The organism is Pseudomonas sp. NPDC087615 (assembly GCF_044743445.1).
Classification (GTDB): domain Bacteria; phylum Pseudomonadota; class Gammaproteobacteria; order Pseudomonadales; family Pseudomonadaceae; genus Aquipseudomonas; species Aquipseudomonas baetica_A.
Map to the genome: position 1 here is coordinate 1 of NZ_JBIUWM010000034.1, position 56,800 is coordinate 56,800.

The following is a 56,800-nucleotide window of genomic DNA, read 5'->3' on the forward strand; positions in this document are numbered from 1 at the left end:
GAGGGGCGTGAGTTCACCCCGACCGAACTGCGCGTGGTGCGCATGGTGCTGGAGCAGGCGTTCGTCGATCTGAAAGAAGCCTGGCAGGCGATCATGGAAGTCAATTTCGAGTACATCAACTCGGAAGTGAACCCGGCCATGGCCAACATCGTCGGCCCGAGCGAAGCGATTGTGGTCTCCACGTTCCACATCGAACTCGATGGCGGTGGCGGCGATCTGCACGTGACCATGCCGTACTCGATGATCGAGCCGGTGCGCGAAATGCTCGACGCCGGTTTCCAGTCCGATCTCGACGATCAGGACGAACGCTGGGTCAACGCCCTGCGCCAGGACGTGCTCGATGTCGACGTACCGATCGGCGCCACCGTTGCTCGCCGTCAGTTGAAGCTGCGCGACATCCTGCACATGCAGCCGGGCGATGTGATCCCGGTTGAAATGCCGGAAGACATGATCATGCGCGCCAACGGCGTGCCAGCCTTCAAGGTCAAGATGGGTTCGCACAAAGGCAACCTCGCGTTGCAGGTAATCGAGCCCATCGAGCGTCGCTGAAGCGGCGCTCTCACCCCCACACATTTAGCTGAATTTTTGCCCGCCGAGGACAAATGATGAACGACGATATGAACGCCCAGGACGATCAGGCACTGGCCGATGAATGGGCAGCAGCCCTGGAAGAGACTGGCGACGGCCAGGCTGACATCGACGCCTTGCTGGCCGCTGATGCCGGCGCATCGAGCTCCGACCGTCTGACGATGGAAGAGTTTGGCAGCGTGCCGAAGAATAACGACCCGGTCACATTGGACGGTCCGAACCTGGACGTGATCCTGGATATCCCGGTGTCCATCTCGATGGAAGTGGGCAGTACCGACATCAACATTCGCAACCTGCTGCAACTGAACCAGGGGTCGGTGATCGAGCTCGATCGTCTGGCGGGTGAGCCGCTGGATGTGCTGGTCAACGGCACCCTGATCGCTCACGGTGAAGTGGTCGTGGTCAACGAGAAGTTCGGCATCCGCCTGACCGACGTGATCAGCCCAAGTGAACGCATCAAGAAGCTGCGCTGAGTGAAAAGGTATCTCTGGGCTCTGCTGGCGCTGCCCTTGAGCGTGCTGGCCGCCGAGCCGGCGGCCAGCAACACCGTGCCTGCAGCCACTGCACCGATGGTCAACAGCGGCGTGGCCGGGCAATTGACGCAGTTGGTGTTGGGGCTGCTGGTGGTGTTGGGCTTGATCTTCGTTCTTGCCTGGTTGCTGCGCCGCGTGCAACAGGCGGGGCCGGCAGGCAAGGGGCAGGTGATCGAGCTGATCGGTTCCCGTGCGCTCGGTCCGCGTGACCGGTTGATGTTGGTTCAGGTCGGTAACGAGCAGATTTTGCTCGGTTTGAGTCCCGGCACCATCACTGCGCTGCATGTACTCAAGGAGCCGGTGGACGTCCCGAGCACTGCCGAGAAAGCGACCCCGGAGTTTGCCCAGCATCTGCTGAAGATGCTGGGTAAGGATCAGAAGGATAAGAAGTAATGGGTGCGTTACGCATCGTCTTGACGCTGGCCCTGTTGCTGGCTGCGCCGCTGGCATTGGCCGCCGATCCGTTGTCGATCCCGGCGATCACGCTGGGCACCAATGCCGACGGCGCGCAGGAGTATTCGGTCAGCCTGCAGATTCTGCTGATCATGACCGCGCTGAGTTTCATTCCGGCGTTCGTCATGCTGATGACCAGTTTTACCCGGATCATCATTGTCTTCTCGATCCTGCGTCAGGCCCTCGGCCTGCAGCAAACGCCGTCGAACCAGATCCTCACCGGCATGGCGCTGTTTTTGACGATGTTCATCATGGCGCCAGTGTTCGACCGGGTGAACAACGATGCCTTGCAGCCGTATCTGGCGGAAAAACTCACCGCTCAGCAAGCGGTGGAAAAGGCGCAGGTGCCCATCAAGGACTTCATGCTCGCGCAGACTCGTTCCAGCGACCTTGAGCTGTTCATGCGTCTGTCCAAACGTACCGACATCGCCACGCCTGATCAGGCGCCGCTGACGATTCTGGTACCGGCGTTTGTCACTTCGGAGCTTAAAACCGCGTTCCAGATCGGTTTCATGATCTTCATCCCGTTCCTGATCATCGACCTGGTCGTGGCCAGTGTGCTGATGGCGATGGGTATGATGATGCTCTCGCCGCTGATCATTTCCCTGCCGTTCAAGATCATGCTGTTCGTACTGGTCGATGGCTGGGCGCTGATCATTGGCACCCTGGCCAGCAGTTTTGGAGGTGTCTCGCCATGACGCCGGAAGTAGCGGTCGACATCTTTCGCGAAGCCTTGTGGCTGACCACGATGATGGTCGCGGTGCTGGTGATTCCCAGTCTTCTGGTCGGTTTGATGGTGGCGATGTTTCAGGCCGCGACCCAGATCAACGAACAGACCCTCAGCTTCCTCCCGCGCCTGCTGGTGATGCTGGTCACGCTGATCGTCACCGGGCCATGGCTGGTGCAGACCTTCATGGAATACATCATTCAGCTGTATCACAACATCCCGCTGGTTATCGGCTAAGCCATGCAATCGCTGCTTCAGCTGACCGACACCCAGATCAGTTCCTGGGTGGCGGCGTTCATGTTGCCGCTCTTTCGCATAGGCGCTGTGCTGATGGTCATGCCGGTGTTCGGCACGACGCTGGTGCCCAAGCGTATCCGTCTGTATTTCGCGCTCGCGATCACGGTGGTGATCGCGCCCGGCCTGCCGCCGATGCCCCCTGTTCATGCGCTGGATCTGAGCGGCTTGTTGCTCATCGCCGAGCAAATCCTGATTGGCGCTATCCTCGGTTTTTCCTTGCAACTGTTCTTTCAGGCATTCGTGGTGGCGGGGCAGATTGTCGCGATCCAGATGGGCATGGGTTTCGCCTCGATGGTCGACCCTACCAACGGCGTCTCGGTGGCGGTGATCGGGCAGTTCTTCACCATGCTGGTGACCTTGCTGTTCCTGTCGATGAACGGCCACCTTGTGGTGTTCGAAGTCCTCACTGAAAGTTTCACCACGTTGCCGGTCGGCAGCGGTCTGATGACGGCGCATTACTGGGAACTGGCCGGCAAACTCGGCTGGGTATTGGGGGCGGCGCTGATGCTGGTGTTGCCGGCGATCACCGCGTTACTGGTGGTCAACATCGCCTTCGGCGTGATGACCCGGGCTGCGCCGCAGCTCAATATCTTCTCCATTGGTTTTCCGCTGACCCTGGTGCTCGGCCTGTTCATTGTCTGGGTGGGGCTGGCGGATATTCTCAATCAGTATCAACCGCTGGCCGCTGAGGCTTTGCAGTTTTTACGCGAACTGGCACAGGCGCGCTGAGTCATGGCTGAGAGCGAAAGCGGTCAGGACAAAACAGAAGACCCCACGGAGAAGCGCAAAAAGGACTCCCGCGAGAAGGGTGAGGTTGCGCGTTCCAAGGAGCTCAACACCCTGGCGGTGATGTTGGCCGGTGCCGGTGCCTTGCTGGTCTTCGGCGGCATGCTCGCGCAGGACTTGATGGAGTTGATGCGCATGAACTTCTCGCTCTCGCGGGAAGTGATCATGGATCAGCGCTCCATGGGTGCCTTTCTGATGCATTCCGGCAAGCTTGCTCTGGTCGCGATTCAGCCGATCATGATCACCCTGTTGCTGGCCGCACTGATCGGGCCGATTGCCCTTGGTGGCTGGTTGTTTTCCGCCAGTACCATGGCGCCCAAATTCAGCCGGATGAACCCCGGCGCGGGCCTCAAGCGCATGTTTTCGATGAAGGCGATCATTGAGTTGCTCAAGGCGCTGGCGAAATTTTTCATCGTGCTGGCGGTGGCGCTGATGGTGTTGTCATCGGATGTCGACGACTTGCTGCGCATCGCCCATGAGCCGCTGGACCAGGCAATCATTCACAGTGTCTTGCTGGTGGGCTGGAGCACGTTGTGGATGGCCTGCGGGCTGATCCTGATCGCAGCGGTTGACGTTCCGGTGCAAATCTTCGAGAGCATGAAAAAGCTCAAGATGACCAAGCAGGAAGTGCGCGACGAGCACAAGGATCAAGAGGGGCGGCCGGAGGTCAAGCAACGCATCCGCCAGACCCAGCGCGAAATGTCCCAGCGGCGGATGATGGCGGCGATTCCCGACGCCGACGTGGTCATCACCAACCCGACCCACTATGCCGTGGCGCTCAAATACGATTCGGAAAAGGGCGGGGCGCCGGTGCTGCTGGCCAAGGGCAGTGACTTCCTGGCGCTGAAGATCCGCGAAATCGCCGTCGCCAACAACGTCATGCTCCTCGAATCGCCGGGGTTGGCGCGTTCGATCTACTACTCCACTGAACTCGATCAGGAAATCCCCGGCGGGTTGTACCTGGCCGTCGCCCAAGTGCTGGCCTACGTCTACCAGATCCGCCAACACCGCGCCGGCAAGGGCAAACGCCCGGATCCGCTCAAGGACGATTTGCCGATTCCGCCGGATCTGCGGCGTGATTCCTGACGGTTACCGTCTGTCTGAATGCAGTCGTCACCTGTCAACTCTGACAGGTGCGCTTGTCGAGCTTTTGCAGTTTGATGCTTGTTAACACCCAGTACCCGATACGGGTGTTTCGAGCAGACGCAAGGGAGCACGACAATGAAAGGTACGTTCAGCAGCTATGACCCCAAAACCGGTAAAGGCATTATTACCCCGACGCGCTCGGGAAGTTCTTTTGCTGCCGCAACAGGTTTTTTTCTTGCGGACAAAGGCTACAAGTTCAGTATTGCGTTGATGGACGAATATCGTGAAAAAATCAAAGTGGGCGATCCGGTCGAGTTTGACGAACCGAAAACGGCGGGAGGAGAAGCAACAAATCTACGAATTAATCCAGATCGCCCGCTGAAGTAGTCTGCGGCTGTACGACGGACGGTTACCGTCTGTCTGAAAACCCTGTCTGCCTGTCAGATCTGACAGTAGACGCCACCCTCCAGCTGCGCTGCCATGCATTCGGGAATAATCCCTCGGCGCAGAGAGCACGATCATGACAGAACGAATCTACAAAAAACTCGAAGGCATGACGCTGGAATATGTTTCAGGGAGGTTGGAGGCGAATCCGAAGGAAAGGTCTATCCGGTACACGGTCAGCTTCGATCTGGATCTGGACTTCACCCACTTTGTGCAGATGGCCAATATTTATGTCCCGGATTATCTCGATAATCCGATCAACGCCATCAGGCCCGAGCTCTACAGTCTGGCTTATCACTACTCCTACAACTATTTGTTTGACGCTGCGGGGAAAATCCACGACAACCAGGCGTTGTTCGAGCTGTTTACCTCGCCAGGCTATTACATGGATCAATGGGCGACGGGGCGTGATTTGGAGGCGCGTTATGGCAAGCCGGTGTTCGAGTTGATCGGCCGCAAGCTACGCATGACGGCACGGCAAGACTTTCGGTCACTGGATGGCACGAGCCAGATTGAAATAGGTGATTTGCCAATTATTCAGTTTCATTGGGCCCTCAATCTGCTGCAGGGCCATTCGGCGGTTCCACAGATCAAGGCGCCAGAGACCAAGGTCGTGCTCATGTACATGGATGAGGACTTCGTTGAGGTCGACGGGCAGCCAATATTCCGGGGTACGCAGTACATTGATAGCAAACAACTCGCCTTCGGTAATATTTCGCCCAAGCAGATTCTGACCGCGCAGTAACCAGCGCTCAAAGCAAAAGATCGCAGCCACGGCAACTCCTACCGTTGAAATGAACCTCAGTGGTAGCTTCCGAAGGCTGCGATCTTTTGATCTATGTGTAATCCAGGCTTATTCAGGTATGAAAAAGTCTTCCTATAGGTTTTGTCGCCTGACGCACCTAAGTCGTGAACAGACGCACTCCCCCCAGTTGACTGCTTTCTACTCGATGGGCTTGGGCACTACTGGGTGAAGCAAGGACGAACCACATTCATACAAAACGGTGCCCTGTCCCCGTTGAGCCATGAAACAAAAAACCGCTGTCCGGATTGAGCCGGGCGGCGGTTTTTTTATGCCTGAATACAGGTGTTGGCTGTGAAGCAGCCTTCGCGAGCAAGCCCGCTCCCACAGGGGGTGGTGTCGATCACAAGTCTGGGTTCACAACGCTGAACCTGTGGGAGGGGGCTTGCTCCCGAAAGCGTCAGCAACCAACACACATCAATCAAACCTTGTCACAGCAACCTGCTAATTCGACAATTCCAGATTATCCAGCACCCGATTCACCGCCAGTTCCCCGAGCATGATCAGTTGCGCAATACCTAATAACGTTCTGCGCTGCGACGCGGGTATGAGATGGGCGAAGTCATGGGCGATGGTCTTGGCCGAAGCGAGGGTTTCGCAAGCATCGGCCAGCAGTTCCTCGTTTTTGAAGTCCGCGGTCACAGCGTACATTCTGCGGGTTTTACGTGGCGGCGGCGTGGAGCCGGGCGGGCAGAGGTAGTGATCGAGGGCGCGGTCGGCCGCTTCGTGGAGCTTTTTCGAATCGAGGGATTCGTAGGGCGAGGTGGGATCGGTTTCGGGTGGGTTGGGTGTTGGTTTGATCATGGTGAAGCTCCTGAGTTTATGGAGCCACTCTTTCGCTGTCGCTAAACAGGTGAAGGTGGCAGCTGTACGCAGGTTAGCGAACCGGTCTCAGGCACACCGGTAGACCCAAAGGTCTCCCGCATACAGCCGCCATAACGTAATTGCGGGCGAAGAGTCCCACAACGAAGCCACGAACGCTGATGCACTGAGTTGGTCCGAGTCGCTAAACCCGATCGCTGATTCGTCAGCGACCGGACCACGATAGAGTCCCGGCACAAAGCGCACAAGCCGGCGGATTCTGGCTTGGCTGTAGGCAATGGCGCAAGGATTTGTAGCCTTGGAGGCGTGTCAGAAGATGTCTTTTAAACACCAGAGTTTAAAAGGCAAAAGAGTGGGCGACTGTCTGGATAACAACGTGATCGATCCCTGAAAGATTCTATGAGTGATATTTGAACTCTCCTTGAAAAATCCCAGCGATTTTTCGAGTTCGTCGGATTTGTGGCGCGATTTCTGAGGTTTACCTTTCGTCTGAAAGCGCGTCTAACCTGTCAGGTTTTACAGGTGTGGGAAGCGTGCTTTTGCGTTTTGATTGCTGGGTGGTGTCGCACATTCGGTGCGTATCCTATTTTGCGATGGCAAAGGAGAAGGGAAATGGCAGATGAAATGGAAGGTGAAGAGCTGAAGGGTGTATTCGTAAGCTACGACGAAAACACTGGCAGGGGCACTATTTATCCGGGACCGTACGATGAATACCTCAAAATAAAAAAGGACCGTTTAACGCCTGCTATGAATGTTCCGCGTGACCCTGACGACAGATGTTTTTACTTCCAGGTCCCTGAAGAGCTCAAACACGAACAGAACTTCAAAGTCGGTAAGCCGGTCGAATATGATCGTGTGAGTGCAGAGACGAAGGAAGTCACACGCCTCCGTTTTTAGTTTAAGTAGAGCGGGGTTGGCAATCTCTTGATGAGGTCCTGCTGACTCCGCCGTATCTGCAAAGTTTGCTCGCCGTTAGTAGAAGACCCACGGGTTAACCTCGTTTGTTCCATTTCGCTGCAAAAACTGGAAGGTTGCTTGATCGTTCCCACGCGCAGCACAGGAATGCAGCCGGGGCGCTCCGCGTCCCATCTAGAGCCGAACGCGGAGCGTCCGTTGAGGCGTTCCCACGCAGAGCGTGGGAACGATCAGTGCCCGAACTGGTTCGGAAACTCCAGATTATCCAGCACCCGATTCACCGCCAGTTCCCCGAGCATGATCAGTTGCGCAATGCCTAATAACGTTCTGCGCTGCGACGCGGGTATGAGATGGGCGAAGTCATGGGCGATGGTCTTGGCCGAAGCGAGGGTTTCGCAAGCATCGGCCAGCAGTTCCTCGTTTTTGAAGTCCGCGGTCACAGCGTACATTCTGCGGGTTTTACGTGGCGGCGGGGTGGAGCCGGGCGGGCAGAGGTAGTGATCGAGGGCGCGGTCGGCCGCTTCGTGGGGCTTTTTTGAATCGAGGGATTCGTAGGGGGAGGTGGGGTCGGTTTCGGGCGGGTTTGGCGTTGGTTTGATCATGGTGAAGCTCCTTGAAAAATGGAGCCGTCATCCATCGCTGCTAAACGGATAGGGTGGCGGCTGTACGCGGGTTAGCAGACCAGGCTCAAGGATCCCGGCGCACCGAAGTGCCCCACGCAAAGCCGCCATATTGTAATAGCGGGACTCGCGTGCCTTGAAAATTGCCGAGCTGCTAAACCCGATCACTGTTAGTCAGTGACCGGCAAACAGTAGAACCCACTCCCAAAGCGCACAAGCCGGCCGATTCTGGCGTAGCTGTAGGCAATTCCGCAAGAACGTGTAGCCTGATTACGTATCTTTGCGTGTCATTTAAACGCTTGCGTTTAAAGCAAAAAATCGCAGCCTGCGGCAGCTCACCAGTTTATTTGGAGTTGCCGCAGGCTGTGATCTTTAATTTAGTTGCTTGTTTAGCGGTAAATAAATACGTCCCATTTTCCTTTCTTGCATCGAGCACGCGTGCTGCTTGTTATGCGTCAAATTCAGCCAGGCAGAAGGCACCAACCATGTGCTTGGGAGTTGTTGCCCGTGAAACAGGAAATGGTCCATGCGTTCGGATTATTGGTTACAACTGAAAGGTACTGCCCGGCACCACATCCATCATTACGGCAGAGCCAACCGCCTGCGCTGGATACAAGCGGCTTGTATTTGACTTTCAGCACATCGATAGCTGCATTTGAAACAGGCGATCCACCAATTGAATTCATCCAGTTAATAGCTGCGCTGATGCTGTAGGTATGTGTAGGAGTCATGACCAGACGAACAATATTTTGCACTTTGACGGGGAACGAAACTTCACGCTGGGAGCTGTTTTCCCGCACGGTAATAGTTGCATTGCCATTTTTGAGACCACTGACCAGCCCGTTGTCATTCACTGTCGCTACATCAGTAGCGCTGGAGAAATAGGAGTAGTCGCCATCTCCAGAGATTGGTACCCGTGTTTGCGTAGTTTCGGGTGCAGGGGTTCCGGTCAGAGCAAGGAAGTCCGCATTGATGTTAAGTCCCTTAAGCTCCATGAGGCCCGTTTCTATGGTGAAAGGATGTAAGCTCTTCACGGTATAAAACCGCGGGGAAAAGGAAACCGCTTTGACCTTATCAAGAGAGCCGTCAAGATTAACGGCCCATTCCGTGATCAATTCAGTTCCATCCTTGAGTTCCTTCAGCCATTCAATCGGCGCTTTTACCGACAACCCGTCTGCCGACTCATTCGGTTCTCCCAACCGAACATCCTTGCTGATCGGATTCCCGTTCTTGTCAAAGCCTCTACAGGTTATCCAGATGGGTTGTCCTGCCTTCTGCAGTGGCCATTTTTCCGCGAGAATCCGGGCACTGTCGTCCAGTGTGTGAACTTCCAGCATCTCACCCGTTTCCCCTCCAATGTTCGGTGTCGGTAATCGCGGATCATCCTCGGCGATAGGCTGGATAGTCAGCACCAGATCCGGGGACTCGCCTTCGGGTTTTTCACCACGAATCAGTTCCCAACGCAATTTGATGGTTGTTCCGCGCCGTGCCACCAGAAACGCTGGATCAAGTTTAAAGTTGGCGCGTTTGTTCTGGTTGAACGTCAGTAGCGGAAAGGGTTTGGCGTCGGGTAGGGGGTTAACTTCCAGCAGTTGAGCCTGGTCACCCGCAAAGGCCGAAAGGTGTTCGACGCGCACAGTGACGCCTTCTTCGTAGGCCAACACATCAACTGGGTTGGTCGCCGGTGCCAGCAGTGTTGGCGGCTCTAGATCTACCGGTGTTGTCCCCGTCACTGTTGCGGTAGCTGTGTTGGAACTCCCCACCAGACCCACATTGGGCCTGTGCAATACATAAGTCGCAGTCACCTTGCTGCCAGCGAAGACCTTGTCATTGGGCACTTCAAGGAAACAGGGCAGTTTCCCAAGGAAGGGATCCTCTTCGACTTTGCCGGTGACTACCACGGGGTCGGTTTGCCCTGTAGTGGTATAGGTCGCCATAATTTCGTCGCCCGCCATAAAGCGGTTGTCTTTGGTCATCACAACCAGCAGCAACGGATTACCCGCCAGTTTTTCCAGATCGATGATGCTCGCGTCATCACCGGGATAGTCCTCTTTGCGCTCCAGCAGAATCGGCATCGGCAAACGTTTGCCGTCCAGATCCTCATCGACGGTCTGTAGTGGTGACCACGGCGCATCGGTGTCCGGGCCGTTGCCGATCTGGTCGGTGACGGTGTAGGAAAAGTGCAGTTTCTGATCCTCGCGTTTCGCTTTATCCAGGTAGGTGCGATCCACGGTGAAGCAAATGGTGATGGGCGTTTCAGAGCCGTGATCGGGCGGTTGGGGCGCCTGGTCCTTGCCCACAACGACACGCAGGATTTCGCCGTTGCATTTGAGGGTGATCTCGTCGTAGGCCCGGCAATAAGGGTAAGCCACGCACACCTCGGCGCTGACAAAGTCCGGGCTGACGCCGTTTTTGATGGCGTCGGGCAGCAGCAATTTGAGTTCGGAGTGACCTCCATCGGGCTCGGTCAGACGATCCTTCAGGCCGGGGCGAATCTTGTTGTAGAGAACGGTGAGCATTGGCTCGGAGGTGCCTAAATTGTTGCTGCCGCGCCTGAAGGTGTAATACACGTTGTTAATACGATGTGGAAGCAGCCGGTTTTTGGGGATGCGCACAGTCATTCGAGCATTGGGATCGATAACGGTCTCGCTGTCCAGAACGGCGGACTCATTTTCGAGCCACAACTCCAGTACATCACCGGGATCCACGGTGCCAACAAGCGGGGGATCCACAAGAACCACAGCACCTTCACCGTCGTTGACTAGGTCATAAGCCGCCAGCGACAAACCAATTTGTGCGCCCTCGACCGGGTAGGTTTCACCGTTTACCTTGGGTGGGTCGAGCGCGAGGACGGTGTTATCGGGTGGGGTTGAGGTGGTCATGAGCGAAACTCCTGCGCAGTGGGAATGGGCTGGAGCTATCAGAGCGCTAAACGGTTAATTACGCACCTGTCAGATCTGACAGGTGGCGACGGACGGTCACTCACGCGCAGTGCATTGATCCCTGTAGGCGCTGCCGAAAGCTGCGACGTTTGGATTTACCTGCTAATCGGGCGATTGTTCGGGTGAAAACCTGGTCTGTCCCTGAGGCGTCAGGTACTGGCCTACGTCTACCAGACTCGCCAAGACCGCGCAGGCATGGGCAGGCGCCCGGATCCGTTCAAGGTTGATTGGACGATGCCGCCGGATTTACACCGCGACTCCTGACTTTGCTGTGATGAAACGAAAAAACCGCCATCACGATTGACCGGGGCAGCGGTTTTTTATGCCTGAAAACATGTGTTGGCTGTGAGGCCGCCTTCGCGAGCAAGCCCGCTCCCACTTTTGGATCTTCGTTTCTACCAGGTTTCATCTGTCTGCCGGATCGGCCTGTCTCGATAAAACTGACGCAACGCAAAACAACTGTGGGCTTGCTCGCGCAAGGGCTGCTTCGGTCAGCAGAGAACTCACGGTTAAAACCCGTCTGTTTCAATCATTGGTGAAAGTTGGAAGGCTTCTTGCAGTAGCCGCCGTGAGCCCGCTCTGGGCGTCAAAAGTTTGCTTTAAAGGAACGAGGAAAACCGGTGGATCGCTCTCAGTTACTCAACAGTGCTCGCTCGAACGTTGCCGATCTCAGTCGAGGCAATCTGGGCGTGCCGCTGTTGCTGCTGGTCATGCTGGCCATGATGATGTTGCCGGTGCCGCCGTTCCTGCTGGACGTGTTTTTCACCTTCAACATAGCCCTGTCAATCGTCGTCCTGCTGGTTTGCGTATACGCCCTGCGGCCGCTGGATTTCGCGGTGTTCCCGACGATTCTGCTGGTCGCGACCTTGCTGCGGCTGGCGCTGAACGTGGCGTCGACGCGGGTGGTGATGCTCAACGGTCAGGACGGCCACGCGGCTGCCGGTAAGGTGATCCAGGCCTTCGGTGAAGTGGTGATCGGCGGTAACTATGTGGTGGGTATCGTGGTGTTCGCGATCCTGATGATCATCAACTTCGTCGTGGTCACTAAAGGCGCCGGGCGGATTTCCGAGGTGAGCGCACGCTTCACCCTCGATGCGATGCCTGGCAAGCAAATGGCGATCGACGCCGACCTCAACGCCGGTCTGATCGACCAGAACCAGGCGAAGGCCCGCCGTTCGGAAGTCGCCCAGGAGGCCGAGTTCTACGGTTCGATGGACGGTGCGAGCAAGTTCGTGCGTGGTGATGCCATCGCCGGTCTGCTGATTCTGTTCATCAACCTCATTGGCGGCGTGGCCGTCGGTATCTTCCAGCACCACATGAGCTTCGCCGAAGCGGGCAAGGTTTACGCCTTGTTGACCATCGGTGACGGTTTGGTGGCGCAATTGCCATCACTGTTGTTATCGACAGCGGCAGCGATCATGGTGACGCGTGCTTCCGGTTCGGAAGATATGGGCAAACAGATCAGCCGTCAGATGTTCGCCTCGCCCAAAGCGCTGGCGGTTGCAGCGGGGCTGATGGCGGTCATGGGGCTGGTGCCGGGCATGCCGCACTTCTCGTTCCTGAGCATGGCTGCGCTGGCCGCCGGTGGCGCCTATCTGTTCTGGAAAAAACAAAATGTCGCCAAGGTTCAAGCGCTGCAAGAGGTCAAGCGTCAGCAAGAGTTGCTGCCATCGCCGGCCCGCGCCATGGAAACCAAAGAGTTGGGTTGGGATGACGTGACACCGATCGACATGATCGGCCTGGAAGTGGGCTATCGCCTGATCCCGCTGGTGGATCGCAATCAGGGTGGACAATTGCTGGCGCGGATCAAGGGTGTGCGCAAAAAGCTCTCGCAAGATCTGGGCTTCCTGATGCCGACCGTGCATATCCGCGACAACCTCGATCTGGCGCCGAGCGCCTATCGCCTCACGCTGATGGGTGTGATCCTCGCCGAAGCGGAGATCTACCCGGATCGCGAGTTGGCGATCAATCCGGGGCAGGTCTACGGCGCGCTCAACGGTATCAACGCCAAAGATCCGGCTTTCGGACTGGAAGCGGTGTGGATCGAAATCAGCCAGCGGGCGCAGGCGCAATCGCTGGGTTACACCGTGGTCGATGCGAGCACCGTGGTCGCCACTCACCTGAACCAGATTCTGTACAAGCATTCCAGCGAGCTGATTGGCCACGAAGAAGTGCAGCAACTCATGCAGTTGCTGGCCAAAAGTTCGCCGAAACTGGCTGAAGAGTTGGTGCCGGGTGTGGTTTCGCTGTCGCAACTGCTCAAAGTATTGCAGGCGCTGTTGGCCGAACACGTACCGGTGCGCGACATCCGCAGCATTGCCGAAGCTATCGCCAACAACGCCGCGAAGAGTCAAGATACCGCCGCGTTGGTGGCCGCTGTGCGGGTCGGCGTATCGCGCGCCATCGTCCAAAGCATTGTAGGCACTGAGTCCGAGCTGCCTGTGATCACCTTGGAACCAAGGTTGGAACAAATATTGCTCAATAGTCTGCAGAAGGCAGGACAAGGCTCGGAAGAGGGCGTTCTGCTGGAACCAAGCATGGCCGAGAAGCTGCAGCGTTCGCTCATCGAAGCGGCGCAGCGCCAGGAAATGCAAGGTCAACCGGTGATTCTGTTGGTAGCAGGTCCGATCCGCGCGATGCTCTCGCGTTTTGGTCGCCTCGCCGTCCCAGGGCTGCATGTGCTGGCCTACCAGGAAATTCCGGACAACAAGCAAGTGACGATCGTTGCGACAGTAGGGCCCAACGGCTGAGGTAGTGGTTTATGCAAGTTAAGCGTTTTTTCGCCGCCGATATGCGTCAGGCCATGAAGCTGGTTCGTGATGAGCTGGGCGCTGAAGCCGCCATCATTGGCAACCGCCGCATTGCTGGTGGCGTCGAGCTGACGGCGGCGCTGGATTACAAATTGTCGGCGCTGGCGCCGCGGGTTCCGAACATTGAACTCGAAGATGAGCTGCGCAAGACCCAGTCGCGCATCGTCACTGCCCAGGCCGAGTTGAGCATGCGCGGCGAAGCCGATGGCAACACCAATCGCCAGTTGTTCGCCGGGCTGCCATTGACGGCCGGCTTGCCGCTGACTGCTGCCGAACCGTTGAGCGAGCCGACATATGCGGCCCCGGCGCGTCCGGCACCCGCACCTGCGCAATCGTCTGGCGGTGTCGATCCGCGTGCACTGGATTCGATGCGTTTTGAATTGAACAGCCTGCGCGAACTGATGGAAGTTCAGCTTGGCACGCTGGCCTGGAATCAGTTGCAAGGCAATCGTCCGGCGCAAGCCAACCTGTATCGTCGCCTGCAACGTATCGGTCTTTCCGGTCCGTTGTCGCGCGACCTGCTGGCGATGATCACCGATATCGAAGAACCTCGTCAGGCCTGGCGCATGCTGCTGGCGCACCTGGCACGGATGATTGCCGTACCGGAAGTCGAGCCGCTGGAAGAAGGCGGGGTGATCGCCATGGTCGGTCCGGCAGGTATGGGCAAGACCACCACGCTGGCGAAGCTCGCTGCCCGTTATGTGCTTAAGTACGGCGCGCAAAACGTTGCGCTGGTGAGCATGGACAGTTTCCGCATCGGCGCTCAGGAACAATTGAAGACCTTGGGCCGGATCCTCAACGTGCCCGTGACGCACGTCGACCCGGGTCAGTCGCTGGTGCAGGCGCTGGATCCATTGCTGCGCAAGCGCGTGGTGCTGATCGATACCGCGGGCCTGCAAGCCAGCGATCCGGCACTGCGCATGCAGCTCGAAAGTCTGGCCGGGCGAGGCATCCGTTCAAAAAATTATCTGGTCTTGGCAACCACCAGCCAGAAACAGGTTCTAACCGCCGCTTATCATAGTTACAAGCGTTGCGGGCTTGCCGGGTGCATCCTGACTAAACTGGATGAAACGGCCAGCCTTGGCGAAGTGTTGAGCCTGGCGATCAGTCATGAATTGCCGGTCGCGTACCTGACCGATGGCCCACGGATTCCGGATGATCTGCATCTGCCGCGCCGTCATCAACTGGTCAGCCGCGCCGTCAGCGTGCAAATGCAGGAAGAACCCAGCGAAGAAGCCATGGCTGACATGTTCGCTGATATCTATCACAGCCCGACCAAGCAGGTAGGCTGAGGTATTCATGAACAGTTTTTGTACCTACATCGATGGTCTGCCATGCATTGTTCAGGTTGTGAACGCGCAGCCAGTAATGTGGCCTCCGTCTATGCAAGACAAGGTAAAGAAATAACATGGGCAGCATGCATCCCGTACAGGTGATCGCGGTGACCGGCGGCAAAGGTGGCGTCGGGAAAACTAACGTGTCAGTGAACTTGTCGCTGGCGCTGGCAGAGCTTGGCCGTCGGGTCATGCTGCTGGACGCCGATCTGGGACTGGCGAACGTCGACGTTCTGCTGGGGCTGACCCCCAAACGCACGCTGGCCGATGTGATCGAAGGCCGCTGCGAACTGCGCGACGTGCTGTTGCAAGGCCCGGGCGGAATTCGCATTGTGCCGGCGGCGTCCGGCACTCAGAGCATGGTTCACCTGAGCCCGGCGCAACATGCCGGTCTGATTCAGGCCTTCAGCGACATCGGCGACAATCTCGACGTATTGGTGATAGACACCGCTGCGGGCATTGGTGACTCGGTAGTCAGTTTCGTGCGCGCGGCGCAGGAAGTGTTGCTGGTGGTTTGCGACGAGCCGACTTCGATCACCGACGCCTACGCACTGATCAAACTGTTGAACCGTGATTACGGCATGAACCGCTTCCGCGTCCTGGCCAACATGGCCCAGAGCCCGCAAGAGGGCCGTAACCTGTTCGCCAAGTTGACCAAAGTCACGGATCGCTTCCTTGACGTGGCCCTACAATACGTCGGCGCCGTGCCCTACGACGAAAGCGTGCGCAAGGCCGTGCAGAAGCAGCGTGCAGTCTATGAAGCCTTTCCGCGTTCCAAGTGCGCACTGGCGTTCAAGGCAATCGCGCAGAAGGTCGATACTTGGCCGCTGCCTGCCAACCCGCGTGGGCACCTTGAGTTTTTCGTCGAGCGCCTCGTGCAGCAAACAGCAGGGCCCGTGATATGACAGCCAGCGGTATGAACTACTACAAGAAATCGGCACGTGACGCACAGTACGAATTGATCGAGCGTTACGCACCACTGGTCAAACGCATTGCCTACCACTTGCTGGCACGCCTGCCGGCCAGTGTGCAGGTCGAGGACCTGATCCAGGCCGGAATGATCGGTCTGCTTGAAGTCTCGACCAAATACGACGCCAGCAAAGGCGCCAGTTTCGAAACGTACGCGGGCATTCGAATCCGCGGCGCGATGCTCGACGAAGTGCGCAAAGGGGACTGGGCGCCACGCTCGGTTCACCGCAACACCCGTATGGTCAGCGACGCGATTCGCGCAATTGAAGCTAAAACCGGCCGTGATGCTAAAGATCACGAGGTTGCGGCCGAACTCCAATTGAGTCTCGACGATTACTACGGGATTTTGAATGACACCCTGGGCAGTCGCTTGTTCAGTTTCGACGACCTGTTGCAGGACGGCGAACACGAAGGGCTGCACGAGGATGGCGCCAGTGCTCATCTTGAGCCGTCACGCGATCTGGAAGATGAACGCTTCCAGGCGGCGTTGGCGGACGCGATTGCCAATTTGCCGGAGCGTGAGCGACTGGTGTTGGCGCTGTACTACGACGAAGAGCTGAACCTCAAGGAGTTCGGTGACGTCGTTGGCGTCAGTGAATCGCGTGTCAGCGTGTTACACAGCCAGTGCGCGGCCCGTTTGCGGGGGCGTTTGGGGGAGTGGCGAGCGCGCTGAAGGCAGTGTGGGGACACTGCGAACGAGGCCGGTGCGGTGATGAGCGGCACCGGTCTTGCTCCGTTGTGTTCCAGACAGTCTTCGAGTGCTACGCCGGAATGATTGAAATGGCGCGTCCAGGTGCTGGGCGCGTTTAAGACTGCTTGGAGGTCGAATTGGACAAAAACATGAAAATCCTCATCGTTGATGACTTCTCAACGATGCGGCGGATCATCAAGAACCTGCTGCGTGATCTGGGGTTCACCAACACCGTCGAGGCCGACGATGGCATTACCGCCATTCCGGTGCTCAACAGCGGAAACATCGACTTTCTGGTAACGGACTGGAACATGCCGGGCATGACCGGTATCGACCTGCTGCGCCACGTGCGTGCCGATGAAAAACTCAAGCACCTGCCGGTGTTGATGGTGACCGCTGAAGCCAAGCGCGAACAGATCATCGAAGCGGCCCAGGCCGGTGTTAACGGCTACGTGGTCAAACCTTTCACGGCCCAGGCGTTGAAAGAAAAAATCGAGAAGATTTTCGAACGCATCGGCTGATGAACGCGCGGGGGAGCTATGGAGCATAACGAATCTTCACAGGGCGATTTCGAGTCGACCCTGAAAAAACACGCGGTCGAACTGGTCGAGAGCCTTGAAAAAGGCAGGTTCGGCGACGCTGTGCAACTGATCCATGAGCTCAATCAGACCCGTGACCGCGGCCTGTATCAGGAAGTGGGCAAACTCACGCGCGAACTGCACAGTGCGATTGTCAACTTTCAGATCGATCCGCACATGCCGCAGGCTGAGGAAGTGTCGCAAATCACCGACGCCACCGAACGCCTGGGCTATGTGGTCAAGCTGACAGAAGCCGCGGCCAACCGCACCATGGATCTGGTGGAAAGCGCCACACCGCTAGTCAATGGCCTGGCTGACGAAGCCCAGGCCTTGAGTGCCGATTGGGGTCGCTTCATGCGTCGCGAGGTCGGGGCTGAAGAGTTCCGCGAACTGGCGCGCCGGGTCGACGGTTTTCTGTCGCGCAGCAGCACGGACAACCGTGCGGTGTCGGGCAATCTGAACGACATCCTGCTGGCTCAGGATTACCAGGACCTGACCGGTCAGGTGATCAAGCGTGTGACGCAACTGGTGACCGAAGTCGAAAGCAATTTGCTCAAACTCGTGCTCATGGCCAGTCAGGTGGACCGCTTTGCGGGCATCGAACACGACCGTGAGGCGATGCTTGCAGAAAAAGATCCACAAAAACATCTCTCGCAGGGTGAAGGTCCGCAGATTCATGCCGATAAACGAGAAGACGTTGTGTCCGGTCAGGACGATGTGGACGATTTGTTATCCAGCCTTGGATTCTAGAGTTTTGGAATTTTAGGTTTTTTGGGTTTTTAGACCTGTAGGAGCACCCCATTAATGAGCTTCGGCGCCGATGAAGAGATCCTTCAGGATTTCCTGGTTGAGGCCGGCGAGATTCTTGAGCAACTGTCCGAACAACTGGTCGAGCTGGAAAGCCGTCCGGATGATGCAGATCTGCTCAATGCAATTTTTCGCGGTTTCCACACTGTAAAAGGGGGCGCCGGCTTCCTTCAGCTCAATGAGCTGGTGGAGTGCTGTCACATCGCCGAAAACGTGTTCGACATCCTGCGTAAGGGTGAGCGGCGCGTTGATGCAGAACTGATGGACGTTGTCCTCGAAGCACTGGACGCGGTGAACAGCATGTTCAGCGAAGTCCGCGAACGTGCGCCGATCACGGCGGCCACTCCGCAACTGCTGGCCGCCCTGGCGCGTCTGGCCGAGCCGCAAACGGCGGACGAAGCCCCGGCATCTCCCGTGGCCGAGATGATCGAAGAACTGGTCGTCGAAGGCGATTCGGGCGACATCACCGATAACGAATTTGAACAGTTGCTGGACTCGCTGAATGCCGTCAAGGCTGAAGCCGAAGCCCCGGCGGCTGCGGCGCCTGCGCCAACTGTCGATGCGGCCGCCGGCGATGAAATTACTGATGCCGAGTTCGAGTCATTGCTCGATCAGTTGCACGGTAAAGGTCAATTCGCGGCTGACGCTGTAGCACCGGCGGCGGCTGCTCCGGCAGCACCGGCGGCGGGCGACAGTTCGGACATCACCGATGACGAATTCGAAGCGTTGCTCGATCAGTTGCACGGCAAAGGCAATTTCGCCGTTGATGCGCTGGAATCGGCCATTGCCTCGGCACCTGCTGCGCCAGCCGCACCGGCGGCCGCCGCAGCCGGCAGCGATCTGATCAGCGATCACGAATTCGAATCGCTGCTCGACGAATTGCACGGCAAAGGCAAGTTCACTGAAGTCGGCACCGCCGCGGCGGGCAGTACTTCTGCCGTTGCGACACCAGCCGCTAAAGCGCCGGCTGCCGCTGCCGCTGCCGCTGCCGCTGCCGCTGCTGCGCCGAAGCCTGCCGCCAAGCCCGAGCCGAAAGCCGAAACGCCAAAACCGGCGGCTGCTGCGCCAGCGCCTGCACGCGCTCCAGCGGCACCGCCACCGGAAAAACCGGCGAGCGAAGCCGAGACTACCGTGCGGGTCGACACCGCGCGTCTCGACGAAATCATGAACATGGTCGGCGAACTGGTGCTGGTGCGTAACCGTCTGGTGCGCCTGGGTCTGAACAGTGGTGACGAAGCCATGTCCAAAGCCGTGTCGAACCTCGACGTGGTGACGGCTGACTTGCAGACTGCGGTGATGAAAACCCGGATGCAGCCGATCAAGAAGGTCTTCGGGCGCTTCCCACGCCTGGTTCGAGACCTGGCGCGTCAGCTCAAGAAAGAGATCAACCTGGAACTGGTCGGCGAAGAAACCGATCTCGACAAAAACCTTGTCGAGGCCCTGGCCGACCCGCTGGTCCACTTGGTGCGCAACGCTGTCGACCACGGTATCGAATCGCCGGAAGAGCGTGAAGATTCAGGCAAGGCGCGGGGCGGCAAAGTCGTTCTGGCGGCCGAGCAGGAAGGCGATCACATTCTTCTGTCGATCTCCGATGACGGCAAAGGCATGGACCCGAACGTTCTGCGCGCCATCGCGGTAAAACGCGGTGTGATGGACAAGGACGCGGCCGATCGCCTGAGCGATAGCGAGTGCTACAACCTGATCTTCGCCCCGGGCTTCTCGACCAAGACCGAGATCTCCGACGTGTCCGGCCGCGGTGTCGGCATGGACGTGGTGAAGACCAAGATTTCCCAGCTCAACGGTTCGATCAACATCTACTCGACCAAGGGCCAGGGCTCGAAGATTGTCATCAAGGTACCGCTGACGCTTGCGATCATGCCGACCTTGATGGTGATGCTCGGCAATCAGGCGTTCGCTTTCCCGTTGGTCAACGTCAACGAAATCTTCCACCTCGACCTGTCGACCACCAACGTCGTGGACGGCCAGGAAGTGGTGATCGTGCGGGACAAGGCGCTGCCATTGTTCTACCACAAGCGCTTGATGGTCAGCTCCGCCGCTCACGAAGAGCAGCGCGAAGGCCATGTGGTGATCCTTTCGGTGGGCACTCAGCGGATCGGCTTCGTCGTCGATCAACTGGTCGGCCAGGAAGAAGTGGTCATCAAGCCATTGGGCAAAATGCTGCAGGGCACTCCGGGCATGTCCGGCGCCACCATCACCGGTGACGGCCGCATTGCACTGATTCTCGATGTTCCAAGCATGCTCAAGCGTTACGCCGCACGGCGTATTTGAATCCGGGGCAGCGGGGCGATAACGTCCCGCTGCACGTTATGGAGTGTTTATGGCAGTCAAAGTCCTGGTGGTGGACGATTCGGGTTTTTTCCGCCGCCGCGTCTCGGAAATTCTTTCTGCGGATCCGAGCATCCAGGTTGTCGGCACGGCAACCAACGGTAAAGAGGCGATCGATCAGGCCCTGGCCCTCAAGCCAGACGTGATCACCATGGACTACGAGATGCCGATGATGGATGGCATCACGGCTGTGCGGCATATCATGCAGCGCTGTCCGACCCCGGTCTTGATGTTCTCCTCGCTGACACACGAAGGCGCCCGGGTCACCCTGGATGCGCTGGATGCCGGCGCGGTGGATTTCCTGCCGAAGAATTTCGAAGACATCTCCCGCAATCCGGAGAAGGTCAAGCAACTGCTGTGCGAGAAGGTGCACAGCATCTCGCGCAGTAATCGTCGTTTCAGTGGCTATAGCGCACCGGCTCCGGTGGCTGCGCCTGCGCCGACACCCACGCCAGCGGCGTCGAGCTTCAGCAGCCACAGCAGCGCTCCGGCTCGTCCGGCACCTGCTCCGGCGCCCACCCGCACTTCGGCTGCCAGCGCATCGTCGTCCGCGCCGAAACGCAAGGCCTACAAACTGGTTGCCATCGGTACGTCGACTGGCGGCCCGGTTGCCCTGCAACGCGTCTTGACGCAATTGCCGGCCAACTTCCCGGCACCGATCGTCTTGATCCAGCACATGCCGGCGGCGTTCACCAAGGCGTTCGCCGAGCGACTCGACAAGCTTTGCCGCATCAGCGTCAAGGAAGCCGAGGATGGCGACATCCTGCGTCCGGGCCTCGCGCTGCTGGCGCCGGGTGGCAAGCAAATGATGATCGACGGCCGTGGCGCGGTGAAAATCCTCCCGGGCGATGAACGTCTGAACTACAAGCCGTGCGTGGACATTACCTTCGGTTCTGCCGCGAAATCCTACGGTGACAAAGTTCTGGCGGTGGTGCTGACCGGCATGGGCGCCGACGGCCGTGAGGGCGCGCGTCTGCTCAAGCAGGGCGGCAGCTCGGTGTGGGCGCAAGACGAAGCCAGTTGCGTGATCTACGGCATGCCGATGGCCATCGTCAAAGCCGATCTCGCTGACGCGGTGTACGGTCTGGACGATATCGGCAAGCACATCGTCGAGGCGTGTATCTGATGGATGTTCTAAGCCTTATCGGGATCATCATGGCGTTCGTCGCCATCATCGGCGGTAACTACCTTGAAGGTGGTCACCTCGGTGCGCTGGCCAACGGCCCGGCGGCACTGATCGTACTGGGCGGCACCATCGGTGCTGCGCTGCTGCAATCACCGATGAGCGCGTTCAAACGCGCGATGCAGATCCTCGCCTGGATCTTCTTTCCGCCGCGAGTCGACCTGGCGGGCGGCATTGATCGCGTGGTCAACTGGAGCCTCACCGCCCGCAAGGAAGGCTTGCTGGGGCTGGAGGGCGTGGCCGACGCCGAACCCGACAGCTACTCGCGCAAAGGTCTGCAACTGCTGGTCGACGGTGCCGAGCCGGAAGCGATCCGCAGCATTCTTGAAGTGGATTTCTACACCCAGGAAGCGCGCGATATCGAAGCGGCCAAAGTCTTTGAAAGCATGGGCGGCTACGCGCCGACCATCGGCATCATCGGCGCGGTGATGGGCCTGATTCACGTCATGGGCAACCTTGCCGATCCGACGCAATTGGGTAGCGGCATCGCCGTGGCTTTTGTCGCCACCATTTATGGTGTGGCCAGCGCCAACCTGATCCTGCTGCCGGTGGCGGCCAAACTGAAGTCAATCGCGTTGCGGCAGTCGCGTTATCGCGAAATGTTGTTGGAAGGGATCCTGTCGATCGCCGAAGGTGAAAACCCTCGCTCCATTGAGTTGAAGCTGCAAGGCTTCATGGATTAAGGGACTGACCTCATGGCTCGTCGTCGCCACCAGGAAGAACACGTCAACCACGAGCGCTGGCTCGTGTCCTACGCGGACTTCATCACCTTGCTGTTCGCGTTCTTCGTGGTGATGTACTCGATCTCGTCGATCAACGAAGGCAAGTACAAGGTCATTTCCGAAGCGCTGATCGGCGTCTTCACCGACTCCGACCGCTCGCTCAAGCCGATTCCGATTGGCGACGAACGACCCAAGACCGTGACCCCGGCGAAGCCGTTGGTCAAGGATGCCGATCAGGTCGACGCCGGTATCGCCGGTGCCAGTGATCCGCTGAAAAGCATCGCCGATGACATCAGCGCCGCTTTCGGCGACTTGATCGCCTCCAACCAGATGACCGTGCGCGGTAACGAGTTGTGGGTCGAGATCGAACTCAATTCCAGCCTGTTGTTCGGCAGCGGCGACGCCATGCCGAGTGACATCGCCTTCAACATCATCGACAAGGTCGCGGCGATCCTCAAACCGTTCGACAACCCGATCCACGTCGAAGGTTTTACTGACGACCAGCCGATTCGCACTGCGCAGTACCCAACCAACTGGGAGCTGTCTTCGGCGCGCTCGGCGAGCATCGTGCGTATGTTGGCGATGCAGGGCGTGAATCCCGGTCGCCTGGCGTCGGTGGGTTACGGCGAATTCCAGCCGGTAGCCAACAACGCCACGGCCGAAGGCCGAGCGAAAAACCGTCGTGTGGTGCTGGTGGTGTCGCGAAATCTCGATGTGCGCCGCAGTCTTACAGGTACCGGAACGGCCAACGCCAAGCCCGATGCCGCACTGAAGCGTGCTGGCACACAAACTGCACCGACCCCGGTCAAGACGCCGGGACGCGAGAGTGCCGTCAATTCTCCGTCACCCGCATTAACACGCTGAGCTATGTCTCGGCCGAGCATATCGGCCGGGAGGAACGAACCGAATGAGAGTCTGGGCAGTCGCCAATCAAAAGGGTGGTGTTGGTAAAACCACATCTTCCATCGCTTTAGCCGGATTGCTGGCCGAGGCGGGCAAGCGCGTGGTTGTGGTCGATCTCGACCCGCACGGCTCGATGACCAGCTATTTCGGCTATGACCCCGACAGTCTGGAACACAGCAACTACGACCTGTTTCTGCACAAGGGCACCGTGCCGCAAGGCCTGCCGGGGCAGTTGCTGCTGTCGACCAGTGACGAACGTATTTCCCTGTTGCCATCCAGCACCGCACTCGCGACCCTTGAGCGTCAGTCGCCGGGGCAGAGTGGTCTGGGGCTGGTGATCGCCAAGAGTCTGGCGCAGTTGTGGCAGGATTTCGATTACGCCGTGATCGACAGCCCACCTTTGCTCGGCGTGCTGATGGTCAACGCCCTCGCGGCGAGCCAGCAACTGGTGATTCCGGTGCAGACCGAGCATCTGGCGGTCAAAGGCCTGGAGCGCATGGTCAACACCCTGGCGATGATCAACCGCTCGCGCAAACAGGCGCTGCCGTTCAGCATCGTGCCGACCCTGTTTGACCGCCGCACCCAGGCGTCGCTGGGCACCTTGCGCGTGCTGCGCGACAAATTTCCGGACGAGATCTGGCAGGGTTACATCCCGGTCGATACTCGTCTGCGCGATGCCAGCCGTGCCGGTGTCACGCCTTCGCAATTCGACGGCAAGAGCCGTGGCGTGCTGGCCTACCGCGCGTTGCTCAAGCATCTGCTGGCGCAACAACTTGTTCCGCAGGTGGCCTGAGCATGAATCGGCCGGTGAAGTTGACGTCCAAGCCGCAGTTGGCTTTGCAGTCTTATCTGGACAGTTTGTTGGAGGACATTCCCGACGAATTGCCGGCGCAGGTGGCGGCGCAGCCTGAGGTGATTGAAAGCGCTGAAGCGTTGGATGAATTTCAGGCGGCGGTACTGGAAGAACAGGCGCGTGATGCGCAAAAAGCTGTTGCGCCTGTTGCCGTGCGTGCCGTTGCACCCGTCGCCAAGGCGCCAGTGGCGTTGATCGAAGAGGCCGAACCGGTTCGCGCATCGGTTTCGACGTTGGCACCGCTGCTGCAAACCCAATTGCTCAAGACCGCGCCAGAACCGGCAGTGATCGAGCCTGCACCGGTCGTCCCCGCACCCGTCGAACAGACGCTGGTGCCGCCACTGGTTGAAGTGCATCTGCCGCCGAGCAACACACCGCCACCGGTGGAAACCGACGGCCGTCCAGCGTGGGCATCGGAAGCTTTCGAATGTTTGCTGTTCGACGTTGCCGGATTGACGCTGGCGGTGCCGCTGGTGTGCCTCGGTTCGATCTATTCGCTGGCCGGTCACGAGCTGACGCCGCTGTTCGGTCAGCCAGAATGGTTTCTCGGGATCCTGCCGAGTCAGGCTGGAAACCTGAAAGTTCTCGATACCGCGCGGTGGGTCATGCCGGATCGCTATCGCGATGATTTCCGTCAGGGCTTGCAGTACGTGATTTCGGTACAAGGTTACGAGTGGGGCCTGGCGGTGCATCAGGTCAGTCGCTCGTTGCGTCTGGATCCGAATGAAATCAAATGGAGAAGTCACCGGGGTCAGCGGCCATGGCTCGCCGGCACGGTGATTGAGCACATGTGTGCATTGCTTGACGTTTCCGCACTGGCCGAATTGATCGCCAGCGGCGGGGCAAAGCAATTGGGCGGCAACAAGCCGCTACATAAACCGACATAGCAGCCGACATAACAAGTAGGCGATGGCATTGTTGAATGCCACCACACAGAACACACACCGCCCAGTGCGGTTTTTTCGAGGGGTCAGGGTATGAGTAGTCAGGCGACGAATGCAAAAGGTTCTGAAGATCCGATCCTGCAATGGGTGACCTTCAAACTGGACAACGAAACCTACGGCATCAACGTGATGCGCGTTCAGGAAGTGCTGCGCTACACCGAGATCGCTCCGGTGCCGGGTGCGCCAAGCTACGTACTGGGCATCATCAACCTGCGCGGTAACGTGGTCACCGTGATCGACACCCGCCAGCGCTTCGGCCTGAGCACCGGCGAGATCAGCGACAACACCCGTATCGTCATCATCGAAGCCGACAAGCAAGTGGTTGGCATCATGGTCGACAGCGTGGCCGAAGTGGTTTACCTGCGTCAGTCGGAAATCGAAACTGCACCGAACGTCGGTAACGAAGAATCGGCCAAGTTCATCCAGGGCGTGTGCAACAAGAACAACGAGTTGCTGATCCTGGTCGAGCTGGACAAGATGATGAGCGAAGAAGAATGGTCGGAACTGGAGAGCATCTGATTGATTCTTGAGGTGGCGGTCATTGTCCTGTTCCTTTTCTGGGCGGGCACGCTGGCAATGTTTCTGGCGTACATCAAGGCGCAAAAGGTTATCGCGGCACAACAGGCTCAGGGCGATGCGCTGCGTGATCAGCGCATCAAAGAGCTTGCCAAGCGTGTCGATGATTACCAGAACGGCAACGTGCGCATGGGTGAAGCCCTGCACGAGTTGCGCGCGGTAGTCGGTCCTTTGCCGGACAAGATTGTTCAGTTGGAACAGCGCGACCCCTCCAGCCTATCGTTCGCCCAGGCGGCGAAACTGGTGGGTATGGGCGCGAGTGTTGATGAGCTGACTCAGTCCTGTGGGTTGACCCAGGCTGAGGCGCAGTTGATGCGTAAGTTGCACAAAAGCAGCTAGAAGCTTCGAGTTTCGAGCGGCAAGCAAGATCAAGAGATCGCAGCTTCGGCAGCGCCTACAGGGAAATTCATTCCAATGTAGGCGCTGCCGAAGCTGCGATTTTTTTTGTTTAGGGGGCCAATAACCGTTTGTCGGGACTGTCAGATCTGACAGTAGATAGAGTTCTTTGACACTCAACATACTCAAGATGAAACTCAAATCGTAGGAGTATGGATATGAGATTTTTGTTGTTTTTAACAATCTGCTTTGCAACCACTGTCAATGCCATGTCCGGCCAGGCGTTGGTAACGGATTTGAACGCGAAATATAAGAGCAATGTGGCGCAGTGTTCGAACGGAACCCCCGCGTATTATTGCTCCGGCGTGCTTTTGCGAGCCGTGGATTACAGCACGTCCTTCAAGTTTTGGGATTACGGATCGCAGGCGACAACGCTGGGGTCGGTCGCTTTCACTTATATTCGTTCTGATGTGGGTAGTACAACATTGAACGGAAACAGGAAAAGCGGTTTTATCTTGAAAGATCAGACTTCGGCATTGGCGGCGGGTAAGGCCCTGAATCTGCGTTGTATTTTCCCCTTCCCAAGCGAATCACTCAATGAGCGGGCAGATCACGGTTGTGGGTTCGCGCCGAAGGCTGCTCAACTCGACATGGATCTAGCCAATTGTGCAAAGTTGGCGGTTCCGGCAACAACGGCATCGGCTTGGTTGAAGAACTTCGAAGAACACAACTCTCTGCCAAAGAATCAATGCTCGTTAAGTACGGTGGTCGCCACACAATTCAAGGCCAGTCTTGAAGCGCATAAACTGGTGGACGCTGTCTGGACCGCCAAGCCCACGGAGGTTTTGGTTCAAACCTGGGATGAGAGCAAACCTGAAAAACTTCCATTGGAGGCGCTGTTTTACGACGCATTGACGCCCGCCATGTTGGTGGATGCTCAGAAATTTCAGCGTGATTATTATCTTGAGACCTCTTTGTATGTGCCGATCGTCAAGATGAATATCAGAGCAGCAAATCAGGAAGTATTCAGTTTTGATGAAAAAGATCAAAGATTTGGGCAGCTAGTAGCAGAAAGATTAAATAGTCGATACAACAATCTTTCAAATAATTGCAGTGGGAAGGCGGCTTATTATTGTAGCGGCGTGATGGTGCGTACCACTGGGGCAAAACCGTCTTACCATTCCTGGAATCCAAGTCCCACGGCAATCGATAAGAAAGGTGTTCCTTTTTCTTACTTGCGTAAGGATTTAGGAATCACTATCTTGGCGTGGGGAGATCTTCATGGGTTCATTTTTAAAGATTTTGCCACTGCGGAAAGACTTGGCACTTATCCGATCACACTTTTGTGTTCTTTTCCTACAGATGCCGCAAGCTGGCATCGCGCGGGCTTAGGTGGTTGTGGGGTTCACCGTTCTTACCCGACGAATAGTCGCTCTTGCCTGGAAGAGGGGGTGACGACACTCGATAAGTGGAAGACACATTATCGGGCCGTTGCCGGCTCGGGCTCTTTTTCAAATAGAAATGAGCATCAGTGTGGCTTCGCCGGCAGTATTGAGCAGTTTACTATTAGCCTCCTGGCTCGGGATCATTTTGAGCCACCGGCAGAAGAGCGCCCGTCTCATAATGAGATAATCCTTTCGCTGTGGCCGCAGGATATTCCAAAACAGTTGCCGCTGTATGCGTTTTTCTATTTGCAGCATCAAGGTGGCGGTGCAGGGGTGACAGGTGCCAAATATATGCAACAAGACTACTTCAATACGACGGGTGATTTACTGCCGGTAATAAGGGTGGATTTGTCTGCAGGTGCTACTTCAGCATTCAGTTATCACGAGGTGGATCAGGTCGTCAATTTGTCTGGGCGTTGACCTCGGCGGCCATATCCGATTTTAAAAAGTGTAAAGGTGCAGAATGTATTCGATCCTCATTCTGTACGGTTTAGCTGCTGTCAGTTGTTACGCGTCTAAAGGCTTTGCTGAAGGCTGAGATACTTTAGTTCAGACACTTATGACCGATTGTCGGGACTGTCAGGTCTGACAGTAGCTAGCGCTTTGTGGTACTCAACATACTCGAGATGAATTTCAACTCGTCGGAGTCTGAGCATGAAATATTTATTGTTTATAGCAATGTGGTTTGCTGCCACTGTCAATGCGATGTCCGGCCAAGCGTTGGTAACGGATTTGAATGCGAAATATAAGAGCGATGTGGCGCAGTGTTCTAACGGAACACCCGTTTATTATTGCTCTGGGGTGCTTTTACGAGGTGTGGATTACAGTACGTTCTTCAAGTTTTGGGATTACGGGTCGCAGGCGACAAAGCTGGGGTCGGTTGCTTTTACTTATATTCGTTCTGATGTGGGTAGTACGACATTGAACGGAAACAGAAAAGGCGGTTTTATCTTGAAGGATCAGACCTCGGCACTGGCGGCGGGTAAGGCCCTCAGTCTGCGCTGTATTTTTCCGTTCCCAACTGAGTCACTGGATGTTCGTACGGATCACGGCTGTGGGTTTGCGCCGAAGGCTGCTCAACTCGACACGGATCTAGCCAACTGTGCAAAGTTGGCGGTTCCGGCAACAACGGCATCGGCTTGGTTGAAGAACTTCAAGGAACACAGTTCTTTGCCAAAGAACCAATGCTCGTTAAGTACGGTGGTCCCTGCACAATTCAAGGCCAGTCTTGAAGCGCATAAACTGGTAGACGATGCCTGGACCGCCAAGCCCATGGAGGTTCTGGTTCAAACCTGGGATGAGAGGAAACCTGAAAAACTTCCATTGGAGGCACTGTTTTACGATGCGTCGACGCCCGCCAAATTGGCGGAAGCGCAGAAGTTTCAGCGGGAATATTATCTGGAGACGTCGTTGTATATACCTATCGTAAAGTTGAACCTGGCGGCGATCGACAAGAATGTGTTTAGTTTCTCTACAGCCGATCAGGTGTATGGGCAATTGGTGGCGGAACAGATGAATGCCCGTTTCTCGAACGTTTCGAATGATTGTTCCGGTCAGGCCGCTTATTTTTGCAACGGCATCCTGGTCAGAGCCACAAAGGCGACGTCGAACTACCATGCTTGGGACCCCAGTGGTGGGTCTATATCACGTGATGGCGTTTCTTTTTCTTTCCTTCGTAAAGACTTGAAGATGAAAGGTCTTTATCATTCGGAGAAAATAGGCTTTATATTCAAGGCAATGAAGTTTGCCATCAAATCAAATTCGCAACCTATTACGGTGCGATGTGCTTTTCCAGTGGACGGCGCGACGGGTACTTACAGGGAACAGTCATGTGGGCGCCATGATTACTACCCGCAAGAGGGGGATTCCTGTAAAGCCATGGGGATTTTGACCTTGGACGCTTGGAAAACTCATTATCACGCTGTAAGGGGAACGGCGCAGCGGAGTTTTCACCAGTGTGGGTTAGGGGCAGAAAAAGACCAGTTCACCATCTTTCTACAAAGTCGAAGTCACTTTGAGTTTGATGAGGATCTGGATTACCCGAATGAAATCGTTACGGCGGCCTGGCCTGTGGGTATTCCAGGGAAACTTCCATTGGAGGCTTTTTTCTATGTGTCTTCCGACAACCCGACTGCCGCGCTAGCCGGTGCTCAGTTTATGCAGGTAGACTACTTTGAACAGACAAATGATTACATGCCTGTTATACGAGTGGTTTTTGAGGAGGACGTAGCAATATTCAGTTTTCATATTGAAGAACAGTCAGTGTCTGTTGTTGGCAAGCATCGATTTCAGTGAGTCGTCGGTCAATTGCTGAACGTGAATGCCAATCGCAAACGCCGGTGTGGTTATATGTCAAAGCTCAAAGCTCAAGGCACAGAGCGCAGCTTATCTGCATTCTGTGCCTTTTGTTATTGTCTTTCATTCCTCAAAACGTGACACGCAACAAGCGAGAAAACATAAGATTGGCATTCGAACCAGATTGATGAACGCTGTAGTTGATGAGTACGGTTCTTCCTGCATTCTCTGATTTCCAGCTTGTTGGAATAGCAAAGGTCATTGATGAACTGTTTTGAATGGGCTGGATTTCGGTCTCCCGCACTACCACACCGTGCCACCTGACCTGGACAGTATACCCGGGAGCCATGTTGAGGAATTTGACGGTCAGGTTTTTCATGTCGGCCGAAAGTTTGGGTTCGGTGAGATCGAACTTTTGCGGGTCTACCTGTAACGAAAGCGATTTGGAAATGATCAGCGGTGTACCAGGTGTGAGGCGAACGCTGAAGTTGACTGTCACAAGGCTACCAATCGAATCAATGACTTCAAAGCGGGGGATTTTGAAAGTCAGTGTTCCGGGAGTCCCGACAGTCAGTGTTTCGGTGTCATATTTATATCGACCGTTTGTCCAGCGTACTCTCACTTGATGGCCGTTGAGCATGCCAACGTAGTGGGGCACCTGCACATTAACGTGTGTGTTGTTATAGACGTCGTTGAAATTCAAGCGCTTGCCGTCAGCGCCATAGGCCTCAAGTACCTTGGGTGCAATGAGGTTGAACGTCTTGAGTTCAGTGTTCATGGTTTTAACTCCGTTTGAATAGCGAAAATTGGATTAAGCGTTTATAAGTCGACTCTTAATACCTGAGAGAACTGGCTTTGCTCATCAATGTTGCGCCGATTGACGCTGTAGTTGATCAGCACGGTTTTCCCTTTGTTTTCTTCCCGCCACGATGGCGGGATCGAGAACTCTGCAGTGATTCCGGTTTTCATGTCCTGCCATGCTGTTTTGCGCGTAAAGACTCCGCCCAAGCGGACGCGCGCTTGGTATCCGTCGGCCATTGCCGGGTAGCGCACAGTGACAGTGGTCAAATCCGGAGTAAGTCTTGGGGGGGGCAGAAAAAAAGCTTGAGCGTCAACGGCCAGCGGCAGTGGATCAGATCGATGGAGAGGGCCGTTGGGGTAGGTACGCACCGTGAAACTGACGGGAACGGTACTGCCAATAGAGTCCACAACTTCAAGTCGCGGGACCGTTAAATTCATGGCGCCAACGCTGGTAACCGGCGTGATAGCACTGTCATAGACGTAACGTGCTGAGTCCCATCGGACACGGATGGTTTGCCCGACTGCCATTCCCACATATTGTTGAACCTGAACCGTTACGTGTCTTGCTTCATAGATGTCGGACATTTTCAAGCGGTCGCCATTGGCGCCATAAGCCTCCAAAAGCTTGGGCGGCTCGAGCTTGATTGTGGTTTTGATCACTAAAGGTTTCGATTCGGACACAAGGTTTGTTCCTGCACGGTCCACACGCAGGGTGATACTGACAGCACTCTGGTCGCTTTCGTTGGCCCAGGCGAGTGGGATCGGAAACTCCAGGGTTCCTCTTCCTGAATACGTCTGGGGGGCCGTTTCGCGCTCCTCCCGTCCTTGCCAGTGAACTAGCACATTGTCGCCGTTGGCCAGACCGACACCGGAGGCGACAACCTGGATATCCTTGACGTATGCAGGATCCAGTACGCCATCCTGATCACCTGTCACGCTCGGTGCCGGGATACGGTTAACATTTACGCTGACTTCTGTGGCAATTGACCAACGGGCATGCACATGCGGACGGTTCCCACAGCGGTCGATTACCTGATAGGTAATCGAATGCTTCCCGTCACCCACGCGTTTGATCAGTTGTTCATCGAACATGAGCAGAATCGGATGGTTTTGCGGGTCGCTGATTTGCTCGGCAGTAACGGGATAATGAGTTACTTGTTCTTCATTACCCCAGCGCGCGACGATGCGGTCGAATACAGTGATGTTTTCATAGGGCTCGATACGCATGGCAATACCTTGCTTCGCCATTTCGCTATCGACGCCATCTTTGATATCCGGAATGAAGGCGTAACGTAGTCCGGGATGACCGAGCGGTTCGGGTTTGTCGAGAATGCCCCCCGGCAGCGTGCGCTTGACCAGAATGTTAAGTTTGAAAGAGTCGCTATCGTTCCCGCTAGGGCGTGTCACGCGATAAAAAACCGGGTATGCGCTGCCGTCCTTGATTTGAGTGGCCGGTATATAAAGTTGAAGTGGTTCAGTGAGCTCTTCGGGTGTATCGATGATTTCCGTGCGGATTGGAGTTTGATCGTCGTCCCAGAAGAGCTGGCAACTTTGGCCCAGTCCATTGTCTGGCCAAGGATCAACGATAACGAGCAGGTCCTTACTCAGTGCCTCGGCGCCAATGCCGCCGTGATAGCCCTCATTGCCATCGATGGGTGAAATCCGTGAGGGGATAATCGGTGCGCCAAGTTCCTGTGCATCGCCGCCCGCGACGCTTTCATCTGCTTTGAAGGTTGTCATTGAAGCGCTCCTGTCTAAGGTAGCGCCGGGAATCATTCAGGCGGCGCTGTCAGCCCATCTGGCGACAGCGGAGGTTTTTGGCGCAACTGTCAGATCTGACAGTCGCGACGAACGGTGTATAGCAATGAGCTGCCTTGAGTCAGGCGCACGGGGTCAATAATCATCTCCCCGCGCAGTTATATCTTTCTCGACCATCGGCGCCTCCGGATCCTGCCCCTCGGGGAATTTTCCCTTCAGATGCCACGCAAACGCGATGATCTCGGCAATGGTGCGATACAGCTCTTCGGGAATGCTGTCGCCCAGTTCCATGCGCGCCAGCAAGCGCACCAGTTCAGCGTTTTCATAAATCGGCACTTCGCAATCGCGCGCAATGCGCAGGATCTCTTCGGCCAGTTCCTCGTCACCCTTGGCGGTGAGGGTCGGGGCGTGGTTGCCGTCGTATTTGAGGGCGATGGCCTGGCGTGGAACTGTGGCGTCATTCATGCAGTTTCATCAACCCAGCGGTGGTCGAGACGGGTTTGGTTGCCTTGCGGCGGGGTGCCGTGGTGGCAGTCGAGATCGCCGACGTTCAAGCCGCGATCCAGCAGGCGCTGGCGTAGCGCGAACAGATTGTTTTCGATCAGGTCAGCAGTGTAAGGGCGTTCGGCCCAGAGCTGACTCGACAGGCTGCCACTGATCAACTGCGCCTGAATCTGCATTGGCCCGAGCGGTTCCATGTCGAACGCCAGATCGACGCGCCACAGTTGTTGCCTGGGTTCGCGCTCATCGCGGCGTTCGTTGGGTTGCGGTTCTTTCTCTGGCGCTTCTTCGCGCTGGAACTTGACCTGCAGCGGCACGATGTCCTGCAGGTTACGCATGGGGATTTCCAGTTGCCAGGTGCTGAGCAGGCGGCCGTCGTCGGTGACGCCGGTCTGTTCCAGACTCGACAACTGATGGCTTTGCAGGCGCGAAACCGCAGCGGCCGCCAGGCGCAGCAGTTGCTCCAGATCACCTTCGCCTTCCAGGCTTTGCAGCAAACGGTCGGGCAGCGGAAAGCCGCTGGGCACCGGTTTGGCGCTGACTTGGCCGAGGGTGCCGAGGGCGTTGCGCACGAAGCTCGGCAGCGCTTGCGCCAGTGTGTTGGCGGCGAGGATAGCGTTGAAACTGGTACTGCTCGGCAGCCCCGGCGTCAGTTGCGCGATCAGCTTGAGCAGATCGGCTTTCATGTCCGGAGCCAGCGTCGGGGTTTGTCCGGTCAGCAGTTTCGCTTCGAGGAAAGCGCCGCTGTTGGCCAGCGCCAAGGCAACGCCTTTGGCCGTGCTCATTTGCTGCACATCCGGCAGGCCCGCGAGCAGTTTGTTGACGGCGGCGCGCAAATCCGCCGACGTCTGATCGGTGGCTGGCGGCAGGTTTTGCAGCACCTTCAGCAATCCATCCAGCGAACCTTGGCGGCTTTGCTGAGCGACCAGTTGCTGGCTCACCGCCAATTGCTCCTGACGACTGCTCAGCGGTACGAATTTGAGGGTTTGTGAATCCTGAACCCGTGCCGAAAGCATGGTGCCGATGCGCAGCGGCTGCGGGCTGTCGACAGTCAATGTACTGCCGCTTAGCGCGGTATTGAGCAGGCTGACCATCGAACGAAAAACCGTCGCTTGCCCCGGTGCCTGCGGCAACGCCTGCGAAGTCACCACTTTGCCCTGTAGCAACGTGCCGACCGGCAATTGCGCGGTATCGATGCGGGTGAGGGTGGCGACGCTGCTAGCAATCGCCTGCTGCACGGTAATCGCCAGATTGCCCGCCGACGGCTGAGTGATCGCCAGACTGGTGCCTTGCGGCAATGGCAGGTTGCTGCTGGCCTGTACGGTGGTCTGACGGCCGCTGTCCAGCGTCACCTTGAGCAACAACTGAAAGGTCTGATCCGCTTGCTTGAGCGACAACACCTCGGCCTTAGCGCTTTGACCGGCGGCAATCAACCCTTCAATCGGCGTTATCAGCTTGAGCAACTCGCCACTGACCACCTGCGGGCGAGCATTCGCCGGGGTGGTTGGCGGGAGCGGGAGGATGTTCATTTCGCCTGTCATACGCGGACACAACCTGAGGAAATTGCACTCTTGAGAGTAAGGCACGGCATGTATAATGCCGCCCGTCTTGCGCTTCGTTCAAAAAACATAGCAATTGTTTGACGCAGCTCTCTAGAACGAGCCGTCAATGCATCTATGCTGCATCTCTTTAACGGCCGTGCCAGAGCCGACTTGAACCGTATAAGGCCCGTGATCCCTTGACCAGTCCTGTCCTGCAAACTGTTGCCCTCGCGTGTGAACGTGATCTGCGGCTGCTTTTCGAAAATCTCGAATTGAGGCTGGCCAGTGGCGATATGGTGCAGATCAGCGGTCCCAACGGCAGCGGTAAAACCAGTCTTTTGCGGTTGTTGTCCGGTTTGATGCAGCCGACCAGCGGCCAGGTGTTGCTCAACGGCCAGCCCTTGACCGAACAGCCGGCCGAACTGGCGCGCAACCTGTTGTGGATCGGCCACGCCGCCGGAATCAAGGATCTGCTGACCCCGGAAGAAAATCTGTCCTGGCTCTGCGCCCTGCATCAACCCGCCGAACGCGAGTCGATCTGGCAAGCACTGGCAGCCGTAGGATTGCGCGGATTCGAAGATGTTCCCTGTCACACGCTTTCCGCCGGGCAACAACGCCGGGTGGCGCTGGCGCGTTTGTATCTCGACAGCCCTCCACTTTGGATTCTCGACGAACCCTTCACCGCCCTCGACAAACAGGGTGTGGCGCAACTCGAAGAGCATCTGGCTAGCCACTGCGAGCGCGGAGGCCTCGTTGTACTGACCACACACCACACACTGAGCCGGATGCCGGCCGGTTATCGCGACATCGATCTGGGGAACTGGGCTGTATGAGTGTGTTTGGCCTGCTGGTTGCCCGTGAATCCCGACTGCTGTTTCGCCGCCCGGCGGAACTGGCCAATCCGCTGATTTTCTTCGCCATCGTCATCGCTTTGTTCCCGCTGGCCGTCGGCCCGGAAACTCAAGTGTTGCAAAACCTGTCCCCGGGGTTAGTCTGGGTGGCGGCGCTTTTGTCGGTCCTGCTCTCGCTGGACGGGCTGTTTCGCAGTGACTTCGAAGACGGCTCCCTGGAACAGTGGGTCCTTTCGTCGCACCCGCTACCACTTCTGGTCTTGGCCAAGGTGCTGGCACACTGGCTTTTCTCCGGTCTGGCACTGGTTCTGCTCTCGCCCTTGCTGGCGTTGATGCTGGGTTTGCCTGCTGCGTGCCTGCCGGTTTTGTTGCTTTCGTTGTTGCTGGGTACACCGGTGCTGAGCTTGCTCGGCGCGGTGGGCGCAGCACTGACGGTCGGTTTGAAGCGTGGCGGCCTGTTGCTGGCGCTGCTGATTCTGCCGTTGTACATCCCGGTGTTGATCCTCGGCAGTGGCGCCTTGCAGGCGGCCTTGCAAGGCATGCCGGCGACCGGGTATCTACTGTGGTTGGGTAGCCTGACCGCCCTGGCGATCACCCTGACACCCTTTGCAATAGCCGCTGGCCTGAAGATCAGCGTCGGCGAATAATAATGGGGTCTGGTCAAATTTTGACCACTTCCTTTTGAAGAAAGGCATGACCCAAGCGCTTCATAGCGAAGAGCACCCGTGATGGAAACAGTATGAACTGGACCTGGTTTCACAAGCTCGGCTCGCCCAAGTGGTTTTACGGCATCAGCAGCAAGTTGCTGCCGTGGCTGAGCATCGCAGCGTTGCTGCTGATTGGCGTCGGCGTGGTCTGGGGCTTGGCCTTCGCGCCGCCCGACTATCAGCAAGGCAACAGCTTTCGCATCATCTATATCCACGTACCTGCCGCGATGCTGGCTCAGTCGATCTACGTGATGCTGGCGGTGTGCGGTGTGGTCGGGCTGGTGTGGAAGATGAAACTGGCCGACGTTGCCCTGCAATGCGCTGCTCCGATCGGCGCGTGGATGACCGCCGTGGCGCTGGTGACCGGGGCGATCTGGGGCAAGCCGACCTGGGGCTCGTGGTGGGTCTGGGATGCGCGGCTGACTTCAATGCTGATTCTGCTGTTCCTGTATTTCGGCGTGATCGCATTGGGCAATGCGATCAGCAACCGCGACAGCGCCGCCAAGGCCTGCGCGGTGCTGGCCATCGTCGGCGTGATCAACATCCCGATCATCAAATACTCGGTGGAGTGGTGGAACACCTTGCACCAGGGCGCGACCTTCACCCTCACCGAAAAACCGGCGATGCCGGCCGAGATGTGGCTGCCGCTGCTGCTGACGGTGCTGGGTTTCTACTGCTTCTTCGGCGCCGTGCTGTTGCTGCGCATGCGCCTTGAAGTGCTCAAACGTGAAGCCCGCGCCAGTTGGGTCAAAGAAGAAGTGCAGAACAGTCTGGAGGCCTCGCGATGAGTTTTGCTTCATTCGGCGACTTCCTCGCCATGGGCCATCATGGCCTGTATGTCTGGTCGGCCTACGGCATCTGTCTGGCGGTGCTGATCTACAACGTGGTGAAGCCCATCGCGGCCCGCAAGCACTATCTGCAACAAGAGGCGCGTCGTCTGCGCCGGGAGAACGGCAAGTGAATCCGCTGCGCAAAAAACGTCTGATCATCATTCTGGCCATTCTGGTCGGGGTCGGCGCTGCCGTCGGCCTGGCCTTGAGCGCCCTGCAGCAGAACATCAATCTGTTTTACACCCCGACCCAGATCGCCAACGGCGAAGCACCGCAGGACACGCGCATCCGTGCCGGCGGCATGGTCGAGAAGGGCTCGCTGCAACGTTCGCCGGACTCGCTGGACGTCAAATTCGTCGTCACCGACTTCAACAAAGCCGTGACCATCACCTATCGCGGCATCCTCCCGGATCTGTTCCGCGAAGGGCAGGGCATCGTGGCCCTGGGCAAGATCAACGCCGATGGCGTGGTCGTCGCCGATGAAGTGCTGGCCAAGCACGACGAGAAGTACATGCCGCCGGAAGTAACCAAAGCGTTGAAAGACAGCGGTCAATCCGCGCCGACTCAAGCGAAGGAGGGTTGATCGATGACTTCGGCGATTTTTATTCCTGAGTTGGGTCATCTGGCGATGATTCTGGCGCTGTGTTTTGCGCTGGTGCAGGCCGTGGTGCCGCTGTTCGGTGCCTGGCGCGGCGACCGTTTGTGGATGGGCCTGGCCCAACCGGCGGCGTGGGGTCAGTTCGCGTTTCTGGTGTTTGCCTTCGGCTGCCTGACCTACGCCTTCATGACCGACGACTTCTCCGTGGCCTACGTTGCGATGAACTCCAACAGCGCCTTGCCGTGGTACTACAAATTCAGCGCCGTGTGGGGCGCCCACGAAGGTTCGTTGCTGTTGTGGGCGCTGATCCTAGGCGGCTGGACCTTCGCCGTGTCGGTATTTTCCCGCCAGTTGCCACAAGTCATGCTCGCCCGCGTATTGGCGGTGATGGGCATGATCAGCACCGGTTTCCTGCTGTTTCTGATCCTGACGTCGAACCCGTTCTCGCGCATCCTGCCGCAAATTCCGGCGGACGGTCGCGACCTCAATCCATTGCTGCAAGACATTGGCCTGATCGTCCATCCGCCGATGCTGTACATGGGGTATGTCGGTTTCTCGGTAGCCTTTGCCTTCGCCATCGCCGCACTGCTGGGGGGTCGTCTCGATGCCGCGTGGGCGCGTTGGTCGCGGCCATGGACCATCGTCGCCTGGGCCTTCCTCGGCATCGGCATCACGCTCGGTTCGTGGTGGGCTTACTACGAACTCGGCTGGGGCGGCTGGTGGTTCTGGGATCCGGTGGAAAACGCCTCGTTCATGCCCTGGCTGGTCGGCACCGCGTTGATTCACTCGCTGGCGGTCACGGAAAAACGTGGTGTGTTCAAGAGCTGGACCGTGTTGCTGGCGATTGCGGCATTTTCGCTAAGCCTGCTCGGTACGTTCCTTGTACGTTCCGGCGTGTTGACCTCGGTACACGCATTTGCCTCTGATCCCGAGCGCGGTGTGTTCATCCTGATCTTCCTGCTGTTTGTGGTCGGCGGCTCGCTGACGCTGTTCGCCTTGCGCGCTCCAGTGGTGAAAAGCCAGGTCGGCTTCAACCTGTGGTCGCGGGAAACCCTGCTGCTGGGCAACAACCTGGTGTTGGTGGTGGCGGCGTCGATGATTCTGCTCGGCACGTTGTACCCGCTGATTCTTGATGCCATCAGCGGCGCCAAACTGTCAGTCGGCCCGCCGTACTTCAACGCGTTGTTCATTCCGTTGATGGCGTTGTTGATGATGGTGATGGCGGTTGGCGTGATCGTCCGTTGGAAAGACACCCCGGTGAAATGGCTGGCAAGCATGCTGACCCCGGTGTTGCTGGGCAGCGTCGCGCTGGCGGTGGTCGCCGGTGTCGCTTACGGCGATTTCAACTGGGCCGTTATCGCGACCTTCCTGCTCGCCGCGTGGGTGTTGCTTGCCGGTGTGCGTGACATTTTCGACAAGACTCGTCACAAAGGTCTGATCAAAGGTCTGCCCACCCTGACTCGCAGTTATTGGGGCATGCAGATCGCCCACCTCGGCATCGCCGTTTGCGCGCTGGGCGTGGTGTTGTCGAGCCAGAACAGTGCCGAACGTGACCTGCGTCTGGCGCCGGGCGAGTCGATGGCTCTGGCCGGGTATCAGTTTGTGTTTGAAGGCGCCAAGCACTTCGAAGGGCCGAATTTCACCTCCGACAAAGGCACCATTCGGGTGATCCGTGACGGCAAGGAAATCAGTGTGCTGCACCCGGAAAAACGTCTGTACACCGTGCAGAACTCGGTGATGACTGAAGCCGGGATCGACGCCGGTTTCACCCGTGACCTTTACGTCGCCCTCGGTGAACCTCTGGAAAACGGCGCCTGGGCTGTACGTGTGCATGTCAAACCGTTCGTGCGTTGGATCTGGTTCGGTGGCTTGCTGACCGGTTTCGGCGGGTTGCTGGCGGCGCTGGATCGACGTTATCGGGTCAAGGTGAAATCCAAGGTGCGTGAAGCACTGGGCATGACGGGAGCGGCTGCATGAGACGTTGGTTGATGCTGGTGCCACTGGCGCTTTTCCTGCTGGTGGCGGTGTTTCTGTATCGCGGTCTGTACCTCGATCCGGCGGAGCTGCCGTCGGCGATGATCAACAAGCCGTTCCCGGAGTTTTCCCTGCCGGCGGTGCAGGGCGACAAGACCCTGACCAAGGCCGATATCCTCGGCAAACCCGCCCTTGTAAACGTCTGGGGCACTTGGTGCATTTCTTGCCGGGTCGAGCACCCGGTGCTGAACAAACTGGCCGAGCGCGGCGTGGTGATCTACGGGATCAACTACAAGGACACCAACGCCGACGCCTTGAAGTGGCTGGCCGAATTCCATAACCCGTACGTGCTCGATATCCGCGATGACGAAGGTTCGCTGGGGCTGAACCTCGGTGTCTACGGCGCGCCGGAAACCTTCTTCATCGACGCCAAGGGCATCATTCGCGACAAGTACGTCGGCGTGATCGACGAACAGGTCTGGCGCGAAAAACTCGCGGCCAAGTATCAGGCGCTGGTCGATGAGGCCAAGCCATGAAGCGTTTTTTATCGGCTATTGTGTTGGGCTTGAGCCTGGTCGGTGTGGCCCATGCCGCGATCGACACCTACGAGTTCGCCAAGGAAGGTGATCGCGAGCGTTTTCGCGAGCTGACCAAGGAACTGCGCTGCCCCAAATGCCAGAACCAGGACATCGCCGATTCCAATGCACCGATTGCCGCTGACCTGCGCAAAGAGATTTTCCGCATGCTCGGCGAGGGCAAGGACAACCAGCAGATCATCGATTTCATGGTGGATCGCTACGGCGATTTCGTCCGCTATAAACCCGCACTCAACGCCAAGACCGCGCTGCTGTGGTTCGGCCCGGCTGGCCTGCTGCTCGGTGGTTTCGTCGTGATCGCGGTGATCGTCCGCCGACGTCGCGCACAACGCGCCGACACCCCGCAATCGCTGTCTACCGAAGAGCGTCAGCGCCTCGACCAACTGTTGGATAAAAACCAAGAATGATTGATTTCTGGCTTGCCGCAGGGCTGTTGCTTCTGGTCGCCCTGAGTTTTCTGCTGATCCCCGTATTGCGTGAACGCCGCGCCCAGCGTGAAGAGGATCGTACTGCCCTCAACGTTGCGTTGTATCAGGAACGTGTCGCCGAGTTGCAATCGCAGCAGGCCGAAGGTGTGCTGGATGCCGCGCAAATGGACAGCGGCCGCGCCGAAGCCGCGCGTGAATTGCTCGCCGACACCGAAGGCGTTACCGCCCCGCGTGTCTCGAAATTGGGTAAACCGTTGCCGCTGCTGGCTGCCGTGTTGGTGCCGGTGTTGGGTTTGGCCCTGTACCTGCACTTCGGCGCCGCCGACAAGGTCGAACTGACCCGCGAATTCGCCCAGGCACCGCAGTCGATGGAAGAAATGACCCTGCGTCTGGAACGTGCCGTTGCGGCACAACCGGATTCTGCTGAAGGTCTGTATTTCCTGGGTCGTACCTACATGGCTCAGGAGCGTCCGGCGGACGCGGCGAAGATGTTTGAACGTGCCGCCAATCTCGCTGGTCGCCAACCGGAGCTGCTCGGCCAGTGGGCGCAGGCGCAGTATTTCGCCGATGGCAAAAAATGGTCGAGCAAGATCCAGGCCCTGACCGATGAAGCGCTGAAGGCCGATCCAAAGGAAGTCACCAGCCTTGGTCTGCTCGGCATCGCCGCGTTCGAAGGCGAGCGTTATCAGGAGGCCATCGACTACTGGAACCGTTTGCTGGCGCAATTGCCAGCGAGCGACAAATCCCGCGAAGCGCTGCAAGGCGGGATCGAACGTGCCACCGAGCGCCTGCAAGCCAGCGGCGGCAAGGTCGCCCAGGCACCGGCTGCCAAGCCCGCCGCACGGCTTAAGGTTCGCGTCGATGTGGCTAATGAACTCAAAGACAAGGTGCAACCGGGCGACAGCGTGTTCATTTTCGCCCGCGCCACGTCCGGGCCACCGGCACCGCTGGCGGCCAAGCGCCTGACCGTGGCCGATCTGCCGGTAACGGTCGAACTGGGCGATGTCGACGCCATGATGCCGCAGTTGAAACTGTCGAACTTTCCAGAAGTCCAAATGGTTGCGCGCATCTCCCGTGCCGGTCAGCCGACCGCCGGTGAGTGGGTTGGCCGCAGCGGCCCTCTGGCCAGCAGCACCACTGCGCTACAAAAACTGACCATCGACAGCCCGGACAAGTGACCGGGCAACACAGGAAAGCACCGCCATGCACACCATCGCCCGAATCACGGTTCTCACATTGGCCCTGGGCTTGAGTGCATGTGCGGTGCAACGACCGGAACGGACCACCCACCTGCCGCCGATTCCGCCGTCACAACCCAGCCCGACCCCTTCGACCTCGCCGATACCGGGCAAAAGTATTCCGGCCAAACCGGCAAAACCTGTCCCGCGCACCTCGGCCAGCTTCGCCCCGCCACCGGGCGGCAACAGCCATTGGGATCAGAAACTCGGCGTTTATGTGCTCGACGACCAGTCCAACACGTTCTACCGCCAGCGCACCTACTATCGCTGGAACAACGGCTGGAGTCGCTCGATCAGTCCCAACGGTCCATGGGAAGACACCGACATCCACGGCGTGCCACCGGGGCTGGGTAAGCAGTTCGGGCAGTAACGAAAACGGCGATCCTCGGATCGCCGTTTTGCTGTCTGTGGCTGCAATCAATCACACTCTGTAAAACAACCGGACGTCGCTCTTTGGATTTCTGTGCTTGAGTAAAGATAACTCTAGGGTTACTTTTAATGGGCCAGGGCAAGGAGGCGGTTGGTGCAGGCAGGTTATTGATCAAGGAGCTGGAGGAGGCGGGTTGGACGCTGGACAGGATTACCGGCAGTCATCACCTCTTCAGGCACCGCTACAACCCATACACGATTCCCGTTCCTCACCCGAAAAAGGATTTGCCGTTGGGGACGGTCAAAAGCATCAGGAGGCGTGCCGGGTTGTACAACCCGCCAGCCAGTTTCGAAGGAGATCCATAATGCAATATCCAATCTGCATCGAGTGGGGCGATGAGAACACCGCCATCGGTATTCAGATCCCCGATATTCCCGGCGCCGTGACGGCAGGGGATAGCTTTGAAGATGCCTACAATGCAGCCGTTGAAATCGCCCACATCATGTTGCAGGAGATTGCGGCGAACGGAGAGGCGATTCCGATGCCGACCTCTGCTGCGGCGCATCGCAACAATCCGGAGTTCGCCGGGATGGGCTGGGGCATGCTGGAGCTGGATATCTCGCCATACCTGGGTAAGACCGAGAAGGTCAACGTGACCCTGCCCGGTTATGTGATTCAGCGAATCGACCGCTATGTGCGCGAACACAACGTCAAAAGCCGCTCCTCCTTTCTGGCGGATGCGGCGATGGAGAAGCTGGTCAGGTATTGAAAAGCATCGCGGGCCAGTTGGCCTGCGATGCTTTTTACGTGTTACGCAGTCGCCAGCGATCGCCGTTGCGATGCACCCAAAAAACGCAACAACGCCAACAATGGAAACGCACTGCCGACAATCACGATCCACAACCAGCCGCCATGCTCGAACACCGCGCTGGCGACCGACGAGCCGAAGGCGCCGCCGATGAAGATGCTGGTCATGTACAGCGCGTTCAGGCGACCACGGCTTTTCGCGTCCAACGAGTAGACCGCACGTTGGCCAAGCACCATGTTCATCTGTACGCAGAAATCCAGCACCACGCCGGTCACGGCCAAACCGATCACGCTGTAGGCCGGGTGGATGAATGCCGGCAGGAAGCTCAGGCTGGCGAACAACATGGCCAGCAGCGAGGCGATGCGGGTGTGGCCGGCGTCGGCCAAGCGTCCACTGATGGGGGCGGCGATGGCACCGATGGCGCCAACCAGGGCGAAGATCGCGATCTCGCTTTGCGACAGGCCGTGGTTGCGCGCCAGCTCAAGTGGCACCGCTGTCCAGAACAGGCTGAACGTGGCAAACATGCACCCCTGATAAAACGCGCGCTGACGCAGCACCGGTTGTTGGCGCAGCAGCGTCCACAGCGAACCGAGCAGTTGCCCGTAAGTGGCGCTGTGATCCGGTTGGCGCTTGGGCACGGTCAGTGCCAGCACCACGCTGATCGCCGCCATCAATGCGGCGGCAATCATGAACATCGCCCGCCAGCCGAAATGGTCGGCAACCACGCTCGACACCGGCCGCGCCAGCAGGATACCCAGCAGCAGCCCGCCCATGATCCCGCCTACCACTCGGCCACGGGACTCTTCCGGCGCCAGATGCGCGGCCAGCGGAATCAGGATCTGCACCGACACCGAACTGAAACCCACGAGCAGCGAGATCAGCAGAAACACGTTGGGCTGGTCGGTAAATGCGGCGCCGAGCAGGCTGGCAATCGCCACCACCGTTGTGATGATCATCAACCGACGGTTTTCCAGCAGATCGCCCAGCGGCACCAGAAAGAACAGGCCCAGCGCATAGCCGATCTGCGTCAGCGAGACGATGAAACTGGCCATGGTGTCGGAGAGGCCGATGTCCGGCGCAATCAGGCCGATGATCGGCTGGGCGTAATAGATGTTGGCAACGATGGCGCCGCAGCAGAAGGCGAACAGCAGCACCATGCCTCGGGTCATTGTGTGAGTGGCGGTGGTCATAAGATTTCTCGATCCAGCGAAAGGGAATGCGGTGAGGCTATGGGACAAACCGTATTGGCAAAAGAAGCCTTAGGTTGATATCAGTTATTCCTTGGAGGAATGAATGACTGCAGTCAGGTGGTCATCACCTCGGTGAACCTTGCGTCCGACCGTTGAGCGTCGATGATACATTCACTTACATCTTCTTCGATAGCGTGCTTACGTTTACCACTGCGCTTTACTGTTCGTCATAGGGGCAATTGTGGTGATTTCAAAATCCCACGAAAAAGGCGATCTGTTGAGATCGCCTTTTCATAGAGCCGCTTAATTATTACTGGCTGTAGATCTGATCAAACACCCCACCATCATTGAAGTGGGTCTTCTGCACGGTGCGCCAGTCACCAAAGGTTTTCTCCACCGACAAGAAGTCGACTTTCGGGAAACGGTCGGTGTATTTGGCCAGCACCGCCGGATCACGCGGACGCAGGTAGTTGGCCGCAGCGATCTCCTGACCTTGCGGCGACCACAGGTATTTCAGGTACTCATCAGCGGCTGCGCGCGAACCTTTCTTGTCGACGACTTTATCGACCACCGACACCGGTGGCTCGGCTTCGGCGGAGACGCTTGGGTAAATCACTTCAAACTGATCACGACCAAACTCGCGAGCGATCATTTCCGCTTCGTTTTCGAAAGTCACCAACACGTCGCCGATCTGGTTGGTCATGAACGTGGTGGTTGCGGCGCGGCCGCCGGTATCCAGCACTGGCGCTTGCTTGAACAGTTTGCCGACGAAGTCTTTGGCCTTGCTCTCGTCACCGCCGTTCTTCAGCACGTAGCCCCAGGCCGAGAGATAGGTGTAGCGGCCGTTACCCGAGGTTTTCGGGTTTGGCACGATCACCTGCACGCCTTCCTTGAGCAGGTCCGGCCAGTCTTTCAAGGCTTTCGGGTTGCCTTTGCGCACAATGAACACGGTGGCGGACGTGAACGGCGCGCTGTTGTTCGGCAGGCGGGTGACCCAGTTCTCCGGCACCAGTTTGCCGTGATCGGCCAGGGCGTTGATGTCGGTGGCCATGTTCATGGTGATGACGTCGGCCGGCAGGCCATCGATCACCGAGCGCGCTTGCTTGCTCGAACCGCCGAAGGACATCTGCACGGTGATGTTTTCGTTGTGCTCGGCTTGCCAGTGTTTCTGGAACGCAGTGTTGTAGTCCTTGTAGAAATCGCGCATCACGTCGTAGGAAACGTTCAGCAGGGTCGGTGCGGCTTGAGCCGCGCTACCGAACGCAAGACCGGCGGCGAGAAGTGAGGCGCCAAAGAGTTTTTTCACTGCGCATTCCTTGTTCTGTGGGGGGTGTTGTGCCAAAGGTGAGGCCACTTGCCACCGACTATAACGGTGCACGCATAGTCGCTTAAAGATTAAAAAGCTCTTTGCTTATTCCAGTTTCTTGAACAACTGATTGCCACAGCGCGAGCAGAAAGCTGCGTCGGGTTCGTGGCTGTTCTTCTTGCACACCGGGCAATCGTGTTGCAGATGTTCGCCGCGCATGGCATTGGCCAATTCGGCGGTGAAAATCCCGGTTGGCACGGCGATGATCGAGTAACCGGTGATCATCACCAGCGACGAAATCACTTGGCCCAGCGGGGTTGTTGGCACGATGTCGCCGAAGCCCACTGTGGTCAGCGTCACGATTGCCCAATAGATGCCTTTGGGAATGCTGGTGAAGCCGTGTTCCGGGCCTTCGATCACGTACATCAGCGTACCGAACACCGTCACCAGCGTGCAGACGCTGACTAGAAACACCACGATCTTCTGCTTGCTGCCGCGCAGCGCCGACATCAGATAGTTGGCTTGCTTGAGGTACGGGCTGAGTTTGAGCACGCGAAAAATCCGCAGCATCCGGATGATGCGGATGATCAGCAGATACTGCGCATCGCTGTAATACAGGGCGAGGATGCCGGGCACGATTGCCAGCAAGTCCACCAGCCCATAAAAACTGAAGGCATAACGCAACGGCTTCGGTGAGCAATACAGGCGCAGGATGTACTCACCGAGAAAGATAATGGTGAAGCCCCACTCGATGTACGCCAGTGCATCGGCATAGTTGCGGTGAACGCTGTCGATGCTGTCGAGCATCACGATCACCAGGCTGGCGAGGATGATCAACAGCAAAATGCCGTCGAAACGCCGCCCAGCCGTGGTGTCGGTCTGGAAAATCACTACGTAAAGCTGATCACGCCAACGCTTGCTGCTGTCCATGTGTAACGCCTGAATCGAAGATCAGCGCAGCCTAGGTTGATTCTCCCCATGAGCGCAAGGCGTGCTGTTGACAGTCGCGTTGCCGAGCATCTGGATGCCAGCGCGGATCAGCCAGCAGGCGAGAATGAATGGCGCGGTCAGCGTGGCCAGACCGACGGCGGTAAACAGGGGTGTCACCAGCAGCGCGAGGACGATGCCGAGCAACGGCAGCCACGGTTGTTGACGTTGTGCGCTGAAGGCGAGTGCGGCGAGTACGGCGTTGTAGCTGCCCAGGCCGAGCAGGGCGGTATTGGTTTCGTGGTGCAGCAGGCTCGAACCGAGGCCAATCGCACTCGCCAGCAGCGCCCAGGCAAAGGCCCGGCGATCAGCCATCAGCAATCCGATGGCGATCAAGGCACCGGCCAGCGGATGACCGAGAAACATCACCTGGCCCAACCCTCTGAACTCGGCGGCGAGCAGGTTCACGTTATTGAGTTCAACAGAAGGCATCGGCATGGACGGCGCCGCGAAAAGAAGCAGCCCCCAACTTATGCCCACGAACGGCGAGGTGTAGGCCGGCATGGATCGGCGGCGGTACACATATTTGAGCCACTGCTGCGTAACCATCGCACTCAACCCGCCGGCGGCGAGAATCAGTGGCGGCAGTATCGGCGACCACGGGAAATAGAGGCTCAGCAGCAGGCCGAGCAACACACCGTTGTAGCTGAACAGCCCGGCCTGGCGATCAGCCTTGGCATAGTTGCGTCGTTGCGCGGTGAGCAATCCGGCCATGGCACCCAGCAGCGCGCCGGCAAACAGCACCGGGGCGGTGAGCAGGATCGCCAGCAGGCACAGCAGGCCGCACAGCGGATGACGCTGGAGGAATATTTGACTGAAACCGTTGAGCAAAGCCTCGGCCCAGTCGGGGCAGTGGGTGTTGAAAGAGTTGGCAGGCATGGCAGTTCTAAAAGTCAAAGGGAGCGAGTCGGTCGAGCGCGACCCCAACTGATCGCCAGCAGGCTGGCTCCCACATTGAATCTTTGTTCAGTCATTGAGTTTGTGGTGCACACAAATCAACTGTGGGAGCCAGCCTGCTGGCGATGAGGCCGGTAGAGACGCTAAATCAACGTCTCAATGCGCAGCGAGTTGGTAGAGCCCGGCTGCCCGAATGGCACGCCGGCAGTGATCAACAGCGTGTCACCTCGCTCGGCCATGCCTTGCGCCTGGGCGATTTCCAGCGCGGTCGAGCACACTTCGTCGACCTGACGCAGACGATCGTTGACCACCGAGTGAATGCCCCACGCCACGCTCAAACGGCGAGCGGTTTGCAGGTTCGGCGTCAGATTGAGGATCGGTGCTTTGGGCCGTTCCCGCGCCGCACGCAACGTCGACGCACCGGACTCGCTGTAATTGACCAGCACGGCCACCGGCAGCACGTTGCTGATGCGTCGGATCGCGCAACTGATGGCATCGGAAACAGTCGCCTCAGCCTTGGGGCGGCTGACGTCGAGTTGCGTCTGATAATCCGGGCCGTTTTCCACCTGACGGATGATCTTGCTCATCATCTGCACGGCTTCCAACGGGTATTCCCCCGACGCAGTTTCCGCCGACAGCATCACCGCATCGGCACCCTCTGCCACGGCGTTGGCGACGTCGGTGACTTCAGCGCGGGTCGGCGTCGCAGAGAAGCGCATCGACTCAAGCATCTGCGTTGCCACCACCACCGGTTTGCCGAGTTCACGGCAGGTGCTGATGATGTTTTTCTGGATCTGCGGCACGCTCTCGGCAGGGACTTCCACGCCCAGGTCACCGCGAGCCACCATGATCGCGTCGCTCAGCTCGGCGATTTCGCGCAGTTGCTCGACGGCCGAAGGCTTCTCGATTTTCGCCATCAGGAAGGCTTTGTCGCCGATCAGCGCGCGGGCTTCGAGGATGTCTTGCGGGCGCTGTACGAACGACAGCGCCACCCAATCCACACCCAACTCCAGACCAAAACTCAAATCGCGGCGATCCTTGGCCGTCAACGGGCTGAGGTCGAGCACCGCTTGCGGCACGTTCACGCCTTTGCGGTCTGACAGCTCGCCGCCATTGAGCACGGTGGTGTCGATCGCATCGTCGTATTTAGTCACCACGCGCAGACGCAGTTTGCCGTCGTCGAGCAGCAGATCCATGCCGGCTTCCAGCGCCTCGATGATTTCCGGATGTGGCAGGTTGACCCGGCGCTCATCGCCCGGCGCGGCATCCAGGTCGAGGCGCAACGCCTGACCGCGATGCAACTGCACCTTGCCCTCGGCGAATTTGCCGACACGCAGTTTTGGCCCTTGCAGGTCCATCAGAATGCCCAGCGGATAGTTGAGCTGGCGCTCGACTTCGCGGATCCACTGATAGCGCTTGGCGTGGTCGGCGTGGTCGCCGTGGCTGAAGTTCAGGCGGAAGATATTCACCCCGGCCTCGACCAGTTCGCGGATGTCTTCGATCCCATCGACAGCAGGCCCGAGGGTGGCGAGGATTTTGACCTTTTTATCAGGCGTCATGATTTAGAGTTCTCGAGAATCAGAATGGCGCGGAAGTCGTTGACGTTGGTGCGGGTCGGTTCGGTGACGATCAGCGCATCGAGCGCCTCGAAATAGCCGTAGCCGTTGTTGTTATCCAGCTCGTCACTGGCGCTCAAGCCCAGGGCGATGGCGCGGGCGTAGCTGTCCGGGGTCATGATTGCGCCAGCGTTGTCTTCCGAGCCGTCGATGCCATCGGTGTCACCGGCCAGCGCGTAGACGCCGGGCAGGCCTTTGAGGCTATCGGTCAGGCTCAGGAGGAATTCGGCGTTGCGCCCGCCACGGCCATTGCCGCGCACGGTCACGGTGGTTTCACCGCCGGAGAGGATCACGCACGGCGCCGCCAGTGGCTGGCCGTGGTTGATGATCTGACGAGCGATGCCGGCGTGGACTTTCGCCACTTCGCGCGATTCACCTTCCAGATCGCCGAGGATCAGCGTACTGAAACCGGCCTGACGGCACTTCACCGCTGCGGCGTCCAGCGATTGCTGAGGACGGGCGATCAACTGGAAATGACTGCGGGCCAGGCTCGGATCACCGGGTTTGACGGTCTCCGATTCAGGGCTTTGCAGCCAGGTGCGTACCGACGCCGGGATCTCGATGCCGTAGCGCTTGATGATCGCCAGCGCTTCAGCCGAGGTGCTGGGGTCGGCCACGGTCGGGCCGGAGGCGATGACCGTGGCGAGGTCACCCGGTACATCGGAAATCGCGTAGGTATAAACCGTGGCGGGCCAACAGGCCTTGCCCAGGCGGCCGCCCTTGATCGCCGAGAGGTGTTTGCGCACACAGTTCATCTCGCCGATGGTCGCGCCGGATTTGAGCAGGGCTTTGTTGATGGATTGCTTGTCAGCGAGGGTGATGCCTTCGGCCGGCAAGGCGAGCAGGGCAGAGCCGCCACCGGAGAGCAGGAAGATCACGCGGTCGTCTTCGCTCAGGTTACTGACCAGATCCAGCACACGCTTGGCCACGGCCAGGCCAGCGGCGTCCGGCACCGGATGCGCAGCTTCGACCACTTCGATTTTTTCGCACGGGGCGCCGTGACCGTAGCGAGTCACTACCAGGCCAGAGACTTCACCCTGCCAGCAGCGTTCGACCACTTGCGCCATGGCGGCGGCGGCTTTGCCGGCGCCGATGACGATGACCCGACCGGTGCGATCGGCAGGCAGATGGGCTTCGAGGACTTGCTGCGGATGGGCCGCGTCAATGGCTGTGGCAAACAGCTCGCGCAGCAGTTGTTGCGGATCGACCGACATGGCGGGCTCCCGGAATTCTTGTTATTGGAGTGGAGCGACAACGGTGCAGCGACCCGGTCCCTGTGGGAGCTGGCTTGCCAGCGATTCAGGCGCTGCGGTCCTTCAGAAAAACCGAGTCGATGCCATCGCGGGCAAGCCCGCTCCCACAGGGAGCGAGCCAGAGGCGCAGATTATTTTTTGTCGCGAATCGAGAAGTTGGCCATGTGTTCCAGGCCCTTGATCAGCGCCGAGTGATCCCAGTTGCTGCCACCGATGGCCGCGCAGGTGCTGAACACTTGCTGGGCATTGGCGGTGTTCGGCAGGTTGATGTTCAGCTCCTTGGCGCCTTGCAGGGCCAGGTTCAGGTCCTTCTGGTGCAGGCTGATGCGGAAGCCTGGATCGAAGGTGCCTTTGATCATGCGCTCGCCGTGCACTTCGAGGATTTTGGAGGACGCGAAGCCGCCCATCAGCGCTTCACGCACCTTGGCTGGATCGGCACCGTTTTTCGAAGCGAACAGCAGGGCTTCTGCCACGGCCTGGATGTTCAGGGCCACGATGATCTGGTTCGCCACTTTCGCGGTCTGACCGTCGCCATTGCCGCCGACCAGCGTGATGTTCTTGCCCATGGCCTGGAACAGCGGCAGTGCGCGTTCGAAAGCATCGGCGTCGCCACCGATCATGATGCTCAGGGTCGCGGCTTTGGCGCCGACTTCACCGCCGGAAACAGGCGCGTCGAGGTACTGCGCGCCTTTTTCATTGATCTTCGCCGCGAACGCTTTGGTAGCGGTTGGCGAGATCGAGCTCATATCGATCACGACTTTGCCTTTGCCGATACCGGCAGCGACGCCGTCAGCGCGGAACAGCACGTCATCGACCTGCGGGGTATCCGGGACCATGACGATGATGAACTCAGCTTCCTGAGCCACTTCGCGCGGATTGGCCAGCGCGACCGCGCCAGCGGCAACCAGGTCGGCAGGCGCGGGGTCGTGGTGCGCCGACAGGAACAGGCTGTGACCGGCTTTCTGCAGGTTCGCCGCCATTGGGTGGCCCATGATGCCGGTGCCGATAAATCCGATTTTAGCCATGAGAAAATCCTCTTGTTTTTGTCTTGCTCAAGCAAATTGGGGGTGTTGCATTGGGTGGGAGCGGGCTTGCTCGCGAATGCGGTGGAACATTCAATATCCGTGTTGACTGAACCACCGCATTCGCGAGCAAGCCCGCTCCCACAGGTTTTGCGTTGTTCTTAAATTGCGTTGTGGGTTTTCAGCCAGCCGAGCCCTGCTTCAGTGGTGGTCAGCGGCTTGTACTCGCAACCCACCCAACCCTGATAACCGATGCGGTCGAGGTGCTCGAACAGGAAGCGGTAGTTGATCTCACCGGTACCTGGCTCGTTGCGCCCCGGGTTGTCCGCGAGCTGCACATGGTTGATCTCGCCCAGGTGCGATTGCAGGGTGCGGGCCAGATCGCCTTCCATGATTTGCATGTGATAGATGTCGTATTGCAGGAACAGATTGGCGCTGCCGACCTGCTCGCGAATCGACAGGGCTTGCGCCGTGTTGTTCAAGTAGAAGCCTGGGATGTCGCGGGTGTTGATCGCTTCCATCACCAGTTTGATACCCGCCGCTTGCAGCTTGTCGGCCGCGTACTTGAGGTTGGCGACGAAGGTTTTTTCCACGGTGGCATCGTCCACGCCTTGCGGACGGATACCGGCCAGGCAGTTGACCTGGGTGTTGCCCAGCACTTGCGCGTAGGCAATCGCCAGGTCGACACCGGCGCGGAATTCTTCGACCCGATCCGGCAGGCACGCGATACCGCGCTCGCCCTTGGCCCAATCACCGGCGGGCAGGTTGAACAGCACTTGGGTCAGACCGTTGGCCTCCAGTGTTGCCTTGATTTCGGCGGAGCTGAAGTCGTACGGAAACAGATATTCCACACCACTGAAACCGGCCTTGGCGGCGGCGTCGAAACGGGCAAGGAAATCCTGTTCGGTGAACAGCATGGACAGGTTGGCTGCGAAACGCGGCATGGTGGTCTCCCGTAAATCTTGTGAAGTTCCCCTCGTGGGAGCGGGCTTGCTCGCCAAAGCGGTGGATCAGCCAACATCATTGTCGGATGTGGAAATGCTTTCGCGGGCAAGCCCGCTCCCACAGGGAGAGCGGTCAACAGTTAATCAAGCAGCGAAATCGCCGTAGGCGCATCGTTGCCGACCAGCGCCAGGTCTTCGAATTCGTTGACGGCGTTGATCTCGGTACCCATGGAGATGTTGGTCACACGCTCCAGAATGATCTCGACGATCACCGGCACCTTGAACTCTTCGATCATCTGTTCGGCCTTGCGCAGGGCAGGGGCGATTTCCGATGGTTCGAACACACGCAGTGCCTTGCAGCCCAGGCCTTCGGCAACCGCGACATGGTCAACCCCGTAACCGTTGAGTTCCGGCGCGTTGAGGTTATCGAAGGACAACTGCACGCAGTAGTCCATTTCGAACCCGCGCTGTGCCTGACGGATCAGACCCAGGTACGAGTTGTTCACCACGACGTGGATGTACGGCAGTTTGAACTGAGCGCCGACCGCCAGTTCTTCGAACATGCACTGGAAGTCATAGTCCCCCGACAGGGCCACGACTTTGCGGTTCGGATCGGCCTTCACTACGCCCAGCGCTGCCGGAATGGTCCAGCCCAACGGGCCTGCCTGACGGCTGTTGATCCTGTGACGCGGCTTGTAGACGTGCAGGAACTGCGCGCCGGCAATTTGCGACAGACCAATGGTGCTGACATAGCAGGTGTCCTTGCCGAACACCTGGTTCATTTCTTCGTAAACGCGCTGTGGCTTGACCGGCACGTTGTCGAAGTGGGTTTTTCGATGCAGGCTGGCCTTGCGCTGCTGGCAGTCTTGCAGCCACGCACTGCGGTTTTTCAGCTTGCCGGCGGCTTGCCATTCACGCGCCACTTCAATGAACACGGTCAGCGCGGCAGCGGCGTCGGATACGATGCCCAGGTCCGGCGTGAACACACGACCGATCTGCGTGCCTTCGATGTCGACGTGAATGAACTTGCGGCCTTCGGTGTAGACATCGACCGAACCGGTGTGACGGTTGGCCCAACGGTTACCGATGCCCAGTACCACGTCGGATTTCAGCATCGTTGCGTTGCCGTAACGGTGCGAAGTCTGCAGACCAACCATGCCGACCATCAACGGGTGATCGTCCGGGATGGTGCCCCAGCCCATCAGGGTCGGGATCACCGGGATACCGGTCAGCTCGGCGAACTCCACCAGCAGTTCGCTGGCGTCGGCGTTGATGATGCCGCCACCGGCCACCAGCAATGGACGCTCGGCCTGATCGAGCAAGGCCAGCGCTTTCTCGACCTGGATGCGGGTCGCGGTCGGCTTGGCCAGCGGCAGTGGCTGGTAAGCGTCGATGTCAAATTCGATTTCAGCCATCTGCACGTCGAACGGCAGGTCGATCAGCACCGGGCCTGGACGGCCGGAACGCATCTCAAAGAAAGCTTTCTGGAACGCGTAAGGCACCTGGCCCGGCTCCAGCACCGTGGTTGCCCACTTGGTGACGGGCTTGACGATGCTGGTGATGTCGACAGCCTGGAAGTCTTCCTTGTGCATACGGGCGCGGGGTGCCTGGCCTGTGATGCAAAGGATGGGAATCGAGTCGGCCGAGGCGCTGTAGAGCCCGGTAACCATGTCGGTACCGGCCGGGCCGGAAGTGCCGATGCACACGCCGATGTTGCCGGCCTTGGTGCGGGTGTAGCCCTCGGCCATGTGCGAGGCGCCTTCAACGTGGCGAGCGAGGACTTGATCGATGCCACCGACTTTCTGCAGGGCGGAGTTCAGCGGGTTGATCGCAGCGCCCGGGATGCCAAAAGCGGTATCAACCCCTTCACGGCGCATCACCAGAACGGCGGCTTCGATTGCTCTCATTTTGCTCATGGTTTTGTGCCTCTTTACGTTTTGTAATTGTATACAAGTGGCTTTGCGCAGAGTGTATTCACGGCGGACGGCGCAGGTCAATCCATTTTCTCAAGCGACTGTTTCATTCGTCGGAAGCCGGTTCTGCTGTGGCTTTTCGTCGCATGTGGCGCTTTTCGAGAATTATTGTATACAAAAAAATAACTCATTGTGTTCTATTTGTCGTATCGGACTGCGGCACAAAACCGCAGCCCCACGACTTTCCCTATAACAAAATGAGGACGGCACCATGAGCGCTTTAACCTTGAAAGTCGCAGTCAACCTGGTCAATGAAGCCATCAGCGCAGGGCGAGGCATCAATGCCGCGCCGCTGACCATCGCGGTACTCGATACCGGCGGCCATCTGGTCGCCGTGCAACGCGAAGACGGCGCCAGCCTGCTTCGCCCACAAATCGCCATCGGCAAAGCCTGGGGCGCCATCGCACTAGGTAAAGGCTCACGCCTGCTGGCGCTGGACGCGCAACAACGCCCGGCTTTCATTGCGGCGCTAAACAGCATGGGCCAGGGCAGCGTGGTGCCGGCACCGGGTGGCGTGTTGATTCGTGATCAGGCGGGTAACGTGCTGGGCGCGATCGGGATCAGCGGCGATCTGTCGGATATTGATGAGCAGGTGGCGATCAAAGCGGTGGAGGCGCTGGATTTGAAGGCGGATGCGGGGGTGGCGGCTTGATCTTTAGCGTCTGATTAACCGCTATCGCGAGGAGGCTCACTCCTACAGGATTTTGTGTCGTTCACAAGTTTTGTATTCAACATTAAAAAACTGTGGGAGCTGGCTTGCCAGCGATGGCGGCGGGACTGACACATCAAGATAAAAGACTGCCTGACTTGATGGGGCACTGCGGTCTAGCCTTTTGATGAACTCATCATGAAGGGGCAACGGATTGCCTGATCTTCCTGCTTCACATCGTCTGCGAGCCGGCCGCTATGCCGAGCCAAATAGAATCTATCTACTGACAACCAATACACTTGATCGAGAACCGATCTTTACCGATTTCGCATTGGGCAGATTGGTTGTTCATCAGTTTCGCCGGGCACAGGATCTTGGGTTGGCAAAATCATTGGCATGGGTTGTCATGCCTGACCACTTTCATTGGCTCGTTGAACTGGGAAACTGTTCACTTCGCAAATTGATGCGAGAGACCAAGTCCCTGATTGCGCGCGAAGTGAATCTTTCCAGTGGTAAAAACGGGCCGCTTTGGCAGCAGGGGTTTCACGACCGGGCACTTCGAAAGGAAGATGATTTGGTGAAAATGGCGCGCTATGTAGTAGCCAACCCATTGCGAGCGGGCTTGGTGGAAAAACTTGGCGACTATCCGTTGTGGGATGCTATCTGGGTTTGATCTAAGACCGAGTTGCCGCCATCGCTGGCAAGCCAGCTCCCACAGGATTCTGTGTTGAACACAGATATGACGAACGACGTAGAACTTTGTGGGAGCTGGCTTGCCAGCGATAGCCGCGCCGCGGTGTTTCAGTCCGGCTCACACCCTTTGAGCACCAACCGAATAATCGTCTGCGCCGCCGCTTCATAATCCGCCTCGTCCAGCTTGTCCTTGCCGGTGACCGCAGAAATCTGCCAGTCGAAGTCGGCGTAGGTCTGGGTGGCAGCCCAGATGCTGAACATCAGATGGTTGGGGTCGATCGGGGCGATCTGGCCGCGGTCGATCCAGGTCTGGATGCAGTTGATGTTGTGCTTGGCCTGGCCGTTGAGTTGCTCGACCAGGTCGGCGCTCAAATGTGGGGCGCCGTGCATGATTTCGCTGGCGAAGACTTTTGAGGCAAAGGGCAGGTCGCGGGAGATACGGATCTTGGAGCGGATGTAGCCGCTCAACACTTCACTCGGCACGCCGTCCGCGTTGAACGGCGTCGACGCCTGCAGGATCGGCACGATGATGCTTTCCAATACCTCGCGGTAGAGGTTTTCCTTGGACTTGAAGTAGTAGTAAACGTTGGGCTTGGGCAATCCCGCCTTGGCGGCGATGTCGCTGGTTTTGGTCGCGGCGAAGCCTTTGTCGGCAAACTCCTCGCTGGCGGCACGCAGGATCAGTTCTTTGTTGCGCTCGCGGATTGTGCTCATAAACCCGGTGGTTCCTTGCCTGTTCTGGCGGTTGCGCATGGTAGCACCGGCCTCGCGCAGCGCTCAAGAATGCCCCGTGTGGTCTGTGGTCGCGTTATGCTTCGCGCCATTGGTACATAAAAGGAAACAGGATTCATGGCAGGAAGCAGTTTGCTGGTGCTGGTCGACGATATCGCCACCGTTCTGGATGACGTGGCGTTGATGAGCAAAGTGGCCGCCAAGAAGACCGCCGGTGTGCTCGGCGACGACCTGGCGCTGAATGCCCAGCAAGTCTGCGGCGTGCGCGCCGAGCGGGAAATTCCCGTGGTTTGGGCGGTGGCCAAGGGCTCGTTTCTCAACAAACTGATTCTGGTGCCGTCGGCGCTGGCGATCAGCGCTTTCGTGCCGTGGCTGGTGACGCCACTGTTGATGGTCGGTGGTGCGTATCTGTGTTTCGAGGGTTTCGAGAAACTCGCGCACACGTTTGTGCACAGCAAGGTGGAAGACGAAGCAGGGCATGCGCAACTGACTGAGGCTGTGGCGGACACGGCGACCGATCTGGTGGCCTACGAAAAGGACAAGATCAAAGGCGCGATCCGCACCGACTTCATTTTGTCGGCGGAAATCATCGCCATCACCCTGGGCACCGTGGCTGACGCCTCGCTGACTCAGCAAGTGATCGTGATGTCCGGCATTGCGATTGTGATGACCGCGGGCGTTTACGGTCTGGTGGCGGGGATCGTCAAACTTGATGATCTTGGTCTCTGGC

Annotated in this window: 58 protein-coding genes (1 of these 58 cut by a window edge); 41 read left to right on the forward strand and 17 right to left on the reverse strand. The window is 58.0% G+C overall.

Annotated features, from left to right (window positions below; translation table 11 throughout):
- From ACIOU6_RS17395 to ACIOU6_RS17435, 9 genes are all read left to right on the forward strand, one after another.
- The coding region (locus ACIOU6_RS17395; protein ID WP_401138223.1) for a FliM/FliN family flagellar motor switch protein at positions 1–549 on the forward strand (549 nt) is incomplete at its 5' end.
- 56 nt (positions 550–605) lie between these two features.
- Positions 606–1,061, forward strand: coding sequence for a flagellar motor switch protein FliN (gene fliN / locus ACIOU6_RS17400; protein WP_401138226.1), 456 nt, complete (start codon positions 606–608; stop codon positions 1,059–1,061).
- A complete protein-coding gene (fliO, locus tag ACIOU6_RS17405; protein ID WP_221731972.1) occupies positions 1,062–1,514 on the forward strand; it encodes a flagellar biosynthetic protein FliO in 453 nt (150 codons plus the stop codon). It abuts the gene before it with no gap.
- Positions 1,514–2,272 (forward strand): flagellar type III secretion system pore protein FliP, encoded by a 759-nt coding sequence (gene fliP / locus ACIOU6_RS17410; RefSeq protein ID WP_221731971.1) that lies wholly within the window; start codon positions 1,514–1,516, stop codon positions 2,270–2,272. Before fliO ends, fliP begins: the two co-directional genes overlap by 1 nt.
- Positions 2,269–2,538 carry a flagellar biosynthesis protein FliQ gene (gene fliQ / locus ACIOU6_RS17415; protein WP_221731970.1) on the forward strand — a complete coding sequence of 90 codons (270 nt, stop codon included), beginning with the start codon at positions 2,269–2,271 and terminating at the stop codon, positions 2,536–2,538. The genes fliP and fliQ overlap by 4 nt, the downstream gene beginning before the upstream one ends.
- 3 nt (positions 2,539–2,541) lie before the next feature.
- On the forward strand, positions 2,542–3,327 hold the full coding sequence (fliR, locus tag ACIOU6_RS17420; RefSeq protein WP_221731969.1) for a flagellar biosynthetic protein FliR: 786 nt from the start codon (positions 2,542–2,544) through the stop codon (positions 3,325–3,327).
- Between the two features lie 3 nt (positions 3,328–3,330).
- Positions 3,331–4,470: a flagellar biosynthesis protein FlhB gene (gene flhB / locus ACIOU6_RS17425; protein ID WP_221731968.1), complete on the forward strand. Its 1,140-nt coding sequence runs from the start codon at positions 3,331–3,333 to the stop codon at positions 4,468–4,470.
- Between the two features lie 135 nt (positions 4,471–4,605).
- Positions 4,606–4,857: a hypothetical protein gene (locus tag ACIOU6_RS17430; RefSeq protein WP_401138232.1), complete on the forward strand. Its 252-nt coding sequence runs from the start codon at positions 4,606–4,608 to the stop codon at positions 4,855–4,857.
- 133 nt (positions 4,858–4,990) lie between these two features.
- Positions 4,991–5,659, forward strand: a complete 669-nt coding sequence (locus ACIOU6_RS17435; protein ID WP_401138234.1) for a hypothetical protein — start codon at positions 4,991–4,993, stop codon at positions 5,657–5,659.
- 501 nt (positions 5,660–6,160) lie between these two features.
- Here the strand turns inward: ACIOU6_RS17435 and ACIOU6_RS17440 are convergent.
- Positions 6,161–6,520: a DUF6124 family protein gene (locus ACIOU6_RS17440; RefSeq protein ID WP_401138237.1), complete on the reverse strand. Its 360-nt coding sequence runs from the start codon at positions 6,518–6,520 to the stop codon at positions 6,161–6,163.
- Between the two features lie 630 nt (positions 6,521–7,150).
- Between ACIOU6_RS17440 and ACIOU6_RS17445 the strand changes: the two genes are divergently transcribed.
- Entirely contained in the window at positions 7,151–7,435 is a 285-nt protein-coding gene (locus ACIOU6_RS17445; RefSeq protein WP_401138240.1) for a hypothetical protein, read from the forward strand.
- A 248-nt stretch (positions 7,436–7,683) separates the two neighbouring features.
- Here the strand turns inward: ACIOU6_RS17445 and ACIOU6_RS17450 are convergent, their stop codons facing one another.
- Positions 7,684–8,055 carry a DUF6124 family protein gene (locus ACIOU6_RS17450; protein ID WP_401138243.1) on the reverse strand — a complete coding sequence of 124 codons (372 nt, stop codon included), beginning with the start codon at positions 8,053–8,055 and terminating at the stop codon, positions 7,684–7,686.
- 479 nt (positions 8,056–8,534) lie between these two features.
- Positions 8,535–10,955, reverse strand: a complete 2,421-nt coding sequence (locus ACIOU6_RS17455) for an Ig-like domain-containing protein (protein ID WP_401138246.1) — start codon at positions 10,953–10,955, stop codon at positions 8,535–8,537.
- A gap of 680 nt (positions 10,956–11,635) precedes the next feature.
- Here ACIOU6_RS17455 and flhA point away from each other — a divergent pair.
- From flhA to ACIOU6_RS17535, 16 genes are all read left to right on the forward strand, one after another.
- The gene (gene flhA, locus ACIOU6_RS17460) at positions 11,636–13,765 is read left to right on the forward strand and encodes a flagellar biosynthesis protein FlhA (RefSeq protein WP_221731961.1); all 2,130 of its coding nucleotides are present in this window, start codon (positions 11,636–11,638) and stop codon (positions 13,763–13,765) included.
- Positions 13,766–13,776: 11 nt separating this feature from the next.
- Positions 13,777–15,117 carry a flagellar biosynthesis protein FlhF gene (flhF, locus tag ACIOU6_RS17465; protein WP_221731960.1) on the forward strand — a complete coding sequence of 447 codons (1,341 nt, stop codon included), beginning with the start codon at positions 13,777–13,779 and terminating at the stop codon, positions 15,115–15,117.
- Positions 15,118–15,233: 116 nt separating this feature from the next.
- The gene (fleN, locus tag ACIOU6_RS17470) at positions 15,234–16,064 is read left to right on the forward strand and encodes a flagellar synthesis regulator FleN (RefSeq protein ID WP_016771060.1); all 831 of its coding nucleotides are present in this window, start codon (positions 15,234–15,236) and stop codon (positions 16,062–16,064) included.
- The gene (gene fliA, locus ACIOU6_RS17475) at positions 16,061–16,801 is read left to right on the forward strand and encodes an RNA polymerase sigma factor FliA (protein WP_401138249.1); all 741 of its coding nucleotides are present in this window, start codon (positions 16,061–16,063) and stop codon (positions 16,799–16,801) included. Before fleN ends, fliA begins: the two co-directional genes overlap by 4 nt.
- Positions 16,802–16,968: 167 nt before the next feature.
- Positions 16,969–17,340, forward strand: a complete 372-nt coding sequence (locus ACIOU6_RS17480) for a chemotaxis response regulator CheY (protein WP_221731959.1) — start codon at positions 16,969–16,971, stop codon at positions 17,338–17,340.
- Between the two features lie 18 nt (positions 17,341–17,358).
- Positions 17,359–18,147, forward strand: coding sequence for a protein phosphatase CheZ (locus ACIOU6_RS17485; protein ID WP_221731958.1), 789 nt, complete (start codon positions 17,359–17,361; stop codon positions 18,145–18,147).
- Between the two features lie 54 nt (positions 18,148–18,201).
- On the forward strand, positions 18,202–20,493 hold the full coding sequence (locus ACIOU6_RS17490; protein WP_401138252.1) for a chemotaxis protein CheA: 2,292 nt from the start codon (positions 18,202–18,204) through the stop codon (positions 20,491–20,493).
- A gap of 49 nt (positions 20,494–20,542) precedes the next feature.
- On the forward strand, positions 20,543–21,676 hold the full coding sequence (locus ACIOU6_RS17495; RefSeq protein WP_401138254.1) for a chemotaxis response regulator protein-glutamate methylesterase: 1,134 nt from the start codon (positions 20,543–20,545) through the stop codon (positions 21,674–21,676).
- The gene (locus ACIOU6_RS17500; RefSeq protein ID WP_095190692.1) at positions 21,676–22,416 is read left to right on the forward strand and encodes a flagellar motor protein; all 741 of its coding nucleotides are present in this window, start codon (positions 21,676–21,678) and stop codon (positions 22,414–22,416) included. Before ACIOU6_RS17495 ends, ACIOU6_RS17500 begins: the two co-directional genes overlap by 1 nt.
- Positions 22,417–22,428: 12 nt before the next feature.
- On the forward strand, positions 22,429–23,319 hold the full coding sequence (gene motD, locus ACIOU6_RS17505) for a flagellar motor protein MotD (protein ID WP_401138257.1): 891 nt from the start codon (positions 22,429–22,431) through the stop codon (positions 23,317–23,319).
- Between the two features lie 43 nt (positions 23,320–23,362).
- Positions 23,363–24,151 carry a ParA family protein gene (locus ACIOU6_RS17510; protein WP_187677397.1) on the forward strand — a complete coding sequence of 263 codons (789 nt, stop codon included), beginning with the start codon at positions 23,363–23,365 and terminating at the stop codon, positions 24,149–24,151.
- 2 nt (positions 24,152–24,153) lie between these two features.
- Positions 24,154–25,098 carry a CheW domain-containing protein gene (locus ACIOU6_RS17515; protein WP_221731954.1) on the forward strand — a complete coding sequence of 315 codons (945 nt, stop codon included), beginning with the start codon at positions 24,154–24,156 and terminating at the stop codon, positions 25,096–25,098.
- A gap of 90 nt (positions 25,099–25,188) precedes the next feature.
- Positions 25,189–25,674: a chemotaxis protein CheW gene (locus tag ACIOU6_RS17520; RefSeq protein ID WP_095050193.1), complete on the forward strand. Its 486-nt coding sequence runs from the start codon at positions 25,189–25,191 to the stop codon at positions 25,672–25,674.
- Complete coding sequence (locus ACIOU6_RS17525) at positions 25,675–26,070, forward strand: DUF2802 domain-containing protein (RefSeq protein ID WP_221731953.1); 396 nt, start codon at positions 25,675–25,677, stop codon at positions 26,068–26,070.
- Positions 26,071–26,285: 215 nt separating this feature from the next.
- Positions 26,286–27,932, forward strand: coding sequence for a hypothetical protein (locus ACIOU6_RS17530; RefSeq protein ID WP_401138261.1), 1,647 nt, complete (start codon positions 26,286–26,288; stop codon positions 27,930–27,932).
- Positions 27,933–28,166: 234 nt separating this feature from the next.
- Positions 28,167–29,807 carry a hypothetical protein gene (locus tag ACIOU6_RS17535; protein WP_401138263.1) on the forward strand — a complete coding sequence of 547 codons (1,641 nt, stop codon included), beginning with the start codon at positions 28,167–28,169 and terminating at the stop codon, positions 29,805–29,807.
- 130 nt (positions 29,808–29,937) lie between these two features.
- On the opposite strand, the gene ACIOU6_RS17540 is transcribed toward ACIOU6_RS17535, so the two are convergent.
- From ACIOU6_RS17540 to ACIOU6_RS17555, 4 genes are all read right to left on the reverse strand, one after another.
- Positions 29,938–30,585 (reverse strand): hypothetical protein, encoded by a 648-nt coding sequence (locus ACIOU6_RS17540; protein ID WP_401138266.1) that lies wholly within the window; start codon positions 30,583–30,585, stop codon positions 29,938–29,940.
- 41 nt (positions 30,586–30,626) lie between these two features.
- Positions 30,627–32,348, reverse strand: a complete 1,722-nt coding sequence (locus ACIOU6_RS17545) for a hypothetical protein (RefSeq protein ID WP_401138269.1) — start codon at positions 32,346–32,348, stop codon at positions 30,627–30,629.
- A 153-nt stretch (positions 32,349–32,501) separates the two neighbouring features.
- Complete coding sequence (locus tag ACIOU6_RS17550; protein WP_401138272.1) at positions 32,502–32,831, reverse strand: EscU/YscU/HrcU family type III secretion system export apparatus switch protein; 330 nt, start codon at positions 32,829–32,831, stop codon at positions 32,502–32,504.
- Positions 32,828–34,408 (reverse strand): flagellar hook-length control protein FliK, encoded by a 1,581-nt coding sequence (locus tag ACIOU6_RS17555; protein WP_401138275.1) that lies wholly within the window; start codon positions 34,406–34,408, stop codon positions 32,828–32,830. Before ACIOU6_RS17555 ends, ACIOU6_RS17550 begins: the two co-directional genes overlap by 4 nt.
- Positions 34,409–34,605: 197 nt before the next feature.
- Between ACIOU6_RS17555 and ccmA the strand changes: the two genes are divergently transcribed.
- The 12 genes from ccmA (at position 34,606) to ACIOU6_RS17615 (ending at position 42,769) form a co-directional block, all read left to right on the forward strand.
- A complete protein-coding gene (gene ccmA / locus ACIOU6_RS17560; protein WP_221731950.1) occupies positions 34,606–35,241 on the forward strand; it encodes a cytochrome c biogenesis heme-transporting ATPase CcmA in 636 nt (211 codons plus the stop codon).
- Positions 35,238–35,906 (forward strand): heme exporter protein CcmB, encoded by a 669-nt coding sequence (ccmB, locus tag ACIOU6_RS17565; RefSeq protein WP_007919970.1) that lies wholly within the window; start codon positions 35,238–35,240, stop codon positions 35,904–35,906. Before ccmA ends, ccmB begins: the two co-directional genes overlap by 4 nt.
- A gap of 92 nt (positions 35,907–35,998) precedes the next feature.
- Entirely contained in the window at positions 35,999–36,754 is a 756-nt protein-coding gene (locus tag ACIOU6_RS17570; protein ID WP_221731949.1) for a heme ABC transporter permease, read from the forward strand.
- Positions 36,751–36,927 (forward strand): heme exporter protein CcmD, encoded by a 177-nt coding sequence (ccmD, locus tag ACIOU6_RS17575; protein ID WP_221731948.1) that lies wholly within the window; start codon positions 36,751–36,753, stop codon positions 36,925–36,927. Before ACIOU6_RS17570 ends, ccmD begins: the two co-directional genes overlap by 4 nt.
- Complete coding sequence (gene ccmE, locus ACIOU6_RS17580; RefSeq protein WP_187677404.1) at positions 36,924–37,379, forward strand: cytochrome c maturation protein CcmE; 456 nt, start codon at positions 36,924–36,926, stop codon at positions 37,377–37,379. The genes ccmD and ccmE overlap by 4 nt, the downstream gene beginning before the upstream one ends.
- Before the next feature lie 3 nt (positions 37,380–37,382).
- Positions 37,383–39,371, forward strand: coding sequence for a heme lyase CcmF/NrfE family subunit (locus ACIOU6_RS17585; protein ID WP_401138280.1), 1,989 nt, complete (start codon positions 37,383–37,385; stop codon positions 39,369–39,371).
- Positions 39,368–39,904 carry a DsbE family thiol:disulfide interchange protein gene (locus tag ACIOU6_RS17590; RefSeq protein ID WP_401138283.1) on the forward strand — a complete coding sequence of 179 codons (537 nt, stop codon included), beginning with the start codon at positions 39,368–39,370 and terminating at the stop codon, positions 39,902–39,904. Before ACIOU6_RS17585 ends, ACIOU6_RS17590 begins: the two co-directional genes overlap by 4 nt.
- Positions 39,901–40,371, forward strand: a complete 471-nt coding sequence (locus tag ACIOU6_RS17595; protein WP_401138286.1) for a cytochrome c-type biogenesis protein — start codon at positions 39,901–39,903, stop codon at positions 40,369–40,371. Before ACIOU6_RS17590 ends, ACIOU6_RS17595 begins: the two co-directional genes overlap by 4 nt.
- Positions 40,368–41,570 (forward strand): c-type cytochrome biogenesis protein CcmI, encoded by a 1,203-nt coding sequence (ccmI, locus tag ACIOU6_RS17600; RefSeq protein ID WP_401138289.1) that lies wholly within the window; start codon positions 40,368–40,370, stop codon positions 41,568–41,570. The genes ACIOU6_RS17595 and ccmI overlap by 4 nt, the downstream gene beginning before the upstream one ends.
- Positions 41,571–41,595: 25 nt before the next feature.
- Positions 41,596–42,000, forward strand: a complete 405-nt coding sequence (locus ACIOU6_RS17605) for a hypothetical protein (protein ID WP_221731943.1) — start codon at positions 41,596–41,598, stop codon at positions 41,998–42,000.
- Between the two features lie 128 nt (positions 42,001–42,128).
- Positions 42,129–42,365, forward strand: a complete 237-nt coding sequence (locus tag ACIOU6_RS17610) for a type II toxin-antitoxin system HicA family toxin (RefSeq protein WP_401138292.1) — start codon at positions 42,129–42,131, stop codon at positions 42,363–42,365.
- The gene (locus tag ACIOU6_RS17615; protein ID WP_401138295.1) at positions 42,365–42,769 is read left to right on the forward strand and encodes a type II toxin-antitoxin system HicB family antitoxin; all 405 of its coding nucleotides are present in this window, start codon (positions 42,365–42,367) and stop codon (positions 42,767–42,769) included. The genes ACIOU6_RS17610 and ACIOU6_RS17615 overlap by 1 nt, the downstream gene beginning before the upstream one ends.
- A 41-nt stretch (positions 42,770–42,810) precedes the next feature.
- On the opposite strand, the gene ACIOU6_RS17620 is transcribed toward ACIOU6_RS17615, so the two are convergent.
- From ACIOU6_RS17620 to gcl, 9 genes are all read right to left on the reverse strand, one after another.
- Complete coding sequence (locus ACIOU6_RS17620) at positions 42,811–43,998, reverse strand: MFS transporter (RefSeq protein ID WP_221731940.1); 1,188 nt, start codon at positions 43,996–43,998, stop codon at positions 42,811–42,813.
- A 310-nt stretch (positions 43,999–44,308) separates the two neighbouring features.
- Positions 44,309–45,304: a sulfate ABC transporter substrate-binding protein gene (locus tag ACIOU6_RS17625; RefSeq protein ID WP_221731939.1), complete on the reverse strand. Its 996-nt coding sequence runs from the start codon at positions 45,302–45,304 to the stop codon at positions 44,309–44,311.
- A gap of 105 nt (positions 45,305–45,409) precedes the next feature.
- On the reverse strand, positions 45,410–46,234 hold the full coding sequence (locus ACIOU6_RS17630) for an ion transporter (protein WP_221731938.1): 825 nt from the start codon (positions 46,232–46,234) through the stop codon (positions 45,410–45,412).
- 21 nt (positions 46,235–46,255) lie between these two features.
- Entirely contained in the window at positions 46,256–47,170 is a 915-nt protein-coding gene (locus tag ACIOU6_RS17635; RefSeq protein WP_221731937.1) for an urea transporter, read from the reverse strand.
- 161 nt (positions 47,171–47,331) lie between these two features.
- On the reverse strand, positions 47,332–48,747 hold the full coding sequence (gene pyk, locus ACIOU6_RS17640) for a pyruvate kinase (RefSeq protein WP_401138299.1): 1,416 nt from the start codon (positions 48,745–48,747) through the stop codon (positions 47,332–47,334).
- Positions 48,744–50,018, reverse strand: coding sequence for a glycerate kinase (locus ACIOU6_RS17645; protein WP_401138302.1), 1,275 nt, complete (start codon positions 50,016–50,018; stop codon positions 48,744–48,746). The genes pyk and ACIOU6_RS17645 overlap by 4 nt, the downstream gene beginning before the upstream one ends.
- Before the next feature lie 170 nt (positions 50,019–50,188).
- Entirely contained in the window at positions 50,189–51,082 is an 894-nt protein-coding gene (locus ACIOU6_RS17650; RefSeq protein ID WP_221731934.1) for a 2-hydroxy-3-oxopropionate reductase, read from the reverse strand.
- 158 nt (positions 51,083–51,240) lie between these two features.
- A complete protein-coding gene (hyi, locus tag ACIOU6_RS17655; protein ID WP_401138304.1) occupies positions 51,241–52,023 on the reverse strand; it encodes a hydroxypyruvate isomerase in 783 nt (260 codons plus the stop codon).
- A gap of 140 nt (positions 52,024–52,163) precedes the next feature.
- Entirely contained in the window at positions 52,164–53,939 is a 1,776-nt protein-coding gene (gene gcl / locus ACIOU6_RS17660) for a glyoxylate carboligase (RefSeq protein ID WP_401138306.1), read from the reverse strand.
- A 268-nt stretch (positions 53,940–54,207) separates the two neighbouring features.
- Here gcl and ACIOU6_RS17665 point away from each other — a divergent pair, with 268 nt between their 5' ends.
- On the forward strand, positions 54,208–54,648 hold the full coding sequence (locus ACIOU6_RS17665) for a heme-binding protein (protein WP_401138309.1): 441 nt from the start codon (positions 54,208–54,210) through the stop codon (positions 54,646–54,648).
- A 211-nt stretch (positions 54,649–54,859) separates the two neighbouring features.
- Positions 54,860–55,318 (forward strand): REP-associated tyrosine transposase, encoded by a 459-nt coding sequence (locus ACIOU6_RS17670; RefSeq protein ID WP_401138312.1) that lies wholly within the window; start codon positions 54,860–54,862, stop codon positions 55,316–55,318.
- 128 nt (positions 55,319–55,446) lie between these two features.
- On the opposite strand, the gene ACIOU6_RS17675 is transcribed toward ACIOU6_RS17670, so the two are convergent.
- Positions 55,447–56,052: a TetR/AcrR family transcriptional regulator gene (locus tag ACIOU6_RS17675; protein WP_221731929.1), complete on the reverse strand. Its 606-nt coding sequence runs from the start codon at positions 56,050–56,052 to the stop codon at positions 55,447–55,449.
- A 135-nt stretch (positions 56,053–56,187) separates the two neighbouring features.
- Between ACIOU6_RS17675 and ACIOU6_RS17680 the strand changes: the two genes are divergently transcribed.
- Positions 56,188–56,800, forward strand: the 5' portion of a protein-coding gene (locus ACIOU6_RS17680) for a DUF808 domain-containing protein (RefSeq protein WP_401138316.1). Its footprint extends 302 nt past the window's final position; only the first 613 of its 915 coding nucleotides appear in the window; its start codon is at positions 56,188–56,190; the stop codon falls past the right edge of the window.

Coding starts and splice junctions, on each gene's coding strand:
- fliN (WP_401138226.1), top strand. CDS start 606: ATGAACGACGATATGAACGCCCAGGACGATCAGGCACTGGCCGATGAA.
- fliP (WP_221731971.1), top strand. CDS start 1,514: ATGGGTGCGTTACGCATCGTCTTGACGCTGGCCCTGTTGCTGGCTGCG.
- fliQ (WP_221731970.1), top strand. CDS start 2,269: ATGACGCCGGAAGTAGCGGTCGACATCTTTCGCGAAGCCTTGTGGCTG.
- fliR (WP_221731969.1), top strand. CDS start 2,542: ATGCAATCGCTGCTTCAGCTGACCGACACCCAGATCAGTTCCTGGGTG.
- flhB (WP_221731968.1), top strand. CDS start 3,331: ATGGCTGAGAGCGAAAGCGGTCAGGACAAAACAGAAGACCCCACGGAG.
- ACIOU6_RS17430 (WP_401138232.1), top strand. CDS start 4,606: ATGAAAGGTACGTTCAGCAGCTATGACCCCAAAACCGGTAAAGGCATT.
- ACIOU6_RS17435 (WP_401138234.1), top strand. CDS start 4,991: ATGACAGAACGAATCTACAAAAAACTCGAAGGCATGACGCTGGAATAT.
- ACIOU6_RS17440 (WP_401138237.1), bottom strand. CDS start 6,520: ATGATCAAACCAACACCCAACCCACCCGAAACCGATCCCACCTCGCCC.
- ACIOU6_RS17445 (WP_401138240.1), top strand. CDS start 7,151: ATGGCAGATGAAATGGAAGGTGAAGAGCTGAAGGGTGTATTCGTAAGC.
- ACIOU6_RS17450 (WP_401138243.1), bottom strand. CDS start 8,055: ATGATCAAACCAACGCCAAACCCGCCCGAAACCGACCCCACCTCCCCC.
- ACIOU6_RS17455 (WP_401138246.1), bottom strand. CDS start 10,955: ATGACCACCTCAACCCCACCCGATAACACCGTCCTCGCGCTCGACCCA.
- flhF (WP_221731960.1), top strand. CDS start 13,777: ATGCAAGTTAAGCGTTTTTTCGCCGCCGATATGCGTCAGGCCATGAAG.
- fleN (WP_016771060.1), top strand. CDS start 15,234: ATGGGCAGCATGCATCCCGTACAGGTGATCGCGGTGACCGGCGGCAAA.
- fliA (WP_401138249.1), top strand. CDS start 16,061: ATGACAGCCAGCGGTATGAACTACTACAAGAAATCGGCACGTGACGCA.
- ACIOU6_RS17480 (WP_221731959.1), top strand. CDS start 16,969: ATGAAAATCCTCATCGTTGATGACTTCTCAACGATGCGGCGGATCATC.
- ACIOU6_RS17485 (WP_221731958.1), top strand. CDS start 17,359: ATGGAGCATAACGAATCTTCACAGGGCGATTTCGAGTCGACCCTGAAA.
- ACIOU6_RS17490 (WP_401138252.1), top strand. CDS start 18,202: ATGAGCTTCGGCGCCGATGAAGAGATCCTTCAGGATTTCCTGGTTGAG.
- ACIOU6_RS17495 (WP_401138254.1), top strand. CDS start 20,543: ATGGCAGTCAAAGTCCTGGTGGTGGACGATTCGGGTTTTTTCCGCCGC.
- ACIOU6_RS17500 (WP_095190692.1), top strand. CDS start 21,676: ATGGATGTTCTAAGCCTTATCGGGATCATCATGGCGTTCGTCGCCATC.
- motD (WP_401138257.1), top strand. CDS start 22,429: ATGGCTCGTCGTCGCCACCAGGAAGAACACGTCAACCACGAGCGCTGG.
- ACIOU6_RS17510 (WP_187677397.1), top strand. CDS start 23,363: ATGAGAGTCTGGGCAGTCGCCAATCAAAAGGGTGGTGTTGGTAAAACC.
- ACIOU6_RS17515 (WP_221731954.1), top strand. CDS start 24,154: ATGAATCGGCCGGTGAAGTTGACGTCCAAGCCGCAGTTGGCTTTGCAG.
- ACIOU6_RS17520 (WP_095050193.1), top strand. CDS start 25,189: ATGAGTAGTCAGGCGACGAATGCAAAAGGTTCTGAAGATCCGATCCTG.
- ACIOU6_RS17530 (WP_401138261.1), top strand. CDS start 26,286: ATGAGATTTTTGTTGTTTTTAACAATCTGCTTTGCAACCACTGTCAAT.
- ACIOU6_RS17535 (WP_401138263.1), top strand. CDS start 28,167: ATGAAATATTTATTGTTTATAGCAATGTGGTTTGCTGCCACTGTCAAT.
- ACIOU6_RS17540 (WP_401138266.1), bottom strand. CDS start 30,585: ATGAACACTGAACTCAAGACGTTCAACCTCATTGCACCCAAGGTACTT.
- ACIOU6_RS17545 (WP_401138269.1), bottom strand. CDS start 32,348: ATGACAACCTTCAAAGCAGATGAAAGCGTCGCGGGCGGCGATGCACAG.
- ACIOU6_RS17550 (WP_401138272.1), bottom strand. CDS start 32,831: ATGAATGACGCCACAGTTCCACGCCAGGCCATCGCCCTCAAATACGAC.
- ACIOU6_RS17555 (WP_401138275.1), bottom strand. CDS start 34,408: ATGACAGGCGAAATGAACATCCTCCCGCTCCCGCCAACCACCCCGGCG.
- ccmB (WP_007919970.1), top strand. CDS start 35,238: ATGAGTGTGTTTGGCCTGCTGGTTGCCCGTGAATCCCGACTGCTGTTT.
- ACIOU6_RS17570 (WP_221731949.1), top strand. CDS start 35,999: ATGAACTGGACCTGGTTTCACAAGCTCGGCTCGCCCAAGTGGTTTTAC.
- ccmD (WP_221731948.1), top strand. CDS start 36,751: ATGAGTTTTGCTTCATTCGGCGACTTCCTCGCCATGGGCCATCATGGC.
- ACIOU6_RS17585 (WP_401138280.1), top strand. CDS start 37,383: ATGACTTCGGCGATTTTTATTCCTGAGTTGGGTCATCTGGCGATGATT.
- ACIOU6_RS17590 (WP_401138283.1), top strand. CDS start 39,368: ATGAGACGTTGGTTGATGCTGGTGCCACTGGCGCTTTTCCTGCTGGTG.
- ACIOU6_RS17595 (WP_401138286.1), top strand. CDS start 39,901: ATGAAGCGTTTTTTATCGGCTATTGTGTTGGGCTTGAGCCTGGTCGGT.
- ccmI (WP_401138289.1), top strand. CDS start 40,368: ATGATTGATTTCTGGCTTGCCGCAGGGCTGTTGCTTCTGGTCGCCCTG.
- ACIOU6_RS17605 (WP_221731943.1), top strand. CDS start 41,596: ATGCACACCATCGCCCGAATCACGGTTCTCACATTGGCCCTGGGCTTG.
- ACIOU6_RS17610 (WP_401138292.1), top strand. CDS start 42,129: ATGGGCCAGGGCAAGGAGGCGGTTGGTGCAGGCAGGTTATTGATCAAG.
- ACIOU6_RS17615 (WP_401138295.1), top strand. CDS start 42,365: ATGCAATATCCAATCTGCATCGAGTGGGGCGATGAGAACACCGCCATC.
- ACIOU6_RS17620 (WP_221731940.1), bottom strand. CDS start 43,998: ATGACCACCGCCACTCACACAATGACCCGAGGCATGGTGCTGCTGTTC.
- ACIOU6_RS17630 (WP_221731938.1), bottom strand. CDS start 46,234: ATGGACAGCAGCAAGCGTTGGCGTGATCAGCTTTACGTAGTGATTTTC.
- ACIOU6_RS17635 (WP_221731937.1), bottom strand. CDS start 47,170: ATGCCTGCCAACTCTTTCAACACCCACTGCCCCGACTGGGCCGAGGCT.
- pyk (WP_401138299.1), bottom strand. CDS start 48,747: ATGACGCCTGATAAAAAGGTCAAAATCCTCGCCACCCTCGGGCCTGCT.
- ACIOU6_RS17645 (WP_401138302.1), bottom strand. CDS start 50,018: ATGTCGGTCGATCCGCAACAACTGCTGCGCGAGCTGTTTGCCACAGCC.
- ACIOU6_RS17650 (WP_221731934.1), bottom strand. CDS start 51,082: ATGGCTAAAATCGGATTTATCGGCACCGGCATCATGGGCCACCCAATG.
- hyi (WP_401138304.1), bottom strand. CDS start 52,023: ATGCCGCGTTTCGCAGCCAACCTGTCCATGCTGTTCACCGAACAGGAT.
- gcl (WP_401138306.1), bottom strand. CDS start 53,939: ATGAGCAAAATGAGAGCAATCGAAGCCGCCGTTCTGGTGATGCGCCGT.
- ACIOU6_RS17665 (WP_401138309.1), top strand. CDS start 54,208: ATGAGCGCTTTAACCTTGAAAGTCGCAGTCAACCTGGTCAATGAAGCC.
- ACIOU6_RS17675 (WP_221731929.1), bottom strand. CDS start 56,052: ATGAGCACAATCCGCGAGCGCAACAAAGAACTGATCCTGCGTGCCGCC.